This window comes from Algoriella xinjiangensis (assembly GCF_900115015.1).
GTDB lineage: Bacteria > Bacteroidota > Bacteroidia > Flavobacteriales > Weeksellaceae > Empedobacter > Empedobacter xinjiangensis.
The window spans coordinates 1-57,671 of record NZ_FOUZ01000011.1 but is presented as its reverse complement, the minus strand read 5'-3'; the positions used below and the strand labels follow the sequence as shown (position 1 = coordinate 57,671).

Sequence of the window (57,671 nt, the reverse complement as noted above, 5' to 3'; positions counted from 1 at the left end):
AATGATTTGCAATGCTTCTTTAAATTTATCTTGCTGCAAAACGGGTAACGATTTCGAAATCTTATCCACAGTTTCGCTAAATGTTTGTGCAGAACTCGAATCTATTTCGGTGTTATCATTTTTACAACTAAAAATCATAAAAGCTATTGAAGCAATGATTAATAAACGTTTCATATTCTATTGATTAAGCGGTTTATGTTCGTGATTTTACAAGCAGTAAATATACTAAATACTTATATTGAATTGGTATTATTTTGAGGATTATTTGGATTTAATTCTTTGACAATCACTTCCGAAGTTTTCTCATAAAATGATTTAGGATCGATTAATGTCGCAATCAAATTAGAACCCCAAGCGGCAACTAATAAATAAAAAATAACCGAATGACGATCAGTCATTTCCAGAACCAAAATAGCGCATGTAAAAGGCGAACGCGTAAAAGCTGTTAAAAAAGCAACCATTCCAATCATCACCAACATATTGGTTTGTTTAGGCTCTAAGATAAAAAACTCTCCAAATAATGCGCCAATAGAACCTCCAAAACTTAACGCTGGAGCAAAAATTCCGCCCGCTCCGCCATTTGTAAACGAAATAATTCCGTTAAATAATCGAGCCGGAACAGTGTACCAATCGACAGTTTTATCTGACTCAAATAACAATCTATCCAATAATAAATTCCCCGCTCCTACACTATCTTTATTCGTATAAAAAACAATTGTTGCAAATAACATTACCAAGACAAATCCTAATCCGAATTGTTGTTTCGGTTTTAAACTCTTTTTGAAACGATTTACAGCAAATGCAATTTTACCAAAATAAGCGCCAAATATTCCGCACAAAAAAGTAACCAATAACAAAATCATAAAAAAATGAAATCCATCTGCGTCTACTTGTGGAAAGCCAAAAACCAGATAAGGTCCTAACAAAGTTTGAGCGGTAAAACCTGCAATAATTACGGATGAAAAAACAGTTGTACGAAGATATTTTAAGTGATTCTTGGTTAATTCTTCTATCGCAAAAACAATTCCGCCAAGTGGTGTATTAAAAGCTGCTGCAAGACCTGCTGCGCCTCCCGTAATAATCATTAATTTATCTGAAATTTGTGGCCACGATTTTGGAAGAATTCGGTTGGTAACATGTAAAATAGAAGCTGCAATTTGTATTGTTGGTCCTTCTCTACCCACAACACCGCCACCAAGTGACATAAAAAAACTGCTGATAATTTTTACGATAATAATACGAACACTTAGTAATTCATTTATAATAACTCGAGCTCGTTTTTTTGGTAAAACTAAGGCTGCCATTACTTGCGGAATTCCACTTGCGTTAGAATATTTTGCAAAATAACGAACAGATATAAAGGATAAAAAGAAAAAAACAGGCGCAAGAATAAAAACCCACGCCTTGTTATTTTTATAGAATAATAAAAAAACTTCTTCTCCGAAATGTAGAATTTGTGCATATAAAACCGCAATGCATCCTACAACGCAAGATGCAATCCATAGCGGAATACTTTGCAATAAAAATTCGGCTGCTTTAGGATTCTTTAAAAATTCTAAGCGAGAAAATAATAATCGAATAAAGCTTTGTCCGAACTTCTTCATATTTAGGTTGATTGTTTCCCAAATTTAGAAATTCATTGGGACTTCAATCAACATTAAACGTGAATTTTTAGAAACTTTAAAAGAAAACTCATTTGTATTTGTGATTTCAATTACATCACGGCGATCTAATTTATTTCCTTCAAACTCAACTTCTCCTTCTACAACCATAAAGAAAACACCGTTTCCTTCTTTCTGTACTTTATATGTTTCTTCTTTATCTTCAGTATAATTTCCTAAGAAAATCCATGCATCTTGATAAACCCAAACACCTTGATCATCAGGATTTGGAGAAAGTACTTGATACAATTCATTTTCTTTCGCTACTTCGCGTACAGAAATTTGTTGATAACGAGGTTCTACATTTTGTTTATTCGGAATAATCCAAATCTGAAAAAAATGTCCTTCCTGATTTTCATACGCATTCATTTCGCTATGAAAAACGCCCGTACCAGCACTCATCATTTGCACATCGCCAGACTCAATAATAGAACCATTTCCAATTGAATCTTGATGGCTAATTCCACCTTTCATCGGAATTGTAATAATCTCCATATTATCGTGTGGATGTTTTCCAAAACCCATTCCACCCGTAATAATATCATCATTAACAACACGTAAAGCGCCAAAATGAATACGATTTGGATCGTAATAATTTGCAAAACTATATGAATGACGCGTGTTTAACCAACCATGATTAGCTCCACCTCTTGAATCTGATTTAAATATTTGATAATCCATTGTTTAATATTTTATTCAAAGGTAATAAGCTTGATTAAAATTTCTATTGATTTGTGTTAAGTAATCACATTTGGAAAAAGGATCAGAAAAAAATATTGGTTTTATTAATAAAATGTTAAATTTATTTTATAATTTAGTATTCTATTAACACATGAGTGATATTTATGCTATCAGATTCGGGCGGTTCGACATTTAGTTTAATTTTATGGATTATAGTTCAAATCGTATTAGTAATTATGATAGCGGTTATTTTGTATAAACTCTACAAAAAACTTACAAAATAAAAAAAGGTTCCATTAATTGGAACCTTTTTAGTTGTATTATATTTCTAATTAGCTTTTGACCAAACAATTATTTTATCTTTAATAAATTCTGCAAGTTTAATTTTACTTTGATGTGTCCAACCTGCAATATGAGGCGCTAAAACAACATTATCTGCTTGAATTAAATATTGAAATTCATCGGGTAATTCTGAAACAATTAGTTTCTCAAAACTAGATTTTTCGAACTCTAAAACATCCAAAGCAGCTCCCAAAATTTTACCAGATTTCATGGCTTCTACCAAATCTTTTGTTACAACAGATTTTCCACGAGCCGTATTTACAAAATAAAAAGAATGTTGAAAATTAGCAATAAATTCCGCATTAATCATTTTTGAAGTTTCGGGCGTTTGCGGCGTATGTAAACTTACAACTTCTGCACGTTGAAAAAACTCTGTTAACGAAACTTGCGTCGCATATTGATTGCTTTTATTTGGTAAAATATCATAACAAATTACATCTACATCAAAACCTTGCAAACGTTTTGCAAACGCATTTCCCATATTTCCGTAACCAATAATTCCGACCGTTTTACCTTTCAATTCGTCGCCACGATTTTCTTCGCGTTTCCAAATTCCATTACGAACTTCGTTATCTGCACGTCGCAAATGATGCATCAATATCAACAACATACCAATTGCATGTTCGCCAACCGAATCACGATTACCTTCGGGAGAATTAAATAAAATTATACCACGATTTGCAGCAAAATCTTCGTCAATATTTTCAAGTCCCGCTCCTACTCTACCAATAAATTTTAAATTTGTCGCCTTTGTTAAAAAATCTTTATCAATCGGAAAACGACTTCTAACAATCATTCCATCATAATCTGCAATTTTTTGTTCAATAATTTCTTTTGACGAAGTATAATCTTCATCAACAATAAAACCAGCATCACGCAAACCAGTGTTTAGACATTCGTGATTAGAATCTATTGCTAAGATTTTATAAGGCATATTCATTCTTCTAAATTTTAATCAAAGTTACAACGAAACACAATTAAAGTGTACTAAAAATAGGTAGAAAAGACAATTAACAAAAGGTTTATAACATAGTTAATAACCTTTTAATTAGCTGATATAAAGAAAAATAAATTGTTAATTAATAGATGATTTTTAATGCATTTGGAACAACTTCAACTTTTACTTTAAGTAAATTTGTTGTCTGAAATTCGCCATCAAGTTGATACGAAATTGGTTCGTTATCTAAACTTTCTAACGAAAATTTCTTCACTTTTCTGTAACGCGCTTTCTCCATTATATCAATCTTTTTAGCCAAAACAAGCACCGAAAAATAAAATTGTTCAAAAACATCAAGATCCTCAATCATTAATAAATCTAATTCGCCGTCAGCTAAATCAGCATTTGGCGTAAAAGAAATCCCATAGCCCGCTATATTTGAGTTTGAGCAAAATAAATAGTAGAAATTTTTCTCGATTATAGCACCATCTATATAAATGCGAAACAATTTTGACTTATAATTCAACAATGTTTTTACAGACGCATCCATATATCCCGTAAACGTACGCTTCTGCTTTTCCTCGTACGCTTGTATAACCGAAGCATCAATCCCAAAACCAAGGTTGCTAAAAAAATAGTTATCCTCTACTCGACCAGCATCTATCGTTTTAATTTCTTTTGTTCGGATAATTTCTATGGCTTTATCAATATCTTTTGGAATAGCAAGATTTGACGCCAAACCGTTTCCAGAACCAGCAGGAATTATACCCAATGGAATTTTAGTGTTTACCAAAGCACTCGCAACTTCGTTTATCGTACCATCTCCACCGCAAGCCACAACAATATCTGCATGTTCTAAAATTGCTTCTTTCACCAATTCTTTTGCATGAAATTGATACTTTGTTTCTTTCAAAACAATTTCATCCGTTGGTTCAAATTTTGACTGTAAAAAATCTAAAGTAATCTCGTGTTTTGCGTTTCCAGAATTCGGATTAACAATGAAAATATATTTCATTTTAGTTGAATTGATTTTATTAATGAACAAAAATAAGAAATCTAAAAGTATTGAGCAGTTTAACGACTATTTTTAAGGTTTAACTTTCAAAATCTTTCTAACTTTGTTGCATGACAATTAAAGAAATTCAAAACGAAATAGTAGACGAATTCTCATTTTTTGATGATTGGGAACAACGTTACGAATATTTAATAGAATTAGGTAAAAGTTTAGAAGCTTTACCCGAAGAAGAAAAAACAGATGACAAAATTATAAAAGGTTGTCAATCTTCGGTTTGGTTAGATGCAGAATTAAACGATGGTGTAATCGAATTTAAAGCAGATTCTAATGCAATTTTACCAAAAGGTATTGCAGCATTGTTGATCAGAATGTACAATCATCAAACGCCAAAAGATATTTTAGAATCGGATACAAATTTTATCAACGAAATTGGTTTAGCCGAATTTTTATCGCCAACTCGTGCAAACGGATTGTTAGCAATGGTAAAACAATTTAAATTTTATGCGATTGCTTTTCAATCAAAACAAAACAATTCATAAAGTTTTTAGTTAACTTTATCAATCAACCTAAAACAAAATGAACGACTTTTTAGGACAAGCCTTTATCTTTTTATTTTCTGCCGTAGTTTGTGTACCTATTTCTAAAAAATTAGGAATGGGTTCCGTCTTAGGTTACCTTATTGCGGGTGTTTTAATTGGTCCTTATGTGCTAAAATTTGTTGGTAACGATGGTACCGATATCATGCACGCAACCGAATTTGGTGTTGTAATGATGCTTTTTTTAGTTGGATTAGAACTTGATCCGAAGGAATTCTGGAAGATGAAAAGTAAAATCATCAACCTTGGCGGAATGCAAGTTCTCGGAACAATTTTAATTGCAACTTTAGTTGGCGTATTTGCGTTGGAAATGAATTTTCCGCGCGCACTTTCTATCGCTTTTGCAATTACAATGTCGTCTACCGCAATCATCATGCAAACGCTAAACGAAAAAGGATTAACCAAAACTGGTATCGGAAAATCGACGTTTTCGGTCTTACTTTTCCAAGATATTATGGTTATTCCAATTTTAGCAATTATTCCTTTATTGGTTGGAGATTCTTTAATTCAATCCATTGGCGACGATTCTAAAAGCCTTTTAGTTGGCGGACCAGCTTTCATGAAAACCTTGGTAATTGTTGGCGCAATTACACTTATTTACTTTATTGCGCGATATATTATTACGCCTTATTTTAAATATGTAGGACAATTACAAGTTCGAGAAATATTTACAGCATCTGCATTACTTTTAGTTATTGGTGTTTCAATTTTAATGCAAAAAGTAGGAATTTCACCTGCTTTGGGTGCATTTATTGCAGGAGTTGTTTTGGCAAATAACGAATATAAACATCAATTAGAAAGTGATATAGAACCTTTTAAATCGCTTTTATTAGGTATATTTTTTATTGCAGTAGGTTCTACAATTAACTTCAAATTAATTGGCGATAAACCATTGATGATTCTTGGATTAACATTCGGAATTATGTTGATAAAATCGTTGGTTTTATTACTTATTGGAATCAAACATAAGTTCAATTTTGACCAAAAAATGCTCTTTATTCTGTTGCTTTCTCAAGTCGGAGAATTTGCATTTGTGATTTTATCTTTGACTAAAAACTTAGATATTTTAAACAAAGAATGGTACGATTTGATGCTTGCTACAACAGCGCTTACAATGGTTATTACGCCTTTGCTTTTGGTATTGAATGAGAAGTTAATTTTAAAATATTTTGGTGTTAAAAGAAAAGTAGAACAAGTTGTCGAAAATGATAAAATCAATCCAAATTCTGCAGATGGACAAATTATAATTGCAGGTTTTGGAGATTTTGGAAATACAATAAGCCGTGTTTTAAAAAGCTCAGGCATCAAATCAATTGTTTTAGATAATGATAGCGAGCGTGTGGAAAAAATGCGCAAGCAAGGTTTTAATGTTTTTTACGGCGATGCAACCAATGTAAACTTACTAAAATCGGCAGGTGCAGAGAAAGCAAAGTATTTTGTTGCAGCCTTAGATCCGCCCGAAATCAATCAGAAATTAGTGACTATTCTTCGCAAAAATTTTCCTCATTTAGAGATTTTTGTGCGCGCAAAAAATAGAAGTTATGCCTACAATTATTTAAAAGATGGGTTGAATGAAGTTTACCGCGAAAACTTTTTCTCATCTGTTTATGTTGGCCGTCAAATCTTATTAAAATATGGTTTTTCGTATGAAGATGCTTCTAAAATAGGTGAAATTTTTATCAAAAGTGATCGAAAATCATTGCGAAAAATTGCTAAACTTGCCGAAAATTCTGATCAATATTTTGAAGCTTCGAAGCAAGAATTTGAGAAGCAAATGAAAATGGTTGCAAAAGAAATTAAGATTCAAAACGATGCCGACTCCGAATAAAAAAAGACTGTTAGTTTTACGTTTCTCTGCATTGGGCGACGTTACTATGATTGCGCCTGTTTTGCAGGAATTTATTGAGCAAAATCCAACTGTTGATGTTTATGTTGCTTCGCGACCATTTATGGAAACTATTTTTCTTCAATTTCCAGAAATTAACTTTATTCCAATTGATTTAAACAATGATTATAAAGGCGTTTTTGGTTTATATCGTCTATACAAAACTTTAAAAAAGTATAATTTTGACTATGTTGCAGATTTACACAATGTAATTAGAACCAAAGTTGTAACTGCTTTTTTTAAATTAAACGGAACTAAAACCGCTACTTTAGATAAAGGTCGAGCGGAGAAAAAAGCATTGGTTAATCAGCAAAATAGAGTGTTTAAACAATTAAAATTAACCACCGAACGCTATGCTGATGTCTTGCGCGAATTGGGCTTTAAATTGAATTTATCACACAAATTACAACCAAAAGCAATAAAGGAAGAAAACGCAATAGGAATAGCTCCTTTTGCAGCATTTACAAGTAAAATGTATCCGTTAGATAAAATGAAAATTGTCGCAAGCAAATTAGCAAAAGATGGTTACAAAATTTATTTATTTGGCGGAGGAAAAGCTGAAACAGAAGAATTAAAAAATTGGGAAAATCTTGATTCTAACATAAAATCATTGGCTGGAACAATGAAATTTGAAGAAGAATTAGAAGCAATTTCTAAACTTCAAGTTATGATTTCCATGGACAGTGCAAACATGCATTTGGCATCGTTAATGGGAACAAGAACCATTTCTATTTGGGGTGGAACACATCCGTTTGCAGGTTTTTTAGGTTATGGACAATCTATAAATGATGTGATTCAGGATGAAGAAATGGAATGTCGACCGACTTCTATCTTCGGAAAAGATCCAAAAGGTTTTGAGAATTATGATTATTTTCAAAATTTGAGCGCTGAAAATGTTTATCAACAAATTAAGAATCGATTATAAAATATAACTACAAAAAGAAACCCTCAAAATACATTTATTTTGAGGGTTTTATATTTAACTTGTTTGTTCTTGATTGATAAGTTGTTTTTCTATTTTTTGGTCAATTTCTTTAAAAAATCCGAAACCTTTTAAGATAATAATCAGTCCAAAAATTAAGAGACAAACTCCAACTCCTTTCCGTACTAAAAATACTTTTTGATCTGTAAATCGTTTTTGAAGCTTACCTGCTAAAAAGATTTTAATTAAATCTATTGCAAAATAAGTTCCTAAGACAACGCCCATATATAGTAAGAAATCGCTTGGTTTTGGATATTGTATAACGACTGAAGATACAATGACAAACCAAAAAACAATAACGCCAATATTCAATAAATTCATAATAAATCCATTGATAAACGTTCGCAAATAATTGTTACTCACAAAACCTGCTTCGTTCTCTATATGTAGCTTTGGTTTAGAGAAATACATAAAAATTCCGTAAATCAAAACAAAGAAACCACCGATGATATAAATGCGATAAAATTTTGGATGATTGGTCACATAATCTGTGAAATCTTTACTTCCAAAATACGCCGCAGCTATACATAAAATATCAGCTGCAATAACACCTAAATCTAGCACTACAGCAGTTTTCCAACTTCTGCGTAAACTGGTTTCTATCAACAAAAAAAATACAGGTCCAATTAGTATTGTACTTAATAAGAAACCTATTAGTATGGCCGAAAAAATTATATCCATAACTTAAATAAGGTCTGCAAGATAAGTCTAAATTATGAAAAATTAGGCATCAACTAATTCAAAATCTAATTGCTTCTTAATCAAATCTGCATTTAAAACTTTGATTTTAACCGGACTACCCAATTGGTATTTAATTCCAGTTCGTTTTCCTACTAATGCATGATTTTTATCGTCAAAATAGTAATGATCGCCCGTCATAGCACGAGATCTAATTAATCCTTCGCAACGAGTTTCTGGTATTTCAACAAAAATTCCATAATCTTGTACACCTGTAATAAATGCATCAAACGTTTGTCCAACAAACTGTTCCATGTATTTAACTTGCATGTATTTAATCGATTCGCGTTCGGCTTCAGCAGCAATTTTTTCACGAGAAGAACAATGTTTTGCTTTGTCTTCGTAAATAGATGAATCCGGAGATTTTTTACCGTCTAAATAATCTTGCAACAAACGATGCGCAATCATATCTGGATAACGACGAATTGGCGATGTAAAATGCGTGTAATAATCAAATGCTAAACCATAATGACCAATATTATCAGTTGTATATTTTGCTTTTGCCATTGTTCGCATAGACAAAGTTTCGACCATATTTTCTTCTGGTTTTCCTTTTACATCTGCCAATAATTTATTCATTGATTGAATAGTTGTTTTTCTATCTCCAACCTGTAATTCATATCCAAATTGACGAATAAAGTTTTTAAGATCTATTAATTTATCTGGATTTGGATCATCATGTACACGATAAATGTACGTGTTGTCATTATCTTTTCCATGTTTATCTAAACTGATAAATTCTGATACTTTTTTGTTACAAAGCAACATAAATTCTTCAATCAATTTATTTGAATCTTTTCCAATTTTGAAATAAATTCCGGTTGGATTATGTGCGTCATCTAAATTGAATTTTACTTCAACTTTATCAAAATTAACCGCACCAACATTCATACGTTCTGCGCGCATCAATTTTGCTAAACGATCTAATGTTAAGATTTCTTCTTTAAAATCACCATCTTCTCCTTCGATAATCGCTTGCGCTTCTTCGTATGTAAAACGACGATCCGAATGCGTAGCAGTTCTACCAAACCATGTATTTACAATTTTGGCATTATCATCTAATTCAAAAACACCCGAAAAAGTATATTTATCTTCATTTGGGCGCAAAGAACATGCGACATTCGACAAAACTTCGGGTAACATTGGCACCACTCTATCCACTAAATAAACAGAAGTTGCACGTTTATAGGCTTCTTGCTCTATCAAAGTTCCTGGACGTACATAGTGCGTTACATCTGCAATATGAACACCGATTTCCCAATTTCCGTTTTCTAATTTTTGAATAGATAAAGCATCATCAAAATCTTTTGCATCTTTTGGATCAATTGTAAAAGTGGTTACTTTTCGCATATCGCGACGTTTTCCTACTTCGTATTCAGAAATTGAAGTATCCAAATTATTTGCTTCTTCTTCTACTTCATCAGGAAATTTTACTGGAAGATCGTAGGCTAATAAAATTGAATGAATTTCGACATCTGTATCTTCTGGATTTCCTAAAACTTTTGTAATTTCTCCGAATGGAGAGTTAGAACCTTCGGGCCAATTTGTTAATCGAACAACAACTTTTTCGCCTGTTTTTGCATCATTGAATTTTTCTTTTGGAACAAAGAAATCATGGTTACCATTTTGCATGGTTACAAAACCGAAATTTCCATTTTTACCTAATTCGAAAATACCAATAAATTCAGTTTTATTGCGTTCGATAATTTCTACAATTTCACCTTCTACTTTTGATGAATTTTTACTCTTTTTTGGATAAACATACACACGTACTGTGTCACCTTTTAAAGTATTTTTTGTTTTTCCTTTTTGCACATAAATATCTTGCTCTAATCCGTCAACAATAATATAAGCACTTCCAGAAGAAGTTAAATCGGCAACTCCAATCATATAATCGTTTGTTGCGTTTATTTTATATTTTCCTCTTTCTACTTCGGTAATTTTTTTGTCGACTAACAGAACGTTAATGTTTTTGATTAACAATTCGGTATCTATTCGGTTAGTAAGATTTAATGCTGAAGCAATTTGCTTATAATTTAAAGGTTTATTTGGATTTTGAAATAAAACTTCGATTATAGACTTTGTAAACTTCGATATATTTTGGTCTTTTTTAGCCTTTGTATTCTTAAAATTTTTTCTTGGCATAATTTAATTTGTGTAAAATCTCAATCATTTATTTTTGAGATTTATTTTAATAATAGTTAATAAGTAAACATCTTAATTACTTATAAATCAAGCTATATTTAATAACTTTTGATAAGATGTTAATAATAATCATAACCACTGCAAAGGTACTATTTCCTTTTCCTAAAATAACAATATACAGCCAATTATATGTTATGTAAAAGATAAGATTATCTATAACGTTAGGATTATTGCGAAAATTAAGCCAAAAATAATCTAATTTTGCAGCGATAATTATAATTGAATGAATATAAAACCTTTATACCAAACTTACTTGATTAATCTTGATCGAGCAGTTGATCGTTTAGAACTTATGAAAAATGAGTTTGCGAAATGTGATTTGACTTTTAAACGAATCAGCGCTGTTGATGCAAAAAACCTAGATCATACAACATACAAAATCAATAATAAATATGATAGAGATTTAGTTCCTGGCGAAATTGGTTGTTATTTAAGTCACGTAAATACGCTTGAAGAATTTTTATCTTCTGATAATCAGTTTGCTGTAATTATAGAAGACGATGCGATTTTGGTACAAGATTTTAAAACAATTATAGAAAAAACATTGTCTATTTATGACGAATTATCAGTTAAAGATCAATGGGATGTCTTGAAATTATTTAACGGAAAACGAAAACATATTAAAATAAAAGATGTAGACAATACTCATTTTATAGCGGCATGTGGAACTAGTATTCCGATTACAACTATTGCTGCAATTTGGACAAGAAAAGCGGCTGAAAAATTTCTAAATAAAATTAAAAAACCATTACCAACAATACAAAGACCTATTGATTGCGATTTGCAACATGCTTGGGAATTTGATCTTAGAATTTATAATCTTTTACCATCTCTTGTAAAACCTGCGCCGGTAGAAACTCAAATTCAAATAGATGAGCGATTAAAAAAAGCTAAATTATTTAAACAAATTAGCTACGAAGTAAACCGTGTATTTCCGAAATATAACTACTTAATTAGTCATCATGGTTTCAAGAAATTCTATGATAGTTTTATAGCTAAAAAGAACAAACGTATTTCGTAATCAACAAATACAAATCATTTTAAATTATTGAAATTAAATGAATTAACAACCATTATCAACAGTTATAAACATTGTTAATTATCTTATAAAAACAACAAAAGCCTCAAGAATCTTGAGGCTTTTGTCTATTATATCATTCCGAAAATCTTATCCTTTATAAAAGATATGATTAGCTTCTTATTTTGGCTGTATTCATTCTCAACAATATAATGTGATTTACCTAACTATTTTTTTTCTTAACTTAATTTATCCAAAACGACACTCGCTTTAATTCAATTACTTAATACAAATAAAAAAGTATATAAAATGATTATGTTTAGTAAAATATATACCTTATCTTATTATTGTAATTTTGTTAATACATCCATATTGAGATTTGGTATAACAGAAACAAAAGACATAAGGCTCTGGTTTACAGAACTATTTTTGAGTTTAATAGCAATTTAAAATTTGTAGCTAAATCTACACTATAAATTTCTGAGAGACAACCATCCTTTGCACCAGAGAATGGCAAAAATGGAGTAAATCCATTAATGTAAAAAATAATTGAATTTGATGGAATGGATAAAATTCACAAAAAAACAAATAGTATGAAAATAAAGCAATTAACAATTATTTTAACTATTCTAATAGGCCCTTTTTTAATAGCTCAAGAACAATTAAGAATAGAATATGAATTAACCGAACCAGAAGAAAATTTTAAATATTCTGACTTGCCTAATGCATTAGATATTAAAGTTCCCAAACGTTATTATGAATTAATTTTAAATAAAGATGAGTCTATCTGGAAAAGTTTTGAGAAAGTTGACAATAATCAAAATGATGGTACGGTAGGTAGAGTAACGTTTTTTTCCCCTTACGGAGATATCTATAAAAATGTGAAAGAAAAAGTAAAAATGTTCGAGGCTAATCTTAATTCAAAAAAATATATAGTAAAAGACAGTTTGCAGGAGATAAATTGGAAAATCATGCAAGAATCAAAGGAAATACTTAATATACAGGTAAATAAAGCTATTTATATAAATAAGGAGAAAGGAATTGAATTAATAGCATGGTATGCTCCAAAGTTAAATTTCAAAAATGGTCCAGATGAGTATTGGAACTTGCCAGGTTTAATTTTGGAAATAGAAAACTTAACTTATTTTGATGACAATAGCAAAATGTACCAAACCTACACGGCAACAAAAATTGAAACTTTACCACAAAATAAAAAAATTATAAAACCTACAAAAGGGACTATTATTACCCAAAAAGAACTTGACAAAATTCTTGAAGAAAACTTTGATAAAATGAAAGAAATGGAAGGAGAAGGAGTAGATAAAGATTAAAAAAGTGATAAGGAGAATCTAAAATATTTATCTATAACAGATCTTATAAAAACAACAAAAGCCTCAAGAATCTTGAGGCATTTGTCTATTATATCATTCCGAAAATCTTATCCTTTATAAGAACATGCGATTTTATCTACACGCCCTTGGTGGCGACCACCTTCAAATTCCGTCGACAAAAATGCATCAACTATTTCTTCTGCATATTCATACGCTATAAAACGAGCAGGCAAAGTCAAAACATTTGCATTGTTATGCTGGCGTGCTAAACGCGCAATATCCGTCATCCAACATAGTGCTGCACGAATACCTTGGTGTTTATTTGCAGTCATTGTTACACCTTGTGCACTTCCGCAAATTAAAATTCCGAAGTCAGCTTTTCCATCTTCCACAGCTTGTGCCGTTGGATGTGCAAAATCAGGGTAATCAACACTTGCTGTTGAAAACGCTCCAAAATCCTCAACTTCAATACCTTTACTTGTTAAAAAGGGTACTAATTTCTCCTTATATTCGAACCCAGCATGGTCCGATCCGATTGCAATTTTCATATTATTAACAGATGTTTTTGATGTTTTTGTTTAAATAATTGTAAATCAATGGTTAAATAATTGTAACAAATTGTTAAAAGGTTAATGATTAAAACTCATAACTTTTTGGTTCAAAAATTAGGAAAATTGAAAGCAATTTTCCATTAGAAATAAATCAATACAAGTCAAGCGAAAGTTTTCATTTTGGCATAAAAGATTTGCACACCGTTATGAATAGTTTTCACAAAACTACTTTTTAACAAAAGCTGTTTATCAACCAAATTAACAAAATGTTGATAGCCTATCTAACTGTTTCATTACAAAACAAAATTACAAATAATAGGTTGTTAATTGTTACGAAATAAAATTTATCTCACTTTAGTTATCCACATATTAACAGTGCTAATAGTAATAGTATATTTTCTTTTTTTTAAAATTTAAAAATAAATTAATCTATTCTAATTATTATAAATTGTTAATAGTTGAAAATTGAATGAAAGTAAATTCGCCTCGAAAATGAAACTTTGTTACTTTTGTGTAGTTCAAATTTCAAACAAAAAATGAAAACAATCAACGACTACAACTTCGAAAACAAAAAAGCATTAATTCGTGTTGATTTCAATGTTCCGCAAGATGAAAATCTAAATGTAACAGACGACACCAGAATTAGAGCAGCTAAACCAACAATTGATAAAATCCTACAACAAGGTGGTGCAGTAATCTTAATGAGCCATTTAGGACGTCCAAAAGGAGAGTTTAACGACAAATATTCTTTAAAACACATTGCATCTTCAGTTTCTGAGATTTTAGGCTTAGAAGTGATTGTTGCAAATGATGTAATTGGCGATGATGCAAAACAAAAAGTAAATAATCTAAAACCAGGCCAAGTTTTACTGTTAGAAAATGTACGTTTTCATGCAGAAGAAGAAAAAGGCGATAAAGACTTTGCAAAAGCTTTGGCTGCATTTGGTGATATTTATGTGAATGATGCTTTCGGAACTGCACATCGTGCGCACGCTTCGACAGCTGTTATTGCAGAATTTTTTCCAGAAAATAAATGTTTTGGCTTGTTAATGGAACAAGAATTAACAGCTATTAACAAAGTGTTAGCTGATGGTGAAAAGCCTGTAACAGCAATACTTGGAGGTGCAAAAGTATCATCTAAAATTACAATTATCAACAATATTTTACCTGTTATTGATAACCTAATTATTGGTGGAGGAATGACGTATACTTTTGTAAAAGCAAAAGGTGGTAAAATTGGAAACTCGTTGGTAGAAGATGATAAACTAGAGTTGGCAAAAGAAATTTTGATTGAATGTGAAAAACATAACGTAAAAGTTTATTTACCAATTGACAATGTTATTGCAGATAATTTTAGCAATGATGCAAACAGAGAAGTAACAAATGTTGGCGAAATTCCTGACGGATGGATGGGAATGGATGTTGCAGATGAAACGATCAAACAAAATGCAGAAGTGATTAAAAATTCGAAAACTATTTTGTGGAATGGTCCATTAGGTGTTTTCGAAATGTCAAATTTTGCGAAAGGAACTGTTACTTTAGGTGATGCAATTGCAGAAGCTACAAAAAATGGTGCTTTTTCTTTAGTTGGTGGTGGAGATTCTGTTGCATTTGTAAAACAATTTGGATACGACGACAAAGTTAGCTACGTATCTACAGGTGGTGGCGCAATGTTAGAATCTTTAGAAGGTAAAGAATTACCAGGTGTTGCAGCAATTTTAAACTAACAAAAAATTACTCAATTATAGATTAAAAGTCGAGCATTTGCTCGGCTTTTTTTATGGAAATTAGTTAAGTTAAGAGATACTAAATTTATATAATTGTTAATAAGATAGATTTGTAAATCAGTAAATTAACGTGTTATAAACATCTAATCTGAGTAAGTTTGTGAATAGAATGACTCAATTAAAACTATTTTCATTCAAAATCTAAATTGTTGATAGTAATAGATTGTAATAGAGTGAATTAAGAAGTTATGAAACAGACTTATTAAAAGTTGTTAATTACATGTTTTTAATCCAATATTTGTAAAAATGTTAATAGTAAAATAGTGTATTTTAGTAAATTAAAAGGTTATTAACCGTAGTTGTTAAGAATTATGAATGATAAAATTGGCTATAAATAGCGACTTTTATCTTTTGAAACCTTTTTATATTAGTAAAGATTTTAAAACCAATCAAAAATTATGAACGAATTTGAACAACGTTTAACCGAAGTTGAAAATCATTTTCAACACAATGATATCGATTTGGGTTATCGACGATTAATTGATTGTGTGTTAGATTTAGCAGATAAATCATTTTATCAGGAAATAATCGCGTATTCGGATATTTATTATAACGAGAATTCGTCTAACGAAACAAAAATTGCAAAAGCAATTCAATTAGTAGAAAAACTAAAACAAGCTACTCCTCCGCCCTATCATACAGAAGATATTTTACTTTCTACAAAGAATGTTGAAAAAGCATATAACCGCAGAAAATTTAAATTACATCCGATAACATTCAATCTAAAATCGAGAGAAGTTGTTGGTTTAGTTGGCGAAAACGGAAACGGAAAAACAACTTTATTGCGTTTAATTTGTGGAGAATTAAAACCAACAGCTGGCGAAATAGATTATCAATTTACAACTGCAAAACCATTTAGTTACGAGCTAAAAACAAAATTGGTTTATGTGCCGCAACGCATTGAGGTTTTGTATGGTAATTTGATGGACAATTTGCAATTTACATTAACGTGTTATGGAATAGACAGCAGCGAAAATAAATTGTTGGCAAAAGTTATGTTGGCGCGTTTAGGTCTTTGGCCGTACAAAGATTTGGAATGGCGACAACTTTCGTCTGGTTACAAAATGCGTTTCGAGTTGGCACGAACTTTATTGCGTCGCCCAAAAGTATTGTTGTTAGACGAACCTTTGGCTAATTTAGATATTTTGGCGCAGCAAATTATTTTAGAAGATTTGCGTTATTTATCGCAATCTATGCGAAATCCATTTGGTGTAATTTTGAGTTCTCAACAATTGTACGAAGTAGAAAAAGTATCTACAGAAGTTATCTTTTTAGAACAAGGAAAGCTTAAGCTTCAGGGAAATAAGCAAGAAGAAAAAGCAGATTTCACAATTATAGAAGTTGATGTAAACAACACAAAAGAGGAGTTATTAACAGCTTTCTCATCATTAGATTTAAAAGAAATAAAATTTAACGGAGGTTCGTATATCGCCTATTTTGATGCATCAATTTCGATGAACCAAATTTTTGCTGCAATCGGAAATTCGACATTGCAAGTAAAATACATTCGAGATATTTCGAAATCAAGTCGCCGCTTTTTTGTTAATTAATTCGCCTCACTATGTTCAAAAAAATAAATCAAACCTTAATCACAAAATATCCGTTAATCTGGAATCTAAAATTAATTTGGATTTTATTTGCCGCAATCAGTCTAAATTTGATTGCTTTTATCAACGGTTTTCTATATTTTAATCAGAAATCTCAGTTACAAGAAAGTCAACTTTTCAGAGGATTTTTAGACCAAGGAATTATAATTTACTACGTTTTGGTGGCAATTATTATTCTAATTATTTGGTTGTATTTCTATATCAAAAATAACCGATTCAAATCATTTTTTCCGACATCAAGAAATTATTTATTCAAAGAATTTTTAGCTGTTTTTCTTATCTTTTTTCTCTTTTCTTATTTGCCAAATTCGTTTAAATCTGGTGTAAAACTTCGTGTTGCAAATTATATAAGCAATGATCAATTTGAAAAAGATATAGACATTATCAATCGTGCGCAGCCGTTTACATTGCAATATAATTTTGGATATTCTAATTATTCGAGAAATTTACCTGTTCCTGTTTTTGATTCGTTAGTTTCAGAAAAAGAAACAAAAACGTTGTATTTTCAAAATAAAAAGGAATATGAAAAAATGAATAAGCGTTCATATAATCCTTTTTTAACACCTTATTTTAGAAATGATGAATTTGAACAACTTCTAAAAAATCATTTTGATGATAGAAAAAGTTATCAATTAATTTCTTTTTCAACTTCTTATGTTCCGCTTAATCGTGTAAAGAAAACGGATGGCTATTTACCTGATATTCAAGAAGCCATGCTTGCTGAACAATCTGCAACAGATAATGTTACAATGGCTGCAGAGTCTATTGTATCTAGCAATAACAATGATGAACCTGAAGTTTATTATAATTTATCGAGTTTATATAATTACAGTGATTTGGCTTTTCAGAATGTGAAAGATTCTACGCTTAATCATAAATATTACGACGAACAATTAATTGCATTGTTACAGAAAAATGACCGAAAAGCAATAGAAAGTTTATTGAATAATTATACAGATTTATTAAATAATAATGAAATCGGCTATCAGTTCAAACATAAAAAATGGATTGATTATTTGCCTCACTATCCCTATTATTTTATTGATACAAATTTAAATTATCTTGAAGATAAACAAGCACCAAATAATAAGTTGAAAGATTATATCAACCAAAGTTCTTTGAACCAAGTTTACACAAATATTTATGAAGCAAAATACGAATCGAGTTGGTTAGAAGGCATTCAATATTGCTTGATGCTTGCCCTATCTTTTACCATGTTAATTATTACGTTTCGTTTCAGTTCATTCAAAGTTTGGTTAATTGCATTGGTTGGTGCAGGAATTTTAATGATTTTAGGAAGCGCTTTGGGTATGGGTATTGGGTCTATATTTTACGAGCAAAGCAATTTTATTTCGTATAGCATACTTTTCCTATTTTACATTGCTTTTATCGTTTTGATGAGTTATGGCTTGCGCACAAAAAAATACAAAGTATTAACAGGCGTTTGTTTAAATTGGTTTGTTGCAACTAACATTTTTATCGGAATTGTGCTAATTTCTTTTTACACAGAAATTAGAAATGAAATGTTATATAATGGACAAGATGGAGATTTATACGATTTTAGAAACACAAATGCAGAATTACAAATGTTGCAGAAAATGGCAGAAATTTTCTTTTACGTTAATCCATTTCTCTACATAATTAGTTTTTACTTTATCATTAATTTATACAAAAAATGGCAAGCAATGCCAGAAGAATAGTAAATAGAAAAGCGAACCAATTGGTTCGCTTTTCACATGATAATTGAATGAAAATGAATTTTAAAAACTACTTTAAAAAAAAACTTACTTATGAATATTGATAGCAATTAACTATCATAAATAATTTTTAAATTCTGAAGTAAAAGTCAACATATATTTTTGATTTGTCAACAAATAGAGGTTAACCCGCAAAATTTGTAGGTAAACAAAAAATGGAGCTATTTCTAGCTCCATTTTTTTGTTATTGTTTTTAATTAAACTGTTTTTCTTGATTTTTTAACATCTTTAGAATCTGAGTTTTTACGTGTACTAAACTTTTTAGATTTAGCTTCACGATCTTGCTGATATTGTGAATATTGTTTTTTATCCATTATTTTTTCTAATTTTTTATCAAAGTCAGCACGTTTATTTTCAAACTCTTTTTTTCTATCTTCTTTAACTTTTGACAATTCGTTTTTGCTATTTGTACGTTCTATTTTCATATCAGCATCACGTTTTTCTAACAAAGATTTTACTTGTTGTTTTTGATTTGCAGATAAATTGTAACTATCATAACGTTTCATTTGTTCATCAATACTTGGACGCTCTTTTCGTTGTTTTTTAACATCTTTAGAATTATCCATTCTATTTTCTTTTTGAGCTCTTGTTCCTTCTGTTCTTTCTTGTGCAGTAACTGATAATACAACCAATAAACTTGCTAATGCGAATAATTTTTTCATTTTGTTTCTGTTTTTAAATTGTTTTTATATTTCATTCAGATAAATAAATCATCTTGTTTATTTTCTTATATCAAAGGTCAGAAACAAATAAATCCTGCAAAAAATATTGAGGTAAACAAACTTTAATTGTCGGTAAAACAAGTAGTTTCTTAATGTATTTAACAAAAATGTCAAATTTTAAAGCATAAAAAATCCTCGCATTTACGAGGATTTAGTAGTATAAATATATAGTTTAATTAATTACAGTTTTCTAAGATAATCGCATAACCTTGCCCAACGCCAATACACATGGCAGCCAAAGCGTATTTTTTACCTGTTTTTTGCAATTCTAATGCTGCAGAATATGTAATTCGTGTTCCAGACATTCCAAGTGGATGACCAATTGCTATTGCGCCACCATTGATGTTTACACGCGCATCGTCATCTGCTAAACCTAAGTTACGTGTACAAGCCAAAGCTTGCGCTGCGAAAGCTTCGTTAAACTCGATAACATCCATTTGATCTAATGTTAAACCAGCTTTAGCTAATGCTTTTTTAGTTGCAGGAACTGGTCCAATTCCCATGATTCTAGGTTCAACACCAACAACTGCAGAGGCAATTACTTTTGCAATTGGTTTTAAATTATATTTTTCAACTGCTTCTTTTGATGCTAAAATTACAGCAGCAGCTCCGTCGTTCAAACCAGAAGCATTTCCAGCAGTTACCGTTCCATCTTTTTTGAAAGCTGGACGTAATTTTGCTAAACCTTCGATTGTAGAATTTGCACGAATAAATTCATCTTGACTAAAAAGAATTGGATCTCCTTTGCGTTGTGGAATTTCAACCGTCATTATTTCTTCACCTAAACGACCAGATTGTTGCGCTTTTGCAGCTTTTAATTGAGATGCTAAAGCAAATTTATCTTGATCTTCACGCGAAATATCATACATATCCACCAAATTTTCAGCGGTAATTCCCATTGGATCGGTTCCGTAAGTTTCCTTCATTTTAGGATTAACAAAACGCCATCCGAAAGAAGAATCTTCCATTTTAGAATCTGTTCCAAATGCTTTTGAAGGTTTAGAAATCACAAGTGGTCCACGTGTCATATGTTCTACACCACCAGCAATAAAAACATCGCCATCGCCAGCAATAATTGCTCTTGAAGCATTAACAATTGCCGACATTCCTGATGCACATAAACGATTGACAGTTTCTCCAGGAACAGTAACGGGTAAACCCGCTAATAATGAAGCCATACGTGCAACATTACGATTATCTTCGCCCGCTTGATTGTGACATCCTAAAATTACGTCATCATATGATTCTAAAGGAATAGATGGATTACGGTTCGTAACTTCTTTTACAACCATTGCAGCTAAATCATCTGCGCGAAAAGGACCTAACGAGCCACCAAAATTTCCAACTGGTGTACGAATTCCGTCAATAATATATACTTCTTTCATCTTAATCTAATTTTTCAACAAAACTTGCTGTAGTTGTCGCTCTAACTTCTTCTAATGTAGTGCCAGGCATAACTTCTGTTAAGGTTAATTGTCCGTCAATGAATTCAAAAACGGCTTTATCTGTAATAATCATATCAACAGCATTTAATGCCGTTAATGGTAAATCGCAGATATTTACAACTTTTGGATCACCATTTTTTTCTGTATGCATCATTGTAATGATTAATTTTTTTGCACCAGAAGCTAAATCCATTGCACCACCAACACCTAATAATGGTTGACCAGGAACGGCCCAGTTCGCCAAATTTGCAGCGTTATCCACTTGTAAACCACCCATAATTGCAATATCAACATGTTTTCCACGAATCATTGCAAATGAATCTGCAGAATCAAAGTAAGAAGAACCATCTAACGCAGTAACTGGAATTTTACCCGCATTTACAGGATAATCCATTGCGCCACCGCCATCAGTTGGAGCTGGACCAACACCTAACATTCCATTTTCGGTATGTAAAATGATACCGTCTTCTTCAGAAATTAAATCCGCAACCAAGGTTGGAATTCCAATTCCTAAGTTAACAACATCTCCTTTTTTCAATTCTTTTAATGCTCTTTTCGCCATATTCATGCGTGATTCAGAAACTTTTTTGCTTGAAGAAACAGAAGCAGAACTTCCTAAATCTTCTACTGTTAAAGTTGCTTGAACCAAATAATCAACATAAGAACCCGGTGTATGTACAAATTCGGGTAAAATTTCTCCAACCGGAACAATTTCTTCTACTTCAACAATTACCAAATCAGCAGCAGTTGCCATTGCTCGATTAAAGTTTTGTTCTGTCATTCGGTATTGTAAATTACCCGCTGTATCGGCTTTCCATGCGCGAATGAAAGCTACATTACCACGAATACCCGGAATAAAAACTTGTTCTACTCCGTTTAAAATTTTTGTTTCGCGACCTTCAGCTAAAGCTGTTCCAGCAGAAGTTGGCGTAAAAAAACCTCCAATTCCTGCACCACCAGCACGTATCGCTTCAGCTAACGTTCCTTGTGGTAATAATTCATATTCTACAACACCATCTTGCGCCGCTTTTACAGCTTCTGCATTTGATGTAAAGAACGAACCAATCATCTTTTTTAATTGACCGTTACGCAATAAACGTCCACCACCAATACCAGCTTCGCCAACATTGTTACCGATGAATGTTAAATTTTTTGTTCCAGTTTCAGCTAAAGCATGCATTAAATGAACTGGATTTCCTGTCATTCCAAATCCACCTTGTAATAATACATCTCCGTCCTTTACCATGGCTACTGCTTCTTGTAAAGAAATTTGAGGAACTTGTTTCATATGAATTGTTGTTTTTTGTTAATGTTGAATAAAATGAATGATATGTTTTGCAAACTCTCTTGGATGCTCCATATTTGATAAATGTGCGGCATCTAACGTGATAAGATGTGTTAAACCTGCTGATTTTTGAATAAATTTTCCGTCTTCAACAGTTGTAACTTCATCTTGAGAACCTGCAACAATTAAAAGCGGAATAGTTAATTTATCCAATTGATTTCTAAAATCTGCGTTTGCAACGGCGTAACAACAAGCGGTATAACCTTGTAAAGAATTTGCTTGAAAATCTGCAAGAATTTGTTGCACTTTTTCTGGATTATTTGCTCTATATGCTGGTGTAAACCATCTATCGGCAGTTCCTTCTAAAATACTACTTAAACCAAATTCAGTTACTTGTTTTACACGCGCTTCCCAACCTTCAACAGTTCCAATTTTAGCTGCTGTGTTGCAAATAATTATTTTTTTGAATCTGTCGGGATGATTAATTCCAAGCCATTGACCCGTTAAACCACCAATAGAAATTCCACAGAAATAAACATGGTCTAATTTTAATGTATCAATAAGTTCGATGACATCTTCTCCAAGCTCATCAATAGAAACTTTATCTTGATTGATTGTACTTTGTCCGTGTCCTCTTTTGTCGTAGCGAAGAATATTAAAATGATGACTTAATTCGTCAATATTATCTTCCCACATCGATAAATTGGTACCTAATGAATTTGATAAAACAATTGTTTTATCGTGGCCAAAATTTTCATATAAATAATGACAAGTGAAATTTTTTAATTCAATTTTAGGCATTCTTTATTGTTTTTAAGTTCATTTTTACTGTTATCTAAAAGTACAAAAACCATCTATAAATAATTATAGATAGTTTTTTAATCTTATCCTAAATCGCCACCAGAAACAGGAATTGTAACTCCTGTTATGTATTTGGCTTCGTCGGAAGCAGCAAATAGAATTGCATTTACTTGGTCTTCTATTTGTCCGTATTTTTTTTGCAGCGTAGATTCTCTTGTTTGATCGACAATTTCTTGGTACCAAATTTTTTCCTCTGCTGACATTGGTTTTTCGTTTCTCGGAATAATTCTCGCAGGAGCTTCTGTTCCGCCAGTTGCAATGGCAACCACACGAATATTATTCGCAGCTTGTTCAAAAGCCAAAGAAGCAGTTATTGCATTTACACCACCTTTTGCAGCAGCGTAAGGAACTCTGTTTATAGAACGAGTTGCGATGGATGAAACATTGATGATTACACCACCTTTATTGTCAATCATTGGTTGAAGTACGCTTTGGCAGCCCCACAATGTTGGAAATAAAGAACGGTTTATTTCTTTTATAATTTCGTCTTCTTTGTAATGTTGAAATGGTTTTGCCCAAATTGTTCCACCAACATTGTTGATTAGAATATCAATTTTTTGATACGCTTTTAAGGTTTCTGCTACTACTTTTTCGAACCCAGCAAAAGTTTCTAAATCTGCTTGAATCGCAAGTGCATCAAAACCTTCCGTTTTTAACTCTTCGGTTACTTGTAAAACGATATCCGCACGATCTACTAAAATAACTTTTGCACCTTCTTTTGCTAAGCGTTCTGCAACACCTTTTCCTATTCCTTGTGCTGCACCAGTTACGATGGCAACTTTGTCTTTAAATCTATCTTGAAAAATCATATTTAACGATTAAGCTGTTACTGATCCTGTTGGAACAAATTTTTCTGTATAGAAATTATCAACATTAATTTGATTAGTTTCAATTGCTTGTTTTACAGCATCTACCATTACATTTGGACCACAGATATAAACATCATACGTTGATGAAGTTAAATATTCGTTATTGATCCATTGTGTTGCATAACCTTTTGTAAAAGAAGAATCTTCTTGGTTAGAAACACATAATTCTAATGTTATATTTTGAGTTGAAGTAAAAGCTTTTATGCGTTCTATTTCAACTAAATTTTCGTCTGTAGTTGCTCCGTAAATTACCGTGATTGGTTGTTTATTGTCTGAAATAGAAATGCCTTCTAACATAGAAATAATTGGCGCGATTCCTGTTCCTCCAGCAATTAATAAAGTCGGATTTTCTAATGTTCTTACATAAAAAGAGCCAATTGGAGCTGTGATGTTAAGTGTTTCTCCTACTTTCGCAACATCACGTAAAAAATTACTCATTAATCCATCTGGAATTAAGCGAATTAAAAATTCTAATTCTAATTCGTTTGATTTGTTTGTGAAAGAATACGAGCGAGTTTCTCCGCTTCCTGGCACTTCGATATTTGCATATTGCCCTGCTAAAAATTCGATTTGTTTAGCTTCTGGCAATTGTACTTTTAATTGTACAATTTCTGCTGATAAATAATTTACAGCAGTTATAGTTGACGCATACGTTTCTGCAACAACTTTACAAGCGGCAGAACTTGCTAAAATTTCAACAATAATATCTGTTTCTGGAACAATTTGACAAGCTAAACCAAATCCTTCTGCAGCTTCTTCTTCAGATAAAGCTTCATCAATATAATCACCTGGATCAAATTCTCCGGCTTTTACTTTGCATTTGCATGTTCCACAAGCACCATCAGCACAATCTAAAGGAATGTTTATTCCTTCTCTGTAAGCGGCATCTGATACTTTTTCGTAAGGTAACGCATTAATAATTTTCGTTACTCCATCTTCAAAATTTAACGCAATTTTTGGCATAATTTATTAGGGATTATATGTGATAGATATCTAAAACTTGGCGAATAAAATCGTTCTTAAGCACAATTTTTTTATCTGTAATTAAGAAGTCATTTTCTGTCTTTTTTAAAGTATAAAAAGACGTTCCAAAATAAGTATCTGTTGTTTTATAGCGATATGATAACGTGTGCCAATTAAATCTAATTTTCACTTCGTTATCGTTTTCTTCCAAGATTTCTACATTATTAATGTTATGAGTAGTTCTTGGTTCTGGCATTGATGCTGAAGATCTTTCGGTTTTTATACGAAAAACACGGTCTTCTAAACCACCTTTATTTGTGTAATAAATTAAAGAAATTTCGGTTTGAGGATTTGTTGTTAACTCATCTTCATCAGTCCAACTTGGCATCCAAAATGTACAATCTTCATCGTAAAATTTTAACCATTCGTCCCATTCTTTGTCATCTAAATGACGTGCTTCTTTGTAAAGAAAATTGATGATATTTTGATAATTTTCCATGACTTAAATAGTTACTTCTTTCGATTCGTTTTGTGTAATTCCTTTTATTAAAGAGTCTTTCCAGAATTCATGTTGCGTTATGAATAAACCTTCATCTTCCGATTTAATTCCACTAACTAATGGATTAATTCCCATGTTTTCTGCTTGTTCGTCTGCACCATAAATCCAGTGTTTAGCACCACGACTCATATCATTATGCTTTAATTCTGTTGATTTATAAGCAACTTGACAAGAACGAAATTCTTCTAAATCATCTGGAGTTCCCATACCTGTTACGTTGAAAAAATCTTCGTATTGACGGATTCTTGTTGCACGATCTTCTGCAGGTTCGTTAATTGGAGCAAAACAATAAATAATTATTTCTGTTTCGTTTACAGAAATTGGACGAATAATTCGAATTTGAGTCGAAAATTGATCCATAATATATAGATTTGGATAGATTGCCAAGTTACGCGTCATGTTCACCATGAAACTAGCTTTATCTTCTCCAAATTCTTGTTCTAATCGTTCTTTTTGTTTGAAAATAGGACTTACTTCTGGATTGATTTTGTTGGTCCATAATAACATATGTCCGTTTTCAAAACCATAAACTCCAGCAACAGATTTAGACCATCCGTTTGCGTCAACAGCTTTTGTAGAATCTTTTTCGTAATTTCTACGTCCCATTGTTGCAACATAATTCCAGTGAACAGATGAAACGTGGTAACCATCGGCACCATTTTCCATTTGTAATTTCCAGTTTCCTTTATAGATGTAAGAAGAACTTCCGTTCAAAATTTCTAATCCATCAGGAGCTTGATCTACAATGTGGTCTATAATTGTTTTGGTGTCGCCTAAATAATCTTCTAAAGAAGATACATCTGGATTTAAAGATCCGAAAAGAAAACCTCGGTAGTTTTCGAAACGGGCTACTTTAACTAAATCGTGTGATCCTTCACAATTAAATTGATCAGGATATCCACCCGTTTTAGCATCTTTTACTTTTAATAATTTTCCTGAGTTGTTGAATGTCCAACCATGAAAAGGACAAGTAAATGATGATTTGTTTCCTTTTTTATGACGACAAAGTTGAGCGCCTTTGTGCGTACAAGAGTTGATTAAGGCTGTTAAAATACCTTCTTTATTTTTGGTTATTACAACCGATTGTTTACCAATAGTAGTTGTAAAATAATCATTAATATTAGGTATTTGACTTTCGTGCGCTAAGAAAACCCAATTTCCTTCGAAAATGTATTTCATTTCAAGATCAAAGATTTCTTGATTGGTAAAAGATGCACGATTATGTTGATAAATACCATTCTCTTTGTCGTGAATTAGCATTTGTTCGATATATTCTTTTGTGATACTCATAATTAATTTTTGATATAAAAGATCCTGTTCAAGTCTAAAATGGACTTAAATAGTTGTAAAATTTATAAATGTGTTGATAAGAAACAATCAAAGATTAATTTGACTGTTTTGGTATTTTATGAATTAACTTCGGCTCTTGTTCTGTGGTTTTCACCTTCGGGAGCACCAGTAGCTTCTTTTACCATATTAAAATCGAATTCGATTTTAGCAAAAGCTCCATCTTTACCGTAATTTTCAGCTTCTTCAGCAGAAATTCTAACAATTGGTGGAACTAATTCTGGACGAGTTGCGAATGCAAAATCATCAAAAGTTAATGGATCACCTTCGATATTAATTTGAGTTGTTAATTTTCTGAATTCTGGTGCTGTTGCAAAGAAATGAATATGTGCTGGACGAGCGCCGTGACGACCTAATGCAGTCATTAAATTTTCTGTTGTTCCGTTTGGAGGACATGCGTAACCAACTGGCACAAACGATTTAAATTCATATTTACCTTCGGCATCTGTAATAATTGCACGACGTAAGTTAAATTCTGGTTGTGATGAATCGAAATGCGAATACATTCCTCTTAAATTACAATGCCAAACTTCTACTTTTGCACCTGGTATTGGGTTTCCGTTTTCGTCGCGAACATAACCACTCATGTACAAACGTTCGCTGTTTTCTTCTGCAACAGTTTCTGGTTCTGCGTAACCTAATGATTCTGGAGAACCTGCAACGTATAATGGACCTTCGATTGTACGTGGAGTTAGGTTGTGAATACCTGCCTGTTCGTCTTCCCAATCCATTTTTACATCCATGAATTTCTCGATTCCTAAACCTGCGAAAACTAATCCCCATTCGTTATTTTGTCCTGCTTGAGTTAACCAATCGCATGCTTTCCACAATTCTTCAGAAGTAATGTCTAAATCAGCCATTGCGTTAAATAAATCTTTTAATAAACGATTTACGACTTCTTTAATTCTTTCGTCACCTTGTCCTTCTTTTTCTTGCGATTTGATTAATTCTAAGGTTGCGTCGATTAATTTTTGATCCATTCTTGCCATAATGTAATATTTTTTAAAGTGGAATTTTAATTGTATAAATTCTACATTTTGTTTGTAGTTATTTTTTTAAATTTTCTCTTTGTTTTTTCTTAAATCATTGCTTCTCTAAGTGCATTTGGATGTTTACATAGACTTTTTACATTAATTGTCATGTAAGGAAATAATGGTAATGAACTGATTATTTTGTGCAATTCATCTGGACTTTCTACTTCTAAAACAGATACATTAGAGTATTGTCCAGCTACGCGCCATAAATAAACCCACTTACCAGATTTTTGCCATCCTTGAGAACATTCTTTTTCTCTTGTAACATAATCAGCAATTTTTTCTTCGCTCCATGATTCTGGGATGTTTACATCCATCTCTACTAAAAATACCATGATTGTTGTTTTTATGTGTTGTTTATTTTCTACGATATTGTTCTATTTTATCATCATCTAATTCTATTCCTAAACCAGCTCCAGTTGGCAGTTCTAGTGCGCAATTTTTATAGGTTAAAGGTTTTTTTACGATATCATCTGTTAGTAATAATGGACCAAATAATTCTGTTCCCCAACTCATGTTTGTAGCTGTACTAAAAACGTGGGCAGATGCAACAGTACCAATTGTACCTTCTAACATTGTACCACCATAAAGCGCTATGTCGCAAGCTTCTGTCATACCAGCAATTTTATATGCATCGTATAAACCGCCTGTTTTCATAATTTTTACGGCGAAAACACTTCCTCCTCTAATTTTGCATAATTTCATCGCGTCAGAAATTGTAGCACAAGCTTCGTCTGCCATAATTGGAACTTCGAAATATTGAGTTAAACGAGCTAATCCTTCAAAGTTTGTTTTAACAATGGGTTGTTCAATCAAATCGATTCCGTTTTCTTGTAAAACTTTTACCCATTTTTTTGCAATATATTCATCCCAAGCTTGGTTAATATCTACTGTAATTTTAATATCGTCTCCTAAGGCTTTTTTGATTGCAGAAACATGTGCAACATCTATTTTAGGATCATTACGACCAATTTTTAGTTTAAAAGTATTGTGACGATTTTCTGCGATTAGCTGCTTTGCTTCTTCTATATCTTTTTGTGTATCACCACTTGCAAGTGTCCATAAAACACTAAGTTTAGTGTTTACTGCGCCACCTAATAGAGTTGAAACTGATACGTTAAGTCGTTTTCCTTGTGCATCAAGTAAAGCTGTTTCTATACCAGCTTTTGCAAAAGTATTGTGTTGGATATTTTTGTTAATGACTTTACGAAGTAAGTGAATATTTGTAGCGTCTTGACCAATTAATAAAGGTGCAATATATTGATCAATAGTAAGTTTCATGCCTTCTGGCGATTCTGCACCATAAGATAAACCACCAATTGTTGTAGACTCACCAAATCCACATATACCATCGTCAGAATAAATACGTGTTAAGACAATCGTTTGGTTCATCATTACCGTCATAGATAAATGATGAGGACGTATTGTAGGAAGGTCTATAATAGTAGTTTCTACTTTCGTTATTCTTGGAATCGACATTTCAATGTATTTAGTTGTGTAAATTATACACTACAAAAATGGAGAAATAGAATGGTAAATTTTAGTAAAAATCAGTTAAAAATAGGATAAAACATACACGAATGTCTTTCTATAACGTTTTCTTAATCTTAAATTAGGATTTATTTAAAGTCCTACTTTTTTTCGAAAACTTCTTGGTGTATAGTTGGTCGTTTGTTTAAATAGGCGTGTAAAGTAAGAAGGATCATCAAAACCTAATTTGAATGCGACATCAGAAATTGAGTAATCTACTTTTGTAAGAAGTACTTTTGCTTCATTAATAAAATAAAGAGCAATTATTTTTTTTGGAGTTTCGTTTGCAACTTTTCTACAAATACGAGTTAGATGACTTGGAGAGATGGAAAGTTGTTTGGCATAAAATTCGACCGAATGTTTAAAACTATTATTTTCTTTGATTAAGGTTTTAAAACGACGATAAATAATTTTATAAATACTGTTTTCTTTTAAAATTAAAGTATCATCATTATTATGAATTCGGAATAAGCGAATCAATAACATACCAGTCAAATATTCTAAAGCTAATTCGCGCGCATGTAAATTATCATTGTACTCTTTTATACATTTATAATATGTTTGATAAAAATTAACGTACAAAGGATTTTCAAAATCAATAGTTGCAATGTGTATTTCTTCAATATTAAAAAAAATATCAGCATCTAGTTTCAATGTTTTTTCTAATCCAAAATCGGTGATAGAAAGTACCCAACCGTTGATATTTTTTTCGGAGGTAATTCCATGCACTATATTTTTTGGAATTGTAAAATAAGTTTGCGCTCCAATATCTATAATTTGATTATTGTAATGCAATTGAATTTGACCTTCTTCGATATAAAAAATCTGAAACAAATTTTTATGAAAATGAGGCATAACTTCTAAATTATTCTTCTCTAAAATAAGTTGAATAGGTTCTATATGAATTGTTCCTCTAACCAAAGAAATTTCATTTTCACCGTATAAACCATCAAATGTTAAATTTTTGTTTCCCATAACAAAGAAATTCTCTCGTAAATTTAATTAAAATGTCAAACTTTTTACAATAAAAAAAGCCATACTAATTTTGTATGGCTTTGCTTGATTAAGTCTATTTTCTATATCTTTTTCACAAGTAATTGACCAGTTTTTTCATACGCAGAAGCAATTCGTCCATATTCCATTTTAAAATCGTTTTTACCAGCCGTTCCAGCTACTTTATCTGTTTTATAAATTAATAAAGTATTGGATGGATTTGCAGTTTCAACAAAACTTAAAGTTGTGCTTAATTTTGCAGGCTCAATTACAATACCAGCATGATAACCTGGATAAATCCATTCTGTTTTTATGATTAATGTATATTTTGCAGCCGAATTTTGTGTAAATTTTAGTTCTTTTGTTTTTTTAGTTCCTCTTATAAAAGTGTCTAAAAAAGTCTTATCTCTATTTTCTTGCCATGCAGCAATCCACTCTTTCCAATAAACTTCGCCTCTTTTCGGATTCTCTAAAACATCTTTTTTTCGATTTTCTAAATATTGAGTTTCTGTTTTATTATCATCATAAAATTTTGCATCATCAAAATCTAATTTCACATTTATTTCTTTCTGATCTTTCAAAAAATCTGTATTTCCAGAAACAAGTTGCAGTTTTTGTCCAAAAACAAACGCACTTAATGTAAGTAAAATAACAAGTAAATAATTTTTCATAGTCTATAAATATTTAGAGTAAAAATAACTAGAAAAGCCAGTTGTTCTTATATTGTGAATAACTTTTAGCATTATTTTTTAAAAAATATGTTGCAAATTGTTTCATATACTACATTTGTCTTAACAAAGTTTAACAATATTGTATGAAAGTTTTAAACTCTAAATTAATTGTAATGCTTAATTTTAGAGGAAATTTGAACCGAAAATATAAACACTAATTTCAACGAAATTTTGGATATACAACAATTAAATCAACAGATTGAGGCGAAGAGCGAAAGTATTTCGCGTTTAACTTCGGAAATAAATAAGGCGATTATTGGACAAGAAAAAATGATTGAAAGTCTTTTAATTGGATTGTTAGGTAACGGACACGTTTTACTAGAAGGTGTACCAGGATTAGCCAAAACATTAGCCATAAAAACTCTTTCTGATGCCGTAGATGGCTCTTTTTCTCGTATTCAGTTTACACCAGATTTGTTGCCTGCCGATGTGGTTGGGACACTAATTTACAATGTAAAAGAAAACGATTTTCGAATTAAAAAAGGACCAATTTTCGCCAACTTTGTTTTAGCAGATGAGATAAATCGTTCGCCTGCAAAGGTACAGTCTGCTTTGTTAGAGGCTATGCAAGAGCGTCAAGTAACAATTGGCGATGAAACGTATCCTTTGCAAAAACCCTTTTTGGTTTTGGCAACTCAAAATCCTGTGGAACAAGAAGGAACCTATCCTTTACCAGAAGCACAAGTTGACCGTTTTATGTTGAAAACTGTGATTACTTATCCAGATTTCGAATCAGAACGTTTAATCTTAAGAAATTCTATCAATCAAACTTTTCCTAAAGTAGAAAAAGTAATTACGATTACTGAATTGTTAGAAGCGCGCGAAATGGTGAAACAAGTTTATATGGACGAAAAAATTGAGAAATATATCTTAGATATTATTTTCGCAACTCGTTTTCCAGATAAAATTGGTTTAGAAAAATTGGTTCCGATGATTTCATTTGGTTCATCACCGCGTGGATCAATCAATCTAGCACAAGCTTCAAAAGTATATGCGTTTTTACGCAAACGCGCCTATGTTATTCCAGACGATGTACGTGCAATGGCAAAAGATGTTTTGCGTCATCGTATCGGAATTAGTTACGAAGCCGAAGCAGAAAATGTAACGCCAGAAGAAATTATCGATAACATTCTTAATGTTGTTCCAGTTCCTTAAATTAACAGCTAAAATCAGTTAAAATCTTGGATGCAAAAGAAATCATCAAACGTGTAAAACGTATTGAACTAAAAAGTAAGCGCAAAGCGAGCAACCTTTTTATGGGTGAATATCAAAGTTCATTCAAAGGAAGAGGAATGATTTTTAGTGAAATTCGTCCGTATCAATATGGTGATGATGTTCGTAATATCGATTGGAATAAAACTGCGCGATACAGCGAACCTTATGTAAAAGTTTTTGAAGAAGAACGCGAATTGACCATGTATTTATTGGTTGATGTTTCTAATTCTGAAAATTTTGGAACAAGAAAACAAATTAAGATGGAAACGATTGCTGAATTGAGTGCTACTTTGGCATTTTCGGCAACAACGTATAACGACAAAGTTGGATTGATTTTATATTCTGATCATATCGAAAAATTTATTCCGCCTAAAAAAGGAAAACAACATGTTTTACGACTTGTTCGCGAAATTGTTTCGTTTGAACCAACAAGTAAAAAAACAGATTTAGCCGCAACTTTGGCTACTTTTATGAATTTGGCGCGTAGAAAATCCAATGTTTTTATTTTATCTGATTTTATTGATTCTTCGGATTATGAAAAAGCATTGCGAATTGTTGCCAAAAAGCATGATGTTACCGGAATTAGAGTTTACGATGAAAAGGAACAAAGTTTTCCCGATATTGGTTTGGTGCATGTACAAGATAATGAATCCGGAGAAATTAGATTAATTAATACTTCGTCTAAAAAACTTCGTCAACAATATGCACAATATTACCGCGATTTGGATCAACGTTATCAATCAATTTTTAATAAAAATAATTCGGGCGCATTAAGTATTCGTACCGATGAAGATTATATTCGCCCATTGTTAAATTACTTTAAAAGTCATAAAGCCTAATGAAGAATTTATTGCTTTTGGTAAGTTTATTCATTTTTCAATTTTCGTTTGCGCAAGAAATTGTGCCAAAATTGGATCGTTCGACAATCAAAATTGGAGAACCAATTCAATACACGGTAAAAGTTGATTATAAAGAAGGAGATAAAATTATTTTTCCTTCGATTACAGATTCTTTAAATCATCATATCGAGGTTTTAGATCATAAATTAGATACCGTAAATACAGACGGAAAATCAGAAATTGTTCAACATCTTGAATTAACGGGATATGATGCTGGAAAGTTTACAATTCCATCATTATCTATTCAAAAAAATGGACAAGATTTTAAGACAAAACAACTTGAAATTGACATTCAAGATATTGCTGTTGACACAACTAAAAATGCAATATTCCCGATAAAACCTGTGATGGAAGAGGAATATACGATGCATGATTATTGGAACAAATACTGGATTTACGGAGTTGTTGCATTGGTTTTATTTCTTCTTGCAATTGTTTTGATCGTTTTATTTATTAGAGGAAAATCTAAATTTTCTAATAAAAATGCATACAAAACACCTTATGACGAAGCCAAAGCAAGTTTGAAAACGTTGGATGCAAAAAAATATTTAAAACGTGGCGAACAAAAAGAATATTACACACAATTATCATTTATTGTAAGACGTTATTTAGGTCGAGTTTACCATTTTTCTGCATTAGAAATTTTGTCAGATGATTTAGTGAAATTCGTCGCCTTAAAACCAGATATTTTACCAGAAGATGTTCAGAAATTTAAACAATTTTTGTTTGATGCAGATTTGGTAAAATTTGCAAAACAACAATTTGATGATTCTACAAACGAAGCACACCGAAAATGGGTTGATGAATTTGTAGAGCATGTAAAACCATTAGAAATTCCCGAAAACGAAGATTTAAAAACAGATCAAGTGACGGGAGAAAAATATAAACAGTTTAATAATAATTAGAAATGCTAAATTTTGAGTTTCAAAATCCTTGGGTTTTACTATTATTACTTGCTTTGCCTTTTTTCATTTTTAGAGAAATTCGTAAAACAAGTCAAAAAAAAGCATCTCTAAAATTACCTTCGTTAAATGCTTTTGGAGGTGCTAAAAGTTCGTTAGCATCGTACAAACCAATTTTATTTTTAATGCGAATAATCGCCATGTCGTTGTGCATTGTTGCGCTTGCGCGTCCGCGTTATGTAGACGTTACAACAAAAGTAAAATCGGACGAAGGTGTTGATATTTTATTAACTGTAGATACATCGTTGAGTATGTTGGCGCGCGATTTAAAACCAGATCGTTTAACAGCTTTAAAAGATGTTGCAAAAGATTTTGCATTAAATAGAAAAACAGACCGTGTAGGTTTGGTCGAATATTCGGGCGAAGCATTAACACGAGTTCCATTAACAACAGATAGAGATGTATTAACACAAGAAATTGAGTTGTTACATTCTGGTGGTTTAGAAGATGGAACAGCGATTGGCGTAGGTTTAGCAACTGCAGTTAATCATCTAAAAAATAGTAAAGCAAAATCTAAAGTAATTATTTTGATTACGGATGGTGTAGAAAGTGTAAATCCGTCTGGCGATTTAATGTACGTTTCACCAAGACAAGCCGCTGATATTGCAGCAGAAAAAGGTATAAAAGTTTACACAATTGGTATCGGAACTAACGGAATGGCGCCTATGCCGGTTGGTTACGATATGTTGGGCGATTATATGTTTGATATGCGTCCGGTAGAAATTGATGAAAAATTATTGAGCGAAATTGCCGATAAAACCGGAGGTTTATATTTTAGAGCAACAAGTAATCAAAGTTTAAAAGATATTTATCAAGAAATTGATAAGCTAGAAAAGTCAGAAATTAACGAAGTCAAATATTATAATTATACCGAATTGTTTGCACGCTTTTTATTACCAGCATTTATTTTATTAGTACTTGAAGCGATTTTGCGTCGAACAATTTTTAAAGAATTAATCTAATGCAGTGGGGAGAATTACATAATATTTGGCTAATCATATTGTTGGTAATTGTTATTTATTTATCGATAACGGTTTTCCAATGGCGCGAACGTGTAAAGAAAACATTTGCAGATAAAGAATTGTTTCCATTTGTTTTTCCAATCACTTCGTCCAAACGTTACGGCTTCAAGATAGTCGCATTTTGTGTTGCACTCTTTTTTATAGTTCTTGCATTAATGGACCCTTTATACGGCGAAAGAGATATACAAGTAAAACGAGAAGGCATTGATATGGTTTTTTTATTAGACCTTTCATCAAGCATGAATACACAAGATGTAGCACCTTCGCGATTAGAAAAAGCAACAAAATTAATCTCGGAAACATTAAATCAATTAGGCGGAGATCGTGCATCTTTGGTTGCCTTTGCAGCTAATGCATATACAATTTCTCCACTTACAAATGATTATGCTGCGATTGATAGTTATTTGCAAAATGTTAATACTGAGTTAATTTCGAGTCAAGGAACAAATTACCTAAATGCAGTTCAAGAAGCTTCAAAATCATTCAAAGGATCTGCAAATACAAGTAAATTAATTGTCTTAATTTCGGATGGAGAAGACAATGAAAACACGGTTTCTCAGGCAGCAAAAATTGCAAAAGACAACGGAATTCATATTGTAACAGTAGGTGTTGGAACTGAAAAAGGAGGTCCAATTCCGGTTTTTTACAATGGTTATGCAGAAGATTATAAGAAAGATGAAACGGGTAGTACTGTGATTTCGCACTTAGAAGATAAAAATCTGCGCGAGTTAGCAAAAGATACAAACGGAACTTATATACAATTAGATAATACACAAGATGCTTTATCTGCAATTTCTATGTACAAAGCAAAGCTTGATAAAAATCAAATTGCAAACTCGACAACAAGAGATATGAATCATATCTATCAGTGGTTTTTAGCCATTGCGGTATGTTTACTTTTTGTGGAATTATTAACATCTGAATATAAGATTTTTAACAAAAAGAAATAGTAAGTTTGTATGGTAAAATGATGTACTTTTTAAAACAAATAGGATTTTTAGCTATAATGCTTTTATCTGTTTTTGGTTTCGGACAATCAAAAGCAAAAAGCTACATTATAGAAGGTAACGAACAATATCAAAAAGGTAAATTTGATAATGCCGAATATGCCTACAAAAAAGCGGCGATAGAAGATCCAACTTCTGTAAAGGCCAACTACAATTTAGGAAATGCTTTGTTTCAGCAAAAACGATTCAAAGAAAGCATCACTCATTACAAACGTTCTGCCGATATTTCGAAAACGAAAGATGATAAACATTTGGCTTATCATAATTTAGGAAATGCTTTTATGCAAGAAAAGGATTATGGAAAAGCGGTTGATAATTACAGATTAGCGTTAAAAAATGATCCAAAAGACGATGCAACTCGTTACAATTATGCGCTTGCCAAAAAATTATTAGAAAAAGAGCAAGAAAAGCAGAAAGATCAAAATGGGAAGGATAATAAGAAAGACCAAAACGATCAGAGTCAGCAAAATCAAAAGGATCAACAAAATAAACAGCAGAATCAACAAAACCAAAATAACCAACAGCAGCAAAATCAGTCTCAAAATCAAAAGTCTGATCAGCAAAAAGAACAAAATCAAGGAGGAAATCCGAAAGCTGGTGGTCAAAACGGAAATAATAAAGGTCAAGGAAATAACCAAAATCCAGCAATACAACAAGGTAATAATGGAGATGGTAACGAACAAAATAATGCACCGAATAATTTGGGCGATGGTTTGCTAAAAGCTTTACAAGATCAGGAAGCCAAAACACAACGAAAAATTATTCAGCAAAAATCAGAAAAACAACGAACAACAACTTCTAAGGATTGGTGATGATTACGGAAAGAGTCTTTAATAGCTTTTTATTGTTAGCCTTAACGTCGATAACAGCGTTGGCACAACAAATATCTTTTAAATCTGATGCAGACAAAAAGCAAGTCAGTTTAGGAGAAGCATTTACTGTTGGATTTTTTATAGAATCTAACACAGACAGCTATTCGATTGATCAACCAATGAAATATCCAAGTCATAGCGGTTTACAAATTGTTGGTGAACAACGTTCTCAAAACGTTTCTTATGTTAATGGAAAAGGTGTTATTGAGGATGGAATTGTCTTGGCTTTTGTTGCAGAAAAAGAAGGAAAATACCGTGTAGGTGCAGCTAAAATTGTAGTTAATGGTAAAACATATACGTCGAAACCAGTAGATATCGAGGTAAAAGGAACAGGTTTATCGCATTCTAATTTTAAAAATAATTCGACACAACCCGTTTTTTTACAAAGTAATGTTTCCAAATCTAATCCGTATGTTAACGAACAAGTTAGTTTGTCGGTAAAACTTTATGTAAAAGATTTATCTTATCTTAATCGTAAACGTAATTTTCGTCAAGGAAAATTAGACGGATTAAGTCCTAAAATTGTTAAAAGTTCGCCCGAAAATATTAAGCAAGAATTGGTTGGAGGAAAACAATATTTTTCTGAAGAAGTTGCCCGTTATTATGTTTTTCCACAGAAACCTGGACGCATAGAAATTGACCCTTTTTCGGTAGATGTTATTATGCCGACGACATTTGGTGGAGAGGCAGTAGAAGTGCGTAGTAATGCGGTTGTAATTAATGCGAAAGCTTTGCCAGAAGAAGGTCGACCAAAGAATTTTAGTGGAGCTGTAGGGCAATTTAAAATGAATGCTTCTGTTGATAAAAAAGAAATTGACGCCAACGAAAGTGTCAATTTTGATGTCGAAATTAGTGGCGCAGGAAATTTTAATGCAATCAATCTTCCTCAAGTTAAAACATCCAAAAATTTAGAAAAATTTGCACCTAAAAAGCGTGATGCTTTTAAGACATACGACTCAGGAATGAAAGGTAAAATTGCTGAACAAACAGTACTTGTACCTAATTTTGGAGGAGAATATACAATTTCGCCTGTCGAGTTTAGTTATTTTGATCCTGTAAAAGAAAAGTATATTACCTTAAAATCAGATTCAATAAATTTAGCTGTTTCGGGTTCTAAAGCACCAAAAAGCGATGTAGAATTGGCTTCGGATGATTCAGAAAAATCATCGGATTCTATCATTACAGATAAAATAGAAGAAATTACCAACGATGTAAAAGAAGGTAAAAGTGCTTGGCTTTGGGTAACGGGAAGTGTAATTGCGATGAGTGCTGCGGGATTATTTTTTATGAAAAAGAAAAATAATTCTTCAGATAAAGAAGAAGTTATTGTACCAAAAGTTAAACCAATTAACGAGCAAAATAATTTTGAAAATTATCAACCAAAAACAGAAAAACAAAAATTTGTTTTGGTTGAGAAAACAGAAATATCACCAAATAGTATAAAAACAGATTTGGACGAATTGAAGTTGAAGATTTTTGCAACGGATCAAAAAGAATTTTATCAATTGCAAGAAACAATTTTGTGCAATGTTGCAATGAAATCTACGAATACAGATTTAGCCAATTTTTCGGATGCGAATATGCCTGATAAAATGATTGCCGCAGGTATTTCGGAGCCCGTTGTAGAACAATGGAAATTATTAATGAACACAGCGCGCCAATCAAAATATGCATTTGGTGGATTAAGTGAAAATTTAGAAGAAGTTTACGAAGCAACAGTTAATGTGGCGGAAGAATTAATAAAATAAGTTTAATTTAGAGTTTAATAATGATAAAAGGGATAATCAAATTTTTGGTTATCCCTTTTATTTTTTAGTCTTTTCTACCAAGATATTGTATTCCAGAAAGTAGTTTTTTAGAATCTACTTTTATATCAGATCCGTTTATTTCTACACCTTCGGTACTGATTTTACCATTTGTACCAACTTTTGTTTTTCCTACTTTTACACCATCTTTTCCGACCGAAATATTTTCGTTATCAGATTGGCTAATTCCTTTACAATCTACAGGATTATTTGCCGAAATCGTAACATTTCCTTCATCATACAACACACAACCTACATTTATTTGATAATTCCCAACCAATTGTTTCGGAATCGTATAAATAGATTTTCCTTCATTTGCAAAGAAAGAAATGGCATATATTTTTTTGTTAGGAATTAAATTTTCAATCCAAATTTTCTTCGAAGATTGTTTGTCTTTCACAATCAAAACATCGTTTTGACTATCGCGATATTCGTCTGGTGCACTTAGTGCAATCTGGTTGTATCGCCCAGTTACTTGCGCATTTGAAAGTGTAGAAACGCAAATAACAAATAGAGTTGTAAGAATTGATTTTTTCATATTTTATTGATTTTGTTTGTGTTAGTTCTAAAACAAAAATTTAACCAAATTACAGTTCATCCATCAAATTTGACAATTCAGTAACATATAATTCTTTTTAGGTTGCAAGTTGTAGAACTTTGTTTCAACAAATTAAAACAACACAATTATGAAAACATTCTTATTAACAATCGCAACTTTAATCTCAGTTTCTACATTCGCACAAAAAAACTTTGATACAGAAATGTCAAAGTCATTAACAGAATGGAAACAAACGAATTCATCAGCCAATTTTGAGCAATTATCTAAAAATTTTCCGAATGAATGGTTACCAAAATATTATTTGGCTTTTTCGGAAGTTTTATCAACTTTTGAGAATAAAAATGCAGAAGAAAATTATAAAAACTTAGACGAAGCAAAAACTATTATCGAGGCTTTACAAGCTGATAATTTAATGAATTCAGAGATTTTAAATTTGAAAGCGTTGTATTTAACAGCAGAAATTGTTCAGAATCCTATGCAAAAAGGTGCAGAAAACACGCCGATTATTCAGCAACTTTATGCAAAATCGTTGATGTTAAATCCTTCAAATCCGCGTTCGGTTTTAGGTTTGGCAGAATTCAATATTAATTTAGCAAATTATTCTGGCGCAGATATTACACAAGATTGTAAAAATGTAAAAAAATCTTTAGCTTTATTTGATGCAGATCAACCAAAGAAAAACGAACCAAAGTGGGGAAAAGATCGTGCAGAAAGTTTACTGAATAATCAATGTAAAACAATTTTGTAATGATTGCTTTTGTATTAATACTCGTAAATAATATCATTTGTTGGTTGATAAATTTAATTGCGTGATATGAACACAAAACTGAGAAAAATAATCATACTCGTAACGATAATTATAACTGTACAAATAGCTTTTTTTATGAATTTATCTAATTTTATTACGCTTGTGCAATCACCATTAAAGGATTTCACGTTTATCACAAAACAAGTTTTTGATTATGCCATTTTAGCGTTTGTACTATTTAAATTGGTTGAAGGAATTATAACTGCCCAAAAAAAATCGATTATCAGAAATTTATTGGTTTTGATTGGTGTAAATATTATCATCTACTCAGTTATATTTTTTACGTCACCAAATCTTAAAATAGAGCAATTTTTTCAGTCAGATGCAATAGTTTACTTTTTTGGTTATTCATTATTCAGTTTTTGCGCTTCATTTATTAATACTGGAATTTTTCAACGTTATAAAAATGATCTTAAAGCAACTGAGGAACCAGATAAAACAATTTTTAAATACTTTTTACGAGCTATTTTTTACACCTTGCTTTTGTATTATGTATTTGTAAATTTCGTGAATTTATTATTTGTAAAACCAATATTTTATGACAACGAAACCAATTATATTTTGGTTGGTTTTATCACAGTTTGCTGTTTAATATTCTTCTATTTTATTGAAAAAAGAAGATATCGTTTAGAGAAAAAAATTACTATAGAATCTACAAAAGCCGAAACTGCGACGGCAAAGTTCGAATCTTTAAAAAATCAATTAGATCCACACTTTTTATTTAATAGTCTTAATGTTTTAACTGGTTTGATAGAAGAAAATCCAGAAAATGCAATAGATTTTACAACATCACTTTCTAAAATTTACCGTTATGTTTTAGAGCAAAAAGACAAAGAAGTTGTACCAATTCAAGAAGAATTAATTTTTGCGAAAACCTATATTAATCTTCTAAAATTACGCTTCGAAAATAGTATTGATTTTGAGTTGGATCAATCATTAATCAATGATGGCGAATTTATAGTGCCGTTATCGCTTCAGATTTTATTAGAAAATACAATAAAACACAATATTGTTTCGGAGCAAAAACCACTAAAAATTAAGATTTATAAACAAGACAATAATTTGATTGTCGAAAATACTTTACAACCAAAAGATTCGATAAAAGATTCGACTGGCGTTGGTTTAAACAATATTATTAATCGTTATCAACTTATCTCGAACAGAGAAGTTGTGATTGCGAAAGAGAATAATCTTTTTCAAGTCAAAATTCCAATATTAACCCAAAAAACGACAACCATGCAAATTATAGAAAATCAAAACGAGCAACAAGCGTATCAACGCGCAATTGAAAGAGCAAAAGAATTGAAAAGATATTACACAAGTTTAGGTACTTATGTTATTTTTTGTATCTTTTTCTTCGTCCTAAATTACTTCACAAGCTACGGTAATTGGTGGTTTTATTGGCCTATGATTGGTTGGGGATTGAGTATTGCTTTAAAAACAATAAAGGTTTATAATTTTGGAAGTGATTGGGAAGAAAATAAAGCAAAAGAAATTTACGAAAAAGAACAAAATAAGAAATGGCAATAAATAATGATGATTAGTAAGGATTTAAAAACTCAATTAGAACAAATTAACTGGAAGAGAATATTAGTATTTTATTCATTAATATTATTAGGAACATTTTTCGTTCGCAAACTTCCAAACTTACTACAATTAACGCTAGGAAAATATGTCGATTTTATTTTGCCTTGGAATCTAAATCATGGAATAATTGTTTTTATAATTGCTCTAATTTTTTATAAATTTTCGGAAGTAAAAAAAGAAATTTCTTTTTTGGGAATTGCTAAAATAAAGACAATTATTTTTCCTTTAATTTTAATTGTAGGCTATTCGATAATTGGAATAAATAATGATTTTGGTGTCAACAAACATTTATGGGGATGCATTTTTATAACTGTGACTTTTATTTATGATATAATGGAAGAATACGCTTGGAGAGGTTATTTGAATGATGCATTAGGAAAACTATTTTGGGTATTTAAAAGTATTGTAACAGGATTATTCTGGGCGATTTGGCATTTACTAATATTTGATAATTTTAATCAATTTGGAGGATTTTGGATATTTGCTTTACTATGTATTGTGTTTTCTTTTATTCTAACATTCTCTACAATAAAAACTAAGTCAATTATTGTACCCGCAGCAATGCATGCATTGTTTTCAAAAACAAATATTACAACTCTAATAATCTTTTCAATTTTCCTGGTATTATTATTCACTTGGAATAAATTTTTTGTAAAAGAAGGCATTAAAAATTAATTTAACTACCAATGAAAATTATAATTATTGAAGACGAAAAACCAGCCGCACGTTTATTAAAACGTCGTGTAGAGAAATTAGGTTATCAAATTTCGGAAATGTTACATTCTATAGAAGAAAGTGTAAATTATCTGAAAACAAATTCAAATCCTGATTTAATTTTTCTGGATATTCAACTTTCTGATGGTTTATCGTTTGAGATTTTTAATCAAGTTGACGTTTCTTCTGCCATTATTTTTACAACAGCTTATGACGAATATGTGTTAAAAGCATTTAAACTAAATAGTGTTGATTATTTATTAAAACCCGTTGATGAAGAGGAATTGAGGTTTGCTTTAGAAAAATTTGAGAAGCAACATCAAGCCAAATCTAACTTTGATTTAACGGAAATTAAAAAATTATTTTCGAGCAATCAACAAGAAAAATTTAAAGAACGTTTTTCGATAAAAATCGGGACAAGTATAAAAATTATTGAAACTGAGAATATCGAATGTTTTTTTAGCGAAAACAAAGCCACTTATATTCATACAAAAGAAAACAGAAATTATTTGATTGATTTTTCGTTGGATAAAGTGGAAGAACAATTGGATCAGAATAAATTTTTCAGAATAAATAGAAGTCAAATTATACAAATTGATTCGATAAAAGAAATTACAATTTATTCTAATTCAAGATTAAAGATAATTTTAAACACTTACAAAGACGTAGATATGATTGTTAGCCGCGAAAAAGTAACTGATTTTAAAAATTGGTTAGAACAATAAGGCATAAATCTATTGATTATTAAACGTTTTGTGAAAAAAGATGTGATTAGTTACAACAAAAACATTTAATTTTGTGGAACCAATTAATTATCACTAAAAAACGACATGAATAGTATTATTACTTTTTTTGAAAAGTTCTCTATCAACCAAATCGGAACAACTTTCGCTGTTCTTTTTGCCGTAATCGACATTTTAGGAAGTATTCCTATCATTGTTGGAATTAGAAGTAAAGTAGGTCATATCCAATCCGAAAAAGCATCAATTGCAGCAGGTATTTTAATGATTTCTTTTTTGTTTTTCGGAACAAAAATCTTGAAACTTGTAGGTGTCGATGTACAATCATTTGCCGTAGCTGGTGCATTTGTGATTTTTGTCATCGCTTTGGAAATGATCTTAGGAATTGAAATTCAAAAAGGAGTCGAATCAAACTCTGCATCCATCGTTCCTATTGCGTTTCCGCTAGTTGCAGGTGCAGGATCTTTAACAACTGTACTTTCGCTTCGTTCGCAATATGCAGACATTAACATTGTAATAGCCATTATATTAAATATGTTAATCGTATATTTGGTGCTGAAATTTGCAGGTAAACTAGAAAAATGGTTAGGCCCAGCAGTTTTATCAGTGCTGAAAAAAGTATTTGGAGTAATTTTGTTATCAATAGCAATCAAATTATTTACATCAAATATTGGTGCATTGTTTATGAATGAGATTAAAATTTAAAAATTCATTATCAAATGAAAACATATATTTATATCGCGACAATCGTTTTGTTGGTAGGATTAGGTTACAACCTATATGAGATGGATTATAAAGCTGGTTTTTTAGCTGAAGACAACTTTCGTAGCGTTTTAGGAATCGGAGCTTCTATTTGTGGATTAATTTTAGTATCCGTTTATTTTAGTTTTTTCCGTTTACAAGCAAACTTAAAAAAACAAACTGCTTAATAGTAATAAGTAGTAAATAAATTAAAAAAAAGATTAACCTTATTGGGGTTAATCTTTTTTTGTTTGTATTGCTTCGTTCAATTTCGGAAGTAAAATTTTTATAGCTTCTTCTATCTTTTCAAATGGTTGATGTTTAGATGATGTATAAATCATTATTAAATCAACAGAATAGTTTGGCGACGGTTCTACTATTAATTTGTTTAATCGATAAGCCTCTTTACATCGGCGTTTCAATAAATTTCGATCAACGGCGTGTTTAAATTTTTTCTTTCCAACACTCACTCCTACTCGAATATCATAATCCTCTTTTGGCTTAATTCTATAAACGAATCTGACTGGATGAGAAACAAATGTTTTTCCGCCAGAAAACAATTCGTCGAATGCTTTTCTGCTTTTAAGTTTCTCATTCTTACCAAAAGTCAATCTCATATTGCTAAATTCTAACTAAATTTGTAACTACAAAAGTAAGTATTCTAAAAGTTTTAGATTATACGTAACTTTGAAAATAATTTAATTTTTAAAAACAAAAAAAGAATAATATGTATCCAGCAGAAATAGTAATGCCAATGAAGGCACAGTTAACTTCTAATGGTTTTGAAGATTTAACGACAGCAGAACAAGTAGAAAATGCAATAAAACAAGATGGTGTTACACTGGTAATGGTAAATAGCGTTTGTGGTTGTGCTGCAGGTGCAGCAAGACCAGGTGTTGTAATGTCTTTGGACAATGATAAAGTACCGGCACATTTAACAACTGTATTCGCAGGATTTGATGTAGATGCTGTAAAAAAAGCGCGTGAGTTTTTTGCACCATTTCCTCCAAGTTCTCCAGCAGTAGCAATCTTTAAAGATGGCGAATTAGTACATATGTTAGAGCGTCACCACATCGAAGGACATTCTGCACAAGCAATCGCAGAAAACTTGAAAGCTGCTTATAACGAGTTAGTTTAAGAAATTAATTTTTTATTTATAATTTATTTAACCCATAATAATTGCTATTATGGGTTTTTTAGTTTTTTATGTTAAAAATATTGTGATTAAAAAAATATTCAGTAGTTTTATTGAATAAACATTAATATTTAACTCTAAAAATTAAAATTATGAAGAAAATTTTTACTCTTTTATCAATTGCAGCATTAACGTCTGCTACGTTTGCTCAAGAATTTAATGAAATAAAAGTTTTAAAGGCTCAAGGTTTAAACGAAACTACTGTTATTGCATCTGATAATAATGCTACAGCTCAAGACTATTCATTAATCCAATATAAAGATGGAACAACATTTGAAAATAGCCTTATCTCTTGTAGTGGAGCAGGACAAACAGTGCAAAATACTTGGTCTAGATTTTTTGATTTAAAAGCAGAGTTTGGAATTGATTCTGAATTTACAGTTAAATCTGTTACTGTAGGTGGTCGTGCTATGAGTACAAATAATACAATAGAAGTTGCTTTTTCTCAATTTGCAGGCGCTTATACTTTTGCTAATATTACGGCTGGTATGGGTAGTGGTTATGCTTCTCATGCTTTTCCAACAGCTTTTGAATTAGCAGAAATACAATTAGAAGATCCACAAGAGGCAATTAAAGTAGGAAATAAATTAGCTGTGGCTATTTCTTCTGAACTAGAAAGTGATGGTACATATTTAACAGGAGGGGTAATGGTTGGTAATAATAAAAAAGGAGAAACTAAACCATCTTATCTTGGTTGGCCAGGTAGCCAATGTGTTTCTGGTGGTACTAGTACAGCTCCAACAAATTTAACTAGTTATGGTAGTGCTTATGTTTTTCATGTAACAGGATCAACAGCATCTTTAGGTACAGTAGAATTAGGTTCTAATAAATTAGCTGTATATCCAAATCCAGCAACAACAGAAGTTAATGTACAATTAAAAGATACTAAAGTTGCAAATGTAGAAGTAGCTGATGTTACAGGAAGAGTTATTCCTGTAAAATTCTCTAAAGAAGGTAAAGTTGATACATCAAAATTATCTGCAGGAGTTTATTTCTTAAGAGTTAAAGATGACAAAGGAGTTACACGTATCCAAAAATTCATCAAAAAATAATTGATTAAATAAAATTTATTCAAAATATAAAAAAGTGGAGCAAGTTGTTCCACTTTTTTTATTGTTAAAATTGAGATGAAATAACAACTTTATTCTTCAAATCAATTGTTTTAGATATTATAATTCAACAGAAATATTATTTAGCCGAATTAACATCATAACATTATAAAAATCATATCAATAAAATTCTTAATCCTATGAATGAGAGAAAAATGTATTGAATAATTAACTAAATTTGTAATTCAATTTATAACAATATTTTTTAATCAAATGAGAATAGCAGTCGTAGGCGCTACCGGAATGGTCGGCAGAGTTATACTCCAAATTTTGGAAGAGAGAAACTTTCCAATCACTGAAATTATACCAGTAGCATCAGAAAGATCAATAGGTAAAACTATTGAGTATAAAGGAGAAAAGTATACAATCGTATCAATGCAAGATGCAATAGAAAAGCGACCAGATATCGCTTTGTTTTCAGCAGGTGGAGAAACTTCCAAACAGTGGGCGCCAAAGTTTGCGGAAGTAGGAACAACTGTTATTGACAACTCATCTGCTTGGAGAATGGATCCAGATCGTCCATTAATTGTTCCAGAAATTAATGCAGACATCTTAACAACAGAAGATAAAATCATCGCAAATCCTAATTGTTCTACAATTCAATTAGTAATGGTTTTAAATCCGTTACACAAAAAATATGGAATAAAACGTGTGGTTGTTTCAACATATCAATCGGTTACAGGAACTGGTAAAGATGCTGTTGAGCAATTAAACGGAGAAATTGAAGGCAGAAATGTACCAAAAGTTTATCCATACCAAATTTTCAAAAATGCATTGCCACATTGCGATGTTTTTGATGAAGAAACGGGTTACACAAAAGAAGAATTAAAGTTAACACGTGAGCCAAAGAAAATTATGCGTGTTGATGAAATGAATATTACAGCAACCGCTGTTCGTGTTCCTGTGCAAGGAGGGCATTCGGAATCTGTAAATATTGAATTCGAAAAAGATTTTGATTTAGCAGAAGTTCGCAAACTTTTGGCTGATCAAGATGGTGTTACTTTACAAGATAATCCAGATACAAATACATATCCAATGGCTTTTTATTCAGAAGGTAAAGATGATGTTTTTGTAGGACGTATTCGCCGCGATTTATCTCAACCAAATACATTAAATTGTTGGATTGTTGCAGATAATTTACGCAAAGGTGCAGCGACTAATGCAATTCAAATTGCAGAGTATTTAGTAAAAAATAAATTAGTAGGATAGTATATATTAGTGCTATAGATCTAAAATAGATATAAAAAAGTCGCTTTAATAGCGGCTTTTTTTATGTTTAATGAATATGTTTTCAGAACTTTAACAAAAGTTTTACGTAAACAAAGCAACCATAAGCGTAATTTTCGCATCTAAAGTATAAGAAAGAAAAGTAATTGGACGAAAAAGAACTGATAAAAGCTTGTATCAAAAATGATTCGAAAGCACAGCGTGTGCTTTACGAAAAATACGATTCGCGTTTTTTTGCGGTTTGTAAACGATATTTTACAGATATACAACAAGCTGAAGATGCATTGGTTAAAGGTTTTTTAAAAATTTTTCAGAACCTAACTAATTATTCGTTCGAAGGAAGTTTTGAAGGGTGGATGCGAAGGATTATGATTAATGAATGTTTGATGGAATTACGAAAAAATAAAATTTTTCACTTAAATGTAGACGATTATTCTGCTACAATTTCATCTAACCAAGAAGCTTCGCAGCAAATTGAAGAAGATGATATCATGAAACTTCTTACTTATTTGCCCGATGGCTGCCGATTGGTGTTTACACTTTTTGTAATCGAAGGATATAAACACAAAGAAATTGCCGAAAATTTGGGCATAACTGAAGGAACATCTAAATCGCAATTAAATTTAGCGAAGACGAAATTGAAAGAAATGTTGAGTAAAAATGATAATCTAAAATCAAATTTATCGTGAATATAAATGATCCAATAGAAGATTTATTTCGTGAAAGAAGTAACGAAACTGTAGGTGAAAAACCGAGAGATTTGGTTTGGAAACGTATAGAAACCGGTCTAAAAGATGATAAGAAAAAGCAAAAACCAATACGAGAATTTGTTACAAGTGTTTGGTTTTCGGCTGCTGTTTTTGCGTTGATTGCTATTCCGTACTTTGTACTTTTTATAGAAAATTTAAATACTTCAAATAATAAAGAAGATTCTGTAGAATTTGTAAAAACAAGTTCATCTGAAATCGAAGTTGATAAAGCTGTTCAACTTGATTCAATTCAAGCAGATTTACCACAAATAGAAGAATTAGAACAAGCGACACAAGTTGCAAAAAATGATGTAATTCTTAAAAATAAAACACCTGAAAAATTTTCTGTGCAACCAGAAAACAAAACAATGGATATCAGTTTGTTTGAGGATTCACCAGTAATGGCTTCTAGCATTCGTCGCTCTCAAATGTTAGATTCTATTGTAGAGCAAGATCAATATGTTGTTTTAGACAAAGCAAATATTGGTAAAACGGATTCAGTTTCTACAAAGTTAAAAAGTTCTGTTTCGGGAATTAATATGGAGAAGGAGAACAATGACACTTCAAGCCGAATGAAAATGGCTGTTGTCGCATCTAATCGTACTTTGCCTCCATCTTCTCAAATCCCAATGGCAGCTTCGGCTCCAATGTTTGAAGTTGAAGTAAAAAAATCGGATGTAAAAGAAGCTACGATTGATTATAAACCATTAAAATTTACGATAAAAACAGATATTTTACGCACAAATTTTAAGTTATTAAAAAAGACAAAGAGTAAAATTTCTTTTAAAAATAACTCGATTGTAATCAATTTTGAAAAAGTAAACGGAAATATTTTCTTAACAACCAACGAACCAAAAATGGATGCAAAACTTTTGGGATTGTTAGAAAAAAATAAGAAAGAAATATTTACTTATTATCAAAATAATAAATAATAAAAGTGTTAAATTCATCATTCAAAATGATTTAACACAATATGAAAAAAATATTTATCCTTTTTGCCTTACTTTTCGGTTCGATTATTTCTTATGCTCAAGATTTGTATTTGGTTAAATTAAAAACGAAAGAAAATACTGCTAATTATTTTTCGAATCCTTTGCAGATGCTTTCGCAAAGAGCATTAGATAGACGTGCAAAGTATAATATTCAGCTAGACGAAAAAGATATTCCGATATCAACTACTCGTATTCAGCAAATAAAAAATCTTGATTTAGCTTATATAGGGCAAACAAAATGGTTAAATACAATAATGGTCGAAATTACAGATCCGTTAATTGTAACTGCTTTAACTAATTTATCTTTTGTAGAATCTGTGAAAACGATGGTGAGAAATTCTTCAGGAACACCTTCTCATAAAAAAGAACCAAAATGGATTGATTTAAATGTTAATAAAACAGAATTTAATTACGGTTATGCGGCTGAATTTATCAATCAAATTAATTTAAAATCACTTCATCAAGCAGGTTTTATGGGAAATGGAGTTTTTGTAGGCGTTATTGATGCAGGTTTTCCGAATGTAAATACAATTTCTGCGTTTGCAAAACTTCGATCAGAAAATAGAATTTTTGACACCTATGATTTTGTTGAGAATAAGAAAGACGTTTATGGAGCAGATAATCATGGGACGATGGTTTTGTCTACAATGGCAGCCGAAGTTGATGGCGATTATGTAGGAAGCGCGCCAAAAGCAACATATTCTCTTTATCGTTCGGAAGATAATAATTCGGAAACGCCAAAAGAATTAATTTATTGGATACAGGCTGCAGAACGTGCTGATAGCGTTGGTGTAGATGTGATAAATACATCGTTGGGTTATACAGAATTTGATGATTCGCGATACAATTATACGTATGCAGATATGGATGGAAAAACGACATTGATTTCGCAAGGAGCTGAAGTTGGTGCTTCGCGTGGAATTTTATTGGTTAATGCAGCAGGAAATGAAGGAAATAATCCATGGAAAATGATTTCTGCGCCAGCAGATGTAAAAGATGTTTTTACAATTGGCGCAAATACTTCGTCTAAAAATCCTGCAAGTTTTACATCTTTTGGACCGAATTCGGCAAATGTTTTAAAGCCAAATGTTTCGGCATTGGGACAAAATATTGTGGTGTACAATCCAACTGGAGATTTATCTTATTCTAACGGAACTTCTTTTGCATCGCCAGTTACCGCAGGTGCAATGGCTGTTATGTTGCAGAAATTTCCGAAAGTTTCTTTAGATATTTTGAAAGATAATGTACAGAAATCGGCACATTTATCTGTGAATCCAAGCTATCAATTGGGATATGGAATTCCAGATTATGAAAAAGCTAACCAAGAGTTATTAGCTATAAATGAAGTTTTTATTCAAAATCAGGTAAAAATTTATCCAAATCCGTTTATAGAAATTTTAAATATTCAATCTAAGAATGAAATTAAAGCAATTGAAATTTATAATTTGGTTGGACAAAAATTAATAAGTTCTAGTAATCAAAAAACAATTTCTACTTCGCAGTTAAAATCGGGTATTTATCTGATAAAAGTACTAGATAATAAAGCGAATGTTTTTACAGAAAAAGTAATTAAGAAATAAAATAAGCTATAAAATAAAAGTTCGAAACCATGGTTTCGAACTTTTACTATTTTTATCCAAAACGAGTAATTGCGTTTTCTTTATCTTGATTCATTGCTGAAATTAATTCGTCTAAAGAATTAAACTTTTTTTCGTCGCGTAATCTTCCTAAAAACTCTAGTTTGATTGTTTTACCATAAATATCTTGGTCAAAATTCAAAATATTAACTTCTACTCTATGTTCGCGCGAGTTGGTTACAGTTTCTCGAAATCCGATACTCAATAAGCCTAAATGTTTAGTGTCATCTACAAAAACATCAACCGCATAAACGCCATCTTTCGGAATTAATTTATTTGGATCAACCTCTAAATTAGCTGTCGGAAAACCTAACGTTCGTCCAATTTTATCGCCATGTACAACTTTGCCCGAAAGTGGATAATTGTAATTCAACGCCTTGTTTGCGTACTCAATATTGCCTTCGTTTAGTGCATTTCGGATTTTTGTAGAACTTACAGCAACATCATTTTCTTCTATCGCTTCTAGTTGAATTAGATTAAAACCAAACTCTTTTGATAAAACTTGTAATTGCTCAAAATTACCTTCTCTATTTTTTCCGAAATGATGATCATAACCAATAACCAATGTATCAATCTTGATTTTATCAACCAATAAATTTTTCACAAACTCGACAGAAGTTACTTGAGAAAAATCTTTTGTAAATTCTTGAATTATCAAATGTTCTAGCTCAAATTGACGAAGAATTTCTTCTTTTTCTTGTAAAGTATTCAAGAATTTTAAATCACAATTTGGTTGCAAAACCATGCGAGGATGAGGGTTGAAAGTAATTAAAACACTTTCTCCATCAATATTTTGTGCAATTGTATTAAGTTGTTTTAAAATGCTTTGATGTCCGATATGCGCACCGTCAAACATACCCAAAGTGACAACAGGGCGTTTGATTGGTTTGATATCTTGGATGGATTGATAGACTTTCACTAAATATGAATTTGCACAAATTTAAGGCTTTCATATCGAACTACAATTTTCTTTTTTCGAATGATTCTTGCCGAAATTCTGATTAATAATCAAAATATTATGATAAAAATCTTGAAAACTATATTAATAATACAATCATTTTAACCTACCTTTGCACCCAAATAAAATAAACTAAATCATTTCATATAATGGCAAATCAAAAGAAAGGTAAAATTGCACAGGTTATTGGACCTGTAATTGATGTTATTTTTGATAACGCAAATGGCCTTCCAAATATTTATGATGCATTAGAAGTTCCTCGTCCTGGAAAAGAAACATTAATTCTTGAAGTTGAGCAACATATCGGTGAAGATACTGTACGTTGTATCGCAATGGATAGTTCTGATGGTCTACAAAGAGGACAAGAAGTTTTTGCAGGAGAAGGACCAATTATGGTTCCAATCGGTGAAAACGTAAAAGGACGTGTATTCAATGTAATTGGTGATGCTATTGATGGTTTAGAGAATTTAGACAAGCAAAACGGTTTACCTATTCACCGTCCAGCACCAAAATTTGAGGATTTATCTACTGCATCTGAAATATTATTTACAGGGATTAAAGTAATCGACTTAATTGCACCTTACGCAAAAGGAGGTAAAATTGGTTTATTTGGTGGTGCCGGAGTTGGTAAAACAGTATTGATCCAAGAGTTAATGAACAACATCGCAAAAGGACACGGAGGTTTATCTGTATTCGCAGGTGTTGGTGAGCGTACTCGTGAAGGTAACGATTTAATGCGTGAGATGATCGAGGCAGGATTAATTCAATATGGTCCAGAATTCGTACATTCTATGGAAGAAGGTGGATGGGATTTATCTAAAGTTGACAGAAAGTTAATGTTAGATTCTAAAGCTACATTCGTTTTTGGACAAATGAACGAACCTCCTGGAGCACGTGCTCGTGTTGCCTTAACAGGTTTAACATTAGCTGAATATTTCCGTGATGGTGATGGACAAGGTCAAGGAAAAGATGTACTTTTCTTCGTAGATAACATTTTCCGTTTTACACAAGCAGGTTCTGAGGTTTCTGCCTTATTAGGACGTATGCCTTCTGCGGTAGGTTATCAACCAACATTAGCAACAGAAATGGGTGCTATGCAAGAGCGTATTACATCTACTAAAAACGGATCTATTACATCTGTACAAGCAGTTTATGTACCTGCCGATGATTTAACTGACCCTGCGCCAGCTACAACATTTGCGCATTTAGATGCAACAACTGTATTAGATCGTAAAATTGCTTCGTTAGGAATTTATCCAGCAGTAGATCCATTAAACTCTACTTCTCGTATCTTAACTCCATCAATTATTGGAAAAGATCATTACGAAACAGCACAACGCGTAAAAGAAATTTTACAACGTTACAATGCTTTACAAGATATTATTGCAATTTTAGGTATGGAAGAATTATCTGAAGAAGATAAATTAGTTGTACACCGCGCACGTCGTATTCAACGTTTCTTATCTCAACCATTCCACGTTGCAGAACAATTTACAGGTATCGTAGGTGTTTTAGTAGACATTAAAGATACTATCAAAGGATTCAACATGATCTTAAACGGAGAAGTTGATCAATATCCAGAAGCAGCATTCAATTTACGTGGTACAATCGAAGAAGCGATTGAAGCAGGTGAAAAAATGTTAGCAGAAGTTAAATAATATAATTATATAACAATATAAAACGAGTGCTTACGTTTCTTTTTACACTAAAAGTTACTAAGCACTCTTTTTTTTAAAAACAATAGGATTATGCACTTACAAATTATCACTCCAGAACATGTAGTTTTTGATTCGGAAGTTGACTCAGTTACTTTACCAGGAAAGGACGGAGAGTTTCAGTTATTAAACAACCACGCTCCTATCGTTGCAACTTTAGGTGAAGGAACAGTTAAAATCAAAGTTCACACACAAACTTTTGAAGATTTTGATAATCAATCTGGCAAAGTTTATCAATCTCCATCTAACGAGTCTACATTATTATTAGACATCAAAGGCGGAACAATTGAAATGAGTAATAATAAAGTAATCGTTTTAGCGAACTAATTACTTTTTATAAAATATTTTTTGAAGGAGATCAGTACTGATCTCCTTTTTTTGTGCCCATATTTTTCGATAACCTCCAATTTCTTCATAAAATAAAATCTAGCAATTCAGTTTCTCAAAGGATTTTAAACGGATTAAGAACATGATTTAGTTTTTTATTCTCAAATATGAATTAAAATAGATTTCTTTTCTGAAAATAGATTAAATAAAATTATATTTAGAAAATTATTCTAAATTTGAAATATAATTAATCAAAATTTATTATTCTTTAAGAAATATAATTATTCCGAAAAATTTTATTTTCAATGAAAAAGTACAATTATCAAAAAACTAATCAAAGACAGCTTGTCTTTACTTCACCCATTTATAATTGTATAAATAGTAAAATGCGAATGCGTTGTTGTTTCTAAACCCAAACCAACCTAAACTATTTTTAGAAATATTCAATCACAACAAATTCATTTTATTATGTCAACAGAAAACAACTTACATTTCGATACATTACAAATTCATGCAGGTCAAGTAGCCGATCCAACAACAGGTTCGCGCGCTGTTCCTATTTATCAAACATCTTCTTACGTTTTTAATGATGCCGAACATGGAGCGAATTTATTTGCACTAAAAGAATTCGGAAATATTTATACACGTATTCAAAATCCAACAACAGATGTTTTCGAAAAAAGAATCGCAGCTTTAGAAGGCGGCGTTGCGGCTTTGGCTGTAGCTTCTGGTCAGGCGGCGCAGTTTATCGCCTTAAATAATATTTTACAAGCGGGCGATAATTTTGTTTCTGCTTCTAATTTATATGGCGGAACGTATAATCAATTTAAAGTTGGTTTTAAACGTTTCGGAATTGAAGCTCGTTTTGCAGATAATGTCGATCCAAAATCTATCGAAGCTTTGATTGATGAAAATACAAAAGCTATTTATGCAGAAACAATCGGTAATCCGAGTTTTAATATTCCAGATTTCGAAGCAATTTCTGCAATCGCAAAAAAATATAATATTCCATTTATCGTAGACAATACATTTGGTGCGGGCGGTTTTATTTTTAAACCACTAGAACATGGTGCTAATGTTGTCGTAGAATCTGCAACAAAATGGATTGGCGGTCACGGAACTTCTATTGGAGGTGTAATTGTTGATGGCGGAAATTACGATTGGGGCAACGGAAAATTTCCACAGTTTTCTGAACCATCTGAAGGTTATCACGGTTTAGTTTTCTCAAAAGTTTTTGGCGTTGGCGGACCTTTTGGTAATATTCAGTTTATTATTCGTGCGCGTGTCGAAGGTTTGCGCGATTTTGGTCCAGCAATTTCTCCATTCAATTCATTTTTATTGTTGCAAGGTTTAGAAACATTGTCATTGCGTGTTCAAAAACATTTGGACAATACGTTGACAATTGCAAAATGGTTAGAAAATCATCCGCAAGTAGAAAAAGTAAATTATCCTGGATTAGAAAGTTCTCCAAGTCATCAATTGGCTAAAAAATATTTGAAAAATGGTTACGGCGCAGTTTTATCTTTTGTTTTGAAAGGTGACGCAAGCAGAGCGAATCAATTTATTGATCATTTAGAATTAATTAGTCATTTGGCAAATGTTGGTGATGCAAAAACCTTGATTATTCATCCATCAGCTACAACTCATCAACAATTAAGCGACGAAGCACAAAAATCTGCGGGAGTTTTTCCTGGATTATTAAGACTTTCGGTCGGAATTGAATATATTGATGATATTAAAAATGATTTGGAGCAAGCTTTTCAAAAAATTAAATAATAATTTTGAGTAAACATTATAGATATTAATGAATTTACAACATTATCAACATGATTTGCCTTTTGAGTTTGAAAATGGTGAAATCATAGAGAATTTAACAATCGCATATCACACAGCTGGAAAAATTAATCCAGAAAAAAATAACATCATTTGGGTTTGCCATGCATTAACGGCGAACTCAAATGTTTTTGAATGGTGGGAAGGTTTATTTGGAGAAAATGATTTGTTTAATCCAAACGATCATTTTATTATTTGTGCAAATGTTATTGGTTCGCATTACGGCACCACGAATCCTTTGTCTGCAAATCCTAAAACAAATCAACCATATTACAGAGATTTTCCAACTTTTACGATTAAAGATTTTGCGAAAGCACATCAACTTTTGGCAGATTATTTAAATATTAAAGAGATTGATGTTTTAATTGGAGGTTCTTTGGGCGGACAACAAGCGCTGGAATTTACCTTGTTGGATAAAGTGAAAGTTAATAACCTTGTTTTGTTAGCGACAAATGCGGCACATTCTCCTTGGGGAATTGCTTTTAACGAAAGTCAGCGTTTAGCAATTGAAGCGGATTCTACTTTTAATGAGAAAAAAGATGATGGCGGAAATAATGGATTGATAACCGCGCGTACAATTGCAATGTTGTCTTATCGTACGTATCAGATTTATGAGGAGAAGCAAAAAGATGAAAATCATATTTCAGATTTTTTTAGAGCTTCATCTTATCAAAAGTACCAAGGGCAAAAATTAGCCGATCGTTTTAATGCGTATTCATATTGGTATTTGTCAAAAGCGATGGATTCTCAAAATTTAGCCCGAGATAGAAAAACTTTAGAAGAAGCGCTTCATACTATAAAAGCGAAAACTTATGTCATCGGAATTTCTTCGGATATATTATTTCCTGTTTCTGAGCAAAAGTATATTGCAGATAATATTCCAAATGCAACCTATTTCGAAATTGATTCGATTTATGGACACGATGGATTCTTAATCGAAATTAAAGCACTCAATAAAATATTAAAAGAATTAGCTTAACATGAAATCAGTATTCATAATTTATATGAATACTGATTTTTTAATATTTAGTATACTATATATAAGAACACTTATTTCTTTTCGTACTTGTAAACCCATTTCAGAACCTATCATATATAATAAGAACAAAAAAATCTCCACTGTCATTCAGAACGCAGTGAAGAATCTCTCACTAATAATTTTTCTATTCATTATATATAGAATAAATTATTCTTTTTGTCCACCTGAACTCGTTTCAGGATCACAATATCTATATAGTAGTCTCCCTTTTTCCCCCAATTCACCGCCTCAAACGACCAAAACCCCACCCAAACCACAACTATCCAAACTTTTTTTTAAAAAATATTTTGTTTTGGTTCAGTGAGTTAAGGTTTAAATGTAAAATAATTGTAAAAAGTGTTTGGTAAAATGAGAAAAGGGTGCGTATATTTGCAATCCCAATACGAAAGACGAGTAGTATGAAAATGGGATTGAAATGGTAGTTTAGGAGAGAGACTTAAAAAAATAAAAACTTTTAAAATTTTTGAAAAAAGATTTGGTAGTTTAAAATTTAATCTTACCTTTGCAACCGCTTACAGACACAGAGA

The 57,671-nt window shown here is 31.5% G+C and carries 55 protein-coding genes (1 of these 55 running past the window's edge); 31 read left to right on the top strand and 24 right to left on the bottom strand.

Annotation, left to right across the window (positions count from 1 at the left end; genetic code table 11):
• The 5 genes from BM072_RS11290 to BM072_RS11270 form a co-directional block, all read right to left on the bottom strand.
• Nucleotides 1-174, bottom strand: the start of a protein-coding gene (locus BM072_RS11290; protein ID WP_092908780.1) for a DUF6694 family lipoprotein. 921 nt of this gene lie to the left of the window's left edge; the window shows 174 of its 1,095 coding nt (coding positions 1-174); the start codon lies at nt 172-174; the stop codon falls past the left edge of the window.
• 59 nt (nt 175-233) lie between these two features.
• The gene (locus BM072_RS11285; RefSeq protein ID WP_092908779.1) at nt 234-1,604 is read right to left on the bottom strand and encodes a chloride channel protein; all 1,371 of its coding nucleotides are present in this window, start codon (nt 1,602-1,604) and stop codon (nt 234-236) included.
• Between the two features lie 24 nt (nt 1,605-1,628).
• A complete protein-coding gene (locus BM072_RS11280) occupies nt 1,629-2,342 on the bottom strand; it encodes a pirin family protein (RefSeq protein ID WP_092908778.1) in 714 nt (237 codons plus the stop codon).
• A gap of 328 nt (nt 2,343-2,670) precedes the next feature.
• Nucleotides 2,671-3,624, bottom strand: a complete 954-nt coding sequence (locus BM072_RS11275; protein ID WP_092908777.1) for a 2-hydroxyacid dehydrogenase — start codon at nt 3,622-3,624, stop codon at nt 2,671-2,673.
• A gap of 139 nt (nt 3,625-3,763) precedes the next feature.
• Entirely contained in the window at nt 3,764-4,636 is an 873-nt protein-coding gene (locus BM072_RS11270; protein ID WP_092908776.1) for a diacylglycerol/lipid kinase family protein, read from the bottom strand.
• 110 nt (nt 4,637-4,746) lie between these two features.
• On the opposite strand from BM072_RS11270, the gene BM072_RS11265 reads away from it, so the two are divergent.
• Genes BM072_RS11265 through BM072_RS11255 form a run of 3 tightly spaced genes read left to right on the top strand, consistent with a single transcriptional unit; the run spans nt 4,747 to nt 8,042 of the window.
• Nucleotides 4,747-5,175 (top strand): SufE family protein, encoded by a 429-nt coding sequence (locus tag BM072_RS11265; RefSeq protein ID WP_092908775.1) that lies wholly within the window; start codon nt 4,747-4,749, stop codon nt 5,173-5,175.
• Nucleotides 5,176-5,212: 37 nt separating this feature from the next.
• Entirely contained in the window at nt 5,213-7,060 is a 1,848-nt protein-coding gene (locus tag BM072_RS11260) for a monovalent cation:proton antiporter-2 (CPA2) family protein (RefSeq protein WP_092908774.1), read from the top strand.
• The gene (locus BM072_RS11255) at nt 7,044-8,042 is read left to right on the top strand and encodes a glycosyltransferase family 9 protein (RefSeq protein WP_092908773.1); all 999 of its coding nucleotides are present in this window, start codon (nt 7,044-7,046) and stop codon (nt 8,040-8,042) included. Before BM072_RS11260 ends, BM072_RS11255 begins: the two co-directional genes overlap by 17 nt.
• A gap of 54 nt (nt 8,043-8,096) precedes the next feature.
• Here the strand turns inward: BM072_RS11255 and BM072_RS11250 are convergent, their stop codons facing one another.
• On the bottom strand, nt 8,097-8,780 hold the full coding sequence (locus BM072_RS11250) for a LysE family translocator (RefSeq protein WP_092908772.1): 684 nt from the start codon (nt 8,778-8,780) through the stop codon (nt 8,097-8,099).
• A gap of 42 nt (nt 8,781-8,822) precedes the next feature.
• Nucleotides 8,823-10,982, bottom strand: a complete 2,160-nt coding sequence (gene rnr / locus BM072_RS11245; protein ID WP_092908771.1) for a ribonuclease R — start codon at nt 10,980-10,982, stop codon at nt 8,823-8,825.
• Between the two features lie 283 nt (nt 10,983-11,265).
• Here rnr and BM072_RS11240 point away from each other — a divergent pair, with 283 nt between their 5' ends.
• The gene (locus BM072_RS11240) at nt 11,266-12,063 is read left to right on the top strand and encodes a glycosyltransferase family 25 protein (protein WP_092908770.1); all 798 of its coding nucleotides are present in this window, start codon (nt 11,266-11,268) and stop codon (nt 12,061-12,063) included.
• A gap of 590 nt (nt 12,064-12,653) precedes the next feature.
• Nucleotides 12,654-13,391 carry a GLPGLI family protein gene (locus BM072_RS11235; protein WP_177190311.1) on the top strand — a complete coding sequence of 246 codons (738 nt, stop codon included), beginning with the start codon at nt 12,654-12,656 and terminating at the stop codon, nt 13,389-13,391.
• Nucleotides 13,392-13,498: 107 nt separating this feature from the next.
• On the opposite strand, the gene rpiB is transcribed toward BM072_RS11235, so the two are convergent.
• Entirely contained in the window at nt 13,499-13,939 is a 441-nt protein-coding gene (rpiB, locus tag BM072_RS11230) for a ribose 5-phosphate isomerase B (protein ID WP_092908768.1), read from the bottom strand.
• A 539-nt stretch (nt 13,940-14,478) separates the two neighbouring features.
• On the opposite strand from rpiB, the gene BM072_RS11225 reads away from it, so the two are divergent.
• The 3 genes from BM072_RS11225 (at nt 14,479) to BM072_RS11215 (ending at nt 19,036) form a co-directional block, all read left to right on the top strand.
• Nucleotides 14,479-15,669: a phosphoglycerate kinase gene (locus BM072_RS11225; RefSeq protein WP_092908767.1), complete on the top strand. Its 1,191-nt coding sequence runs from the start codon at nt 14,479-14,481 to the stop codon at nt 15,667-15,669.
• Nucleotides 15,670-16,127: 458 nt separating this feature from the next.
• Nucleotides 16,128-17,279: an ABC transporter ATP-binding protein gene (locus tag BM072_RS11220; protein WP_092908766.1), complete on the top strand. Its 1,152-nt coding sequence runs from the start codon at nt 16,128-16,130 to the stop codon at nt 17,277-17,279.
• Nucleotides 17,280-17,290: 11 nt separating this feature from the next.
• Nucleotides 17,291-19,036, top strand: coding sequence for a hypothetical protein (locus BM072_RS11215; protein ID WP_092908765.1), 1,746 nt, complete (start codon nt 17,291-17,293; stop codon nt 19,034-19,036).
• Between the two features lie 254 nt (nt 19,037-19,290).
• Here the strand turns inward: BM072_RS11215 and BM072_RS11210 are convergent, their stop codons facing one another.
• The 13 genes from BM072_RS11210 to BM072_RS11150 all read right to left on the bottom strand — a co-directional run bounded on the left by BM072_RS11210 (nt 19,291) and on the right by BM072_RS11150 (nt 31,372).
• The gene (locus BM072_RS11210) at nt 19,291-19,755 is read right to left on the bottom strand and encodes a hypothetical protein (RefSeq protein ID WP_092908764.1); all 465 of its coding nucleotides are present in this window, start codon (nt 19,753-19,755) and stop codon (nt 19,291-19,293) included.
• Between the two features lie 236 nt (nt 19,756-19,991).
• Nucleotides 19,992-21,200, bottom strand: a complete 1,209-nt coding sequence (pcaF, locus tag BM072_RS11205) for a 3-oxoadipyl-CoA thiolase (RefSeq protein WP_092908763.1) — start codon at nt 21,198-21,200, stop codon at nt 19,992-19,994.
• 1 nt (nt 21,201) lies between these two features.
• Nucleotides 21,202-22,548 (bottom strand): 3-oxoacid CoA-transferase, encoded by a 1,347-nt coding sequence (locus BM072_RS11200; protein ID WP_092908762.1) that lies wholly within the window; start codon nt 22,546-22,548, stop codon nt 21,202-21,204.
• Nucleotides 22,549-22,566: 18 nt separating this feature from the next.
• The gene (pcaD, locus tag BM072_RS11195) at nt 22,567-23,346 is read right to left on the bottom strand and encodes a 3-oxoadipate enol-lactonase (protein ID WP_092908761.1); all 780 of its coding nucleotides are present in this window, start codon (nt 23,344-23,346) and stop codon (nt 22,567-22,569) included.
• An 83-nt stretch (nt 23,347-23,429) separates the two neighbouring features.
• Complete coding sequence (locus BM072_RS11190; protein ID WP_092908760.1) at nt 23,430-24,215, bottom strand: 1,6-dihydroxycyclohexa-2,4-diene-1-carboxylate dehydrogenase; 786 nt, start codon at nt 24,213-24,215, stop codon at nt 23,430-23,432.
• 9 nt (nt 24,216-24,224) lie between these two features.
• On the bottom strand, nt 24,225-25,238 hold the full coding sequence (gene benC, locus BM072_RS11185) for a benzoate 1,2-dioxygenase electron transfer component BenC (RefSeq protein WP_092908759.1): 1,014 nt from the start codon (nt 25,236-25,238) through the stop codon (nt 24,225-24,227).
• Nucleotides 25,239-25,251: 13 nt separating this feature from the next.
• Nucleotides 25,252-25,737 (bottom strand): benzoate 1,2-dioxygenase small subunit, encoded by a 486-nt coding sequence (gene benB / locus BM072_RS11180; RefSeq protein ID WP_092908758.1) that lies wholly within the window; start codon nt 25,735-25,737, stop codon nt 25,252-25,254.
• 3 nt (nt 25,738-25,740) lie between these two features.
• A complete protein-coding gene (locus BM072_RS11175; RefSeq protein ID WP_092908757.1) occupies nt 25,741-27,087 on the bottom strand; it encodes a Rieske 2Fe-2S domain-containing protein in 1,347 nt (448 codons plus the stop codon).
• Nucleotides 27,088-27,203: 116 nt separating this feature from the next.
• Nucleotides 27,204-28,133: a dioxygenase family protein gene (locus BM072_RS11170; protein WP_221405174.1), complete on the bottom strand. Its 930-nt coding sequence runs from the start codon at nt 28,131-28,133 to the stop codon at nt 27,204-27,206.
• An 89-nt stretch (nt 28,134-28,222) separates the two neighbouring features.
• Entirely contained in the window at nt 28,223-28,513 is a 291-nt protein-coding gene (locus BM072_RS11165; protein ID WP_092908756.1) for a muconolactone Delta-isomerase family protein, read from the bottom strand.
• A 22-nt stretch (nt 28,514-28,535) separates the two neighbouring features.
• Nucleotides 28,536-29,657, bottom strand: coding sequence for a muconate/chloromuconate family cycloisomerase (locus tag BM072_RS11160; protein ID WP_092908755.1), 1,122 nt, complete (start codon nt 29,655-29,657; stop codon nt 28,536-28,538).
• A 144-nt stretch (nt 29,658-29,801) separates the two neighbouring features.
• The gene (locus BM072_RS11155) at nt 29,802-30,683 is read right to left on the bottom strand and encodes an AraC family transcriptional regulator (protein ID WP_092908754.1); all 882 of its coding nucleotides are present in this window, start codon (nt 30,681-30,683) and stop codon (nt 29,802-29,804) included.
• A 101-nt stretch (nt 30,684-30,784) separates the two neighbouring features.
• Nucleotides 30,785-31,372: a hypothetical protein gene (locus BM072_RS11150; protein WP_092908753.1), complete on the bottom strand. Its 588-nt coding sequence runs from the start codon at nt 31,370-31,372 to the stop codon at nt 30,785-30,787.
• A gap of 231 nt (nt 31,373-31,603) precedes the next feature.
• On the opposite strand from BM072_RS11150, the gene BM072_RS11145 reads away from it, so the two are divergent.
• From BM072_RS11145 to BM072_RS11115, 7 genes are read left to right on the top strand one after another with little or no spacing between them, the layout of a single operon-like run.
• Entirely contained in the window at nt 31,604-32,587 is a 984-nt protein-coding gene (locus BM072_RS11145; protein ID WP_092908752.1) for an AAA family ATPase, read from the top strand.
• Nucleotides 32,588-32,613: 26 nt separating this feature from the next.
• Complete coding sequence (locus tag BM072_RS11140; protein ID WP_092908751.1) at nt 32,614-33,486, top strand: DUF58 domain-containing protein; 873 nt, start codon at nt 32,614-32,616, stop codon at nt 33,484-33,486.
• The gene (locus BM072_RS11135) at nt 33,486-34,451 is read left to right on the top strand and encodes a BatD family protein (protein WP_092908750.1); all 966 of its coding nucleotides are present in this window, start codon (nt 33,486-33,488) and stop codon (nt 34,449-34,451) included. Before BM072_RS11140 ends, BM072_RS11135 begins: the two co-directional genes overlap by 1 nt.
• Nucleotides 34,452-34,453: 2 nt before the next feature.
• Entirely contained in the window at nt 34,454-35,470 is a 1,017-nt protein-coding gene (locus BM072_RS11130) for a VWA domain-containing protein (RefSeq protein WP_092908749.1), read from the top strand.
• Entirely contained in the window at nt 35,470-36,480 is a 1,011-nt protein-coding gene (locus BM072_RS11125) for a vWA domain-containing protein (protein ID WP_092908748.1), read from the top strand. The genes BM072_RS11130 and BM072_RS11125 overlap by 1 nt, the downstream gene beginning before the upstream one ends.
• A 17-nt stretch (nt 36,481-36,497) precedes the next feature.
• Nucleotides 36,498-37,349: a tetratricopeptide repeat protein gene (locus BM072_RS11120; protein WP_092908747.1), complete on the top strand. Its 852-nt coding sequence runs from the start codon at nt 36,498-36,500 to the stop codon at nt 37,347-37,349.
• The gene (locus tag BM072_RS11115) at nt 37,349-39,157 is read left to right on the top strand and encodes a BatD family protein (protein ID WP_092908746.1); all 1,809 of its coding nucleotides are present in this window, start codon (nt 37,349-37,351) and stop codon (nt 39,155-39,157) included. The genes BM072_RS11120 and BM072_RS11115 overlap by 1 nt, the downstream gene beginning before the upstream one ends.
• A 64-nt stretch (nt 39,158-39,221) precedes the next feature.
• On the opposite strand, the gene BM072_RS11110 is transcribed toward BM072_RS11115, so the two are convergent.
• A complete protein-coding gene (locus BM072_RS11110) occupies nt 39,222-39,752 on the bottom strand; it encodes a hypothetical protein (RefSeq protein ID WP_092908745.1) in 531 nt (176 codons plus the stop codon).
• A 148-nt stretch (nt 39,753-39,900) separates the two neighbouring features.
• Here BM072_RS11110 and BM072_RS11105 point away from each other — a divergent pair, with 148 nt between their 5' ends.
• From BM072_RS11105 to BM072_RS11080, 6 genes are all read left to right on the top strand, one after another.
• Nucleotides 39,901-40,521 carry a hypothetical protein gene (locus tag BM072_RS11105; protein WP_092908744.1) on the top strand — a complete coding sequence of 207 codons (621 nt, stop codon included), beginning with the start codon at nt 39,901-39,903 and terminating at the stop codon, nt 40,519-40,521.
• A 135-nt stretch (nt 40,522-40,656) separates the two neighbouring features.
• The gene (locus BM072_RS11100) at nt 40,657-42,111 is read left to right on the top strand and encodes a histidine kinase (protein ID WP_177190310.1); all 1,455 of its coding nucleotides are present in this window, start codon (nt 40,657-40,659) and stop codon (nt 42,109-42,111) included.
• Nucleotides 42,112-42,114: 3 nt separating this feature from the next.
• A complete protein-coding gene (locus BM072_RS11095) occupies nt 42,115-42,843 on the top strand; it encodes a CPBP family intramembrane glutamic endopeptidase (RefSeq protein ID WP_245752151.1) in 729 nt (242 codons plus the stop codon).
• 11 nt (nt 42,844-42,854) lie between these two features.
• A complete protein-coding gene (locus tag BM072_RS11090) occupies nt 42,855-43,607 on the top strand; it encodes a LytR/AlgR family response regulator transcription factor (protein WP_092908742.1) in 753 nt (250 codons plus the stop codon).
• 105 nt (nt 43,608-43,712) lie between these two features.
• Nucleotides 43,713-44,327, top strand: coding sequence for a MarC family protein (locus BM072_RS11085; RefSeq protein ID WP_245752150.1), 615 nt, complete (start codon nt 43,713-43,715; stop codon nt 44,325-44,327).
• 14 nt (nt 44,328-44,341) lie between these two features.
• Nucleotides 44,342-44,551 carry a hypothetical protein gene (locus BM072_RS11080; RefSeq protein ID WP_092908741.1) on the top strand — a complete coding sequence of 70 codons (210 nt, stop codon included), beginning with the start codon at nt 44,342-44,344 and terminating at the stop codon, nt 44,549-44,551.
• A 48-nt stretch (nt 44,552-44,599) separates the two neighbouring features.
• On the opposite strand, the gene rnpA is transcribed toward BM072_RS11080, so the two are convergent.
• Nucleotides 44,600-44,980 (bottom strand): ribonuclease P protein component, encoded by a 381-nt coding sequence (gene rnpA / locus BM072_RS11075; protein WP_092908740.1) that lies wholly within the window; start codon nt 44,978-44,980, stop codon nt 44,600-44,602.
• A 110-nt stretch (nt 44,981-45,090) separates the two neighbouring features.
• Between rnpA and BM072_RS11070 the strand changes: the two genes are divergently transcribed.
• From BM072_RS11070 to BM072_RS11045, 6 genes are all read left to right on the top strand, one after another.
• Entirely contained in the window at nt 45,091-45,501 is a 411-nt protein-coding gene (locus tag BM072_RS11070) for a BrxA/BrxB family bacilliredoxin (protein ID WP_092908739.1), read from the top strand.
• Nucleotides 45,502-45,650: 149 nt separating this feature from the next.
• Entirely contained in the window at nt 45,651-46,610 is a 960-nt protein-coding gene (locus BM072_RS11065; protein ID WP_092908738.1) for a T9SS type A sorting domain-containing protein, read from the top strand.
• Between the two features lie 270 nt (nt 46,611-46,880).
• Nucleotides 46,881-47,876: an aspartate-semialdehyde dehydrogenase gene (locus BM072_RS11060; protein WP_092908737.1), complete on the top strand. Its 996-nt coding sequence runs from the start codon at nt 46,881-46,883 to the stop codon at nt 47,874-47,876.
• 164 nt (nt 47,877-48,040) lie between these two features.
• The gene (locus BM072_RS11055) at nt 48,041-48,583 is read left to right on the top strand and encodes an RNA polymerase sigma factor (protein ID WP_092908736.1); all 543 of its coding nucleotides are present in this window, start codon (nt 48,041-48,043) and stop codon (nt 48,581-48,583) included.
• Nucleotides 48,580-49,575, top strand: coding sequence for a hypothetical protein (locus BM072_RS11050; protein WP_092908735.1), 996 nt, complete (start codon nt 48,580-48,582; stop codon nt 49,573-49,575). Before BM072_RS11055 ends, BM072_RS11050 begins: the two co-directional genes overlap by 4 nt.
• Before the next feature lie 41 nt (nt 49,576-49,616).
• A complete protein-coding gene (locus BM072_RS11045; RefSeq protein WP_092908734.1) occupies nt 49,617-51,215 on the top strand; it encodes a S8/S53 family peptidase in 1,599 nt (532 codons plus the stop codon).
• Between the two features lie 52 nt (nt 51,216-51,267).
• Here BM072_RS11045 and BM072_RS11040 read toward each other — a convergent pair whose 3' ends face one another.
• Nucleotides 51,268-52,191 carry a bifunctional riboflavin kinase/FAD synthetase gene (locus BM072_RS11040; RefSeq protein ID WP_092908733.1) on the bottom strand — a complete coding sequence of 308 codons (924 nt, stop codon included), beginning with the start codon at nt 52,189-52,191 and terminating at the stop codon, nt 51,268-51,270.
• 188 nt (nt 52,192-52,379) lie between these two features.
• Here BM072_RS11040 and atpD point away from each other — a divergent pair, with 188 nt between their 5' ends.
• From atpD to BM072_RS11020, 4 genes are all read left to right on the top strand, one after another.
• The gene (gene atpD / locus BM072_RS11035) at nt 52,380-53,888 is read left to right on the top strand and encodes a F0F1 ATP synthase subunit beta (RefSeq protein ID WP_092908732.1); all 1,509 of its coding nucleotides are present in this window, start codon (nt 52,380-52,382) and stop codon (nt 53,886-53,888) included.
• A 90-nt stretch (nt 53,889-53,978) separates the two neighbouring features.
• On the top strand, nt 53,979-54,272 hold the full coding sequence (locus tag BM072_RS11030; protein WP_092908731.1) for a F0F1 ATP synthase subunit delta/epsilon: 294 nt from the start codon (nt 53,979-53,981) through the stop codon (nt 54,270-54,272).
• 468 nt (nt 54,273-54,740) lie between these two features.
• A complete protein-coding gene (locus BM072_RS11025) occupies nt 54,741-56,048 on the top strand; it encodes an O-acetylhomoserine aminocarboxypropyltransferase/cysteine synthase family protein (protein ID WP_092908730.1) in 1,308 nt (435 codons plus the stop codon).
• A 28-nt stretch (nt 56,049-56,076) separates the two neighbouring features.
• Nucleotides 56,077-57,084 carry a homoserine O-acetyltransferase family protein gene (locus BM072_RS11020; RefSeq protein ID WP_092908729.1) on the top strand — a complete coding sequence of 336 codons (1,008 nt, stop codon included), beginning with the start codon at nt 56,077-56,079 and terminating at the stop codon, nt 57,082-57,084.
• Nucleotides 57,085-57,671 lie beyond the last annotated feature (587 nt).

What these genes read in the sequence shown, in the direction of transcription:
- BM072_RS11285 (WP_092908779.1), bottom strand. Translation starts at nt 1,604, where the DNA reads ATGAAGAAGTTCGGACAAAGCTTTATTCGATTATTATTTTCTCGCTTA.
- BM072_RS11280 (WP_092908778.1), bottom strand. Translation starts at nt 2,342, where the DNA reads ATGGATTATCAAATATTTAAATCAGATTCAAGAGGTGGAGCTAATCAT.
- BM072_RS11275 (WP_092908777.1), bottom strand. Translation starts at nt 3,624, where the DNA reads ATGAATATGCCTTATAAAATCTTAGCAATAGATTCTAATCACGAATGT.
- BM072_RS11270 (WP_092908776.1), bottom strand. Translation starts at nt 4,636, where the DNA reads ATGAAATATATTTTCATTGTTAATCCGAATTCTGGAAACGCAAAACAC.
- BM072_RS11265 (WP_092908775.1), top strand. Translation starts at nt 4,747, where the DNA reads ATGACAATTAAAGAAATTCAAAACGAAATAGTAGACGAATTCTCATTT.
- BM072_RS11260 (WP_092908774.1), top strand. Translation starts at nt 5,213, where the DNA reads ATGAACGACTTTTTAGGACAAGCCTTTATCTTTTTATTTTCTGCCGTA.
- BM072_RS11255 (WP_092908773.1), top strand. Translation starts at nt 7,044, where the DNA reads ATGCCGACTCCGAATAAAAAAAGACTGTTAGTTTTACGTTTCTCTGCA.
- BM072_RS11250 (WP_092908772.1), bottom strand. Translation starts at nt 8,780, where the DNA reads ATGGATATAATTTTTTCGGCCATACTAATAGGTTTCTTATTAAGTACA.
- rnr (WP_092908771.1), bottom strand. Translation starts at nt 10,982, where the DNA reads ATGCCAAGAAAAAATTTTAAGAATACAAAGGCTAAAAAAGACCAAAAT.
- BM072_RS11240 (WP_092908770.1), top strand. Translation starts at nt 11,266, where the DNA reads ATGAATATAAAACCTTTATACCAAACTTACTTGATTAATCTTGATCGA.
- BM072_RS11235 (WP_177190311.1), top strand. Translation starts at nt 12,654, where the DNA reads ATGAAAATAAAGCAATTAACAATTATTTTAACTATTCTAATAGGCCCT.
- rpiB (WP_092908768.1), bottom strand. Translation starts at nt 13,939, where the DNA reads ATGAAAATTGCAATCGGATCGGACCATGCTGGGTTCGAATATAAGGAG.
- BM072_RS11225 (WP_092908767.1), top strand. Translation starts at nt 14,479, where the DNA reads ATGAAAACAATCAACGACTACAACTTCGAAAACAAAAAAGCATTAATT.
- BM072_RS11220 (WP_092908766.1), top strand. Translation starts at nt 16,128, where the DNA reads ATGAACGAATTTGAACAACGTTTAACCGAAGTTGAAAATCATTTTCAA.
- BM072_RS11215 (WP_092908765.1), top strand. Translation starts at nt 17,291, where the DNA reads ATGTTCAAAAAAATAAATCAAACCTTAATCACAAAATATCCGTTAATC.
- BM072_RS11210 (WP_092908764.1), bottom strand. Translation starts at nt 19,755, where the DNA reads ATGAAAAAATTATTCGCATTAGCAAGTTTATTGGTTGTATTATCAGTT.
- pcaF (WP_092908763.1), bottom strand. Translation starts at nt 21,200, where the DNA reads ATGAAAGAAGTATATATTATTGACGGAATTCGTACACCAGTTGGAAAT.
- BM072_RS11200 (WP_092908762.1), bottom strand. Translation starts at nt 22,548, where the DNA reads ATGAAACAAGTTCCTCAAATTTCTTTACAAGAAGCAGTAGCCATGGTA.
- pcaD (WP_092908761.1), bottom strand. Translation starts at nt 23,346, where the DNA reads ATGCCTAAAATTGAATTAAAAAATTTCACTTGTCATTATTTATATGAA.
- BM072_RS11190 (WP_092908760.1), bottom strand. Translation starts at nt 24,215, where the DNA reads ATGATTTTTCAAGATAGATTTAAAGACAAAGTTGCCATCGTAACTGGT.
- benC (WP_092908759.1), bottom strand. Translation starts at nt 25,238, where the DNA reads ATGCCAAAAATTGCGTTAAATTTTGAAGATGGAGTAACGAAAATTATT.
- benB (WP_092908758.1), bottom strand. Translation starts at nt 25,737, where the DNA reads ATGGAAAATTATCAAAATATCATCAATTTTCTTTACAAAGAAGCACGT.
- BM072_RS11175 (WP_092908757.1), bottom strand. Translation starts at nt 27,087, where the DNA reads ATGAGTATCACAAAAGAATATATCGAACAAATGCTAATTCACGACAAA.
- BM072_RS11170 (WP_221405174.1), bottom strand. Translation starts at nt 28,133, where the DNA reads ATGGCAAGAATGGATCAAAAATTAATCGACGCAACCTTAGAATTAATC.
- BM072_RS11165 (WP_092908756.1), bottom strand. Translation starts at nt 28,513, where the DNA reads ATGGTATTTTTAGTAGAGATGGATGTAAACATCCCAGAATCATGGAGC.
- BM072_RS11160 (WP_092908755.1), bottom strand. Translation starts at nt 29,657, where the DNA reads ATGTCGATTCCAAGAATAACGAAAGTAGAAACTACTATTATAGACCTT.
- BM072_RS11155 (WP_092908754.1), bottom strand. Translation starts at nt 30,683, where the DNA reads ATGGGAAACAAAAATTTAACATTTGATGGTTTATACGGTGAAAATGAA.
- BM072_RS11150 (WP_092908753.1), bottom strand. Translation starts at nt 31,372, where the DNA reads ATGAAAAATTATTTACTTGTTATTTTACTTACATTAAGTGCGTTTGTT.
- BM072_RS11135 (WP_092908750.1), top strand. Translation starts at nt 33,486, where the DNA reads ATGAAGAATTTATTGCTTTTGGTAAGTTTATTCATTTTTCAATTTTCG.
- BM072_RS11130 (WP_092908749.1), top strand. Translation starts at nt 34,454, where the DNA reads ATGCTAAATTTTGAGTTTCAAAATCCTTGGGTTTTACTATTATTACTT.
- BM072_RS11125 (WP_092908748.1), top strand. Translation starts at nt 35,470, where the DNA reads ATGCAGTGGGGAGAATTACATAATATTTGGCTAATCATATTGTTGGTA.
- BM072_RS11120 (WP_092908747.1), top strand. Translation starts at nt 36,498, where the DNA reads ATGATGTACTTTTTAAAACAAATAGGATTTTTAGCTATAATGCTTTTA.
- BM072_RS11115 (WP_092908746.1), top strand. Translation starts at nt 37,349, where the DNA reads ATGATTACGGAAAGAGTCTTTAATAGCTTTTTATTGTTAGCCTTAACG.
- BM072_RS11110 (WP_092908745.1), bottom strand. Translation starts at nt 39,752, where the DNA reads ATGAAAAAATCAATTCTTACAACTCTATTTGTTATTTGCGTTTCTACA.
- BM072_RS11105 (WP_092908744.1), top strand. Translation starts at nt 39,901, where the DNA reads ATGAAAACATTCTTATTAACAATCGCAACTTTAATCTCAGTTTCTACA.
- BM072_RS11100 (WP_177190310.1), top strand. Translation starts at nt 40,657, where the DNA reads ATGAATTTATCTAATTTTATTACGCTTGTGCAATCACCATTAAAGGAT.
- BM072_RS11095 (WP_245752151.1), top strand. Translation starts at nt 42,115, where the DNA reads ATGATGATTAGTAAGGATTTAAAAACTCAATTAGAACAAATTAACTGG.
- BM072_RS11090 (WP_092908742.1), top strand. Translation starts at nt 42,855, where the DNA reads ATGAAAATTATAATTATTGAAGACGAAAAACCAGCCGCACGTTTATTA.
- BM072_RS11085 (WP_245752150.1), top strand. Translation starts at nt 43,713, where the DNA reads ATGAATAGTATTATTACTTTTTTTGAAAAGTTCTCTATCAACCAAATC.
- BM072_RS11080 (WP_092908741.1), top strand. Translation starts at nt 44,342, where the DNA reads ATGAAAACATATATTTATATCGCGACAATCGTTTTGTTGGTAGGATTA.
- rnpA (WP_092908740.1), bottom strand. Translation starts at nt 44,980, where the DNA reads ATGAGATTGACTTTTGGTAAGAATGAGAAACTTAAAAGCAGAAAAGCA.
- BM072_RS11070 (WP_092908739.1), top strand. Translation starts at nt 45,091, where the DNA reads ATGTATCCAGCAGAAATAGTAATGCCAATGAAGGCACAGTTAACTTCT.
- BM072_RS11065 (WP_092908738.1), top strand. Translation starts at nt 45,651, where the DNA reads ATGAAGAAAATTTTTACTCTTTTATCAATTGCAGCATTAACGTCTGCT.
- BM072_RS11060 (WP_092908737.1), top strand. Translation starts at nt 46,881, where the DNA reads ATGAGAATAGCAGTCGTAGGCGCTACCGGAATGGTCGGCAGAGTTATA.
- BM072_RS11045 (WP_092908734.1), top strand. Translation starts at nt 49,617, where the DNA reads ATGAAAAAAATATTTATCCTTTTTGCCTTACTTTTCGGTTCGATTATT.
- atpD (WP_092908732.1), top strand. Translation starts at nt 52,380, where the DNA reads ATGGCAAATCAAAAGAAAGGTAAAATTGCACAGGTTATTGGACCTGTA.
- BM072_RS11030 (WP_092908731.1), top strand. Translation starts at nt 53,979, where the DNA reads ATGCACTTACAAATTATCACTCCAGAACATGTAGTTTTTGATTCGGAA.
- BM072_RS11025 (WP_092908730.1), top strand. Translation starts at nt 54,741, where the DNA reads ATGTCAACAGAAAACAACTTACATTTCGATACATTACAAATTCATGCA.
- BM072_RS11020 (WP_092908729.1), top strand. Translation starts at nt 56,077, where the DNA reads ATGAATTTACAACATTATCAACATGATTTGCCTTTTGAGTTTGAAAAT.